Here is a 55508-nt window from a genome sequence, read left to right as displayed (position 1 = left end):
CGACTGGTCGAGATTGTTGGCGCGGGCGAGCTCGGCCACGGGAATGTGGTGCTGGCGCGCGATGCTGTGCAGCGTGTCGCCGCGATTGACATAGTGGACGCCGGCAGGCGCCGCTGCCACGGCGACGGGGCGCGCCGCCGGTGCGGCCATCGCCGGCGCCGCGGCCGATGCGGTCGGGCGCGGAATGACCAGCTGCTGGCCGGGCGACAGCGCGCGCGGTCCCTTGTAGCCGTTGGCGCGCAGGATCTCCGCGGTCGAGACGTTGTAGCGGCGCGCCAGCACTTCCAGTGTGTCGCTGGTGCCGACAATGATCGTGGTGCCGTTATGCCCGGCATTGGCTGCTGCGACCGAATGCGGAACGGTGCCGGTGGATTCGATCTGCGGACGCGCGGACGGCGGTGTGTAGGACGAAACTCCGCGCCCTCCTCCGGAGACGCCGGCATTGGCATTGGCGACCGGATAGGACTGCGGCGCTGCTGCGACCGGCGGCGGCAACGGCTGTGACTGATATTGCGAATATTGCGGTTGCGTTCGCGGCCGCGCGTATTGCGGCAACTCGCGCGGCGGCGGCGCCTGCTGCACGGTGCCGGTCGGCTGCGGATCAAACGCAAACGGATTTTGCGAGTAGGAGTTTTGCGAGAAGCGCGACGACATATCGGCGCTGCAACCGGCAAAAGCCATGGACATCAGCGTCAGCACCGCAACCTGCGGCACGCGACGCGAGCGAAGCAACTCGACAACCCCAGACATGGTTACTCACTCGTACGCAACAAAAGACTGTTTTGAGTAAACACGTACCGAGTAAATAACCGCTTAACCCTGCGAATAAGGCGTTGGTGCCAAGCAGCAAATCGCCAAATTTACAATTCGCGCGCGATTCCCGGCAGCGCCGGCACAAAGCGGACGTCGACCAATTCCTTGCGGTCGAAGCCGTTCTCGGTCCGCACTACGCGGACGAGGGTCTGGGTACCCTGATGCGGCCCGACCGGGGCGATCAGGATGCCGCCGGGTTGGAGCCGCTCCAGCAGCTTCTCCGGGATCTGCTCCATCGCCGCGGTGACGATGATGCGGTCGAAATCGCCTGCCCCGGCCGGAACGTCGAAGCCGTCCCCGAGCAGCACCTCGATATTGTAATAACCCAGCTTTTCGAGGCGCTTGCGGGCGCCGTCGGCCAGCGTCCGGTAGCGCTCGATGGTCAGAACCTGCTTGCACAACCGGGACAGCACGGCCGCCTGGTAGCCCGAGCCGGTGCCGATCTCGAGCACGCGATGGTCCTTCTGCAGCTGCAGCTGCTCGGTCATGTAGGCCACAACGAAAGGCTGGCTGATGGTCTGCCCGCAGGCGATCGCAAGCGCGCTGTCGCGATAGGCCTCGCTGCGATCGCGCGGATCGACGAAGACCTCGCGCGGCACCTCCTCCATCGTACGCAGCACCGTCTGATCGCTCACCCCGCGCCGCCGCAGGGTCAGCTGAAACATCATCTTCTCGGTCGGATCGGGGTTCACGGCCATGTTCATCAGCGTCTCTGGGCAGCAGCGCGGAATCTCCGCCCTCTTGATGCCATTGAAATCCGAAATACCGCGTTAAGGAAAAATTTCCCGTCGCGTTTTGTTCCCGGCCAGGAACCATCCGCCCGGTTTCGCGTTGGCGCCGGCCCGGTTGCATCACATATAATCGCGACGATGCGTGGGTTAACGTCTGGGTGGTGCAGACCGGGGCTTTGGTAGAGCCAACATACCTCGTCGGCTGTTGAGCAAATCTTGCGCAACAAGGTCAGCCAAGGCGATGCGGCAAACCCTGCTGCGCGCTGGAAAAGGACCAATTCCCAAACGTTTGCATTGCGCGCTGTAATGTTATTTGCGAGCCTGATTCAGGGAAGGGCAAGGATTCCATCATGACAGCGATACGGCCGGCGGGCTGTTCAGTTTTCCTCGTAGAGGACGAGGTCATGATCCGGATGATGGTCGCCGATATGCTGGAGGAACTCGGCCATAGCGTCGCGGCCGAGGCCGGCGAGATCGGCGAAGCGGTCAAGCTTGCGCAATCGACCGAATTCGACCTCGCGATCCTCGACGTCAACGTCAATGGCAAGGTGATCACCCCGGTCGCCGAGCTGATCAACGCCCGCAACCGCCCCTTCATCTTCGCGACCGGCTATGGCTCCTCCGGCCTGCCTCCGGAGTATCGCGACCGTCCGGCGCTACAAAAGCCCTTCCAGCTGGAAACGCTGGCCCAGGTGATCTCCAGCGCGATGAAGGGTGCGCCGGTTTAACGGCAAGTTGGGTGCGTAGCCCGGATGGAGCGAAGCGTAATCCGGTGACTTCACAACACGGGTCCCGGATTTCGCTTCGCTCCATCCGGGCTACAGATTCCCCGAGAATTACTTCAGCGTATCAAGCAACGTTTCCGAAAATGCTTCATCGGTGCGGTCGAGCCGCAGCGGCGTCACCGAGACGTAGCGCGCCGCAAGCGCGGCGAGATCGGTGCCTTCGGCCGGCGCGTCCATCATCGCCGCGCGCTCGAAGCCGATCCAGAAATACGGGTTGCCGCGTCCGTCGTGACGGCGATCGATCTTCAGGAAACCCTGATTGCGCTTGCCCTGCCGCGTGATCCGGATGCCCTTGACGTCATCGGGCATGCAGGACGGGAAGTTGACGTTGATGACCGTGTTCCTGGGGACGCCGGCGCCGATCACCTTGCGGATGATGTCGGGTCCGAATTTCAGCGCAGTGTCCCACAGCGGCGCATTGCGCGTCTCGATCGAGAATTCCTGCGACAGCGCGAATGACGGAAAGCCCAGAATGGTGCCTTCCAGCGCACCGGCGATGGTGCCGGAATAGACCACGTCCTCGGCGACATTGCGGCCCTTGTTGACGCCGCTCAGCACGAGATCGGGCAGCTTGTCTCCGAGAATGTGGCGCGCGCCCATGATGACGCAATCGGTCGGCGTGCCGCGCACCGCGAAATGACGCGGGCTGACCTCGCGCAGACGCAGCGGATCGTTGAGCGACAGCGAATGCGAGACGCCGGACTGATCGAGCTCGGGGGCAACGATCCAGACATCGTCGGACAACGCGCGTGCGATCTGCTCGACGACCTGCAGGCCTGGAGCGTGGATGCCGTCATCATTGGTGCAGAGAATTCGCATCCGTCAAAGTGCCTTTTGTTCCGATTCGACGCGGGTTTCTTACGCTGCGGTTTCTTGAGTTGATTGCCGTCTTAACCGGCTAGGGCCGCGGAGGCAAACCTGGCGATGACCCGTGCCATCGCGCCGACGTCACGCGCCATGGACGGACAAATCGCGCGCTGCCGGCAATCTTGCGCTCGAACACCGGCCAGGCCGGTCTGGCCGGCCGTCGAACAACCGCGATAACGGGCGCTGGCGGCGGCGCCCCTGGCATTTTGACCCGCGGGGCCTGACGCAGTTCGGCCCCGAGACCCCGGGACGTGACAGCTTCTGACCTTGGAGGCTCGGGCTTGGCAGGTTCAGGCTTTGGCGCTTCAAGCTTGGAAGCTTCAGACTTGGAAGCATCAGCCTTGGGAGCTTCAGACTTGGAAGCTTCAACCTTGGGCGGCTCACCCCTCCGCGCTTCCGGCCTGGCGGGCTCAAGAGCAATTGGTGCGGTTTGGCGAGGCTCGGGCTTGGGAGGCTTCGGAAGCTCCGATGTGGGGAGCTCGGACTTGATGGGATCGGCCGTGATGGGATCGGCCTTGGCGGGTGCGGTCGTGAGCGACTCAGCCTTCGGAGCTTCAAACGCGCGAGGCTCAGCCCTGGACAGTTCGGGGGCGACCGAAGCCGCTTGGGGGAGCTCAGACCTCGCCGGCTCGACCTTCCGAGGCTCAACCCTGAACGGCTCGGGCCGGGGCGGCACCGGAGCGAGCGCCTCGGCCGGTTTTGCGACCGGCGCCGTCGCAGCCGATTTCGATTTCAGCCTGGCCAGCAGCTCCTCGATCGAGGGCACCGATGTCGCGTCAAGCGGCGCGCGCGGCGGGGCCGGCGGCGTCGCCCGGACCGGCGGTGGCGGCGACGCAATCGGTGCCGGTGGTGGCGGCAAATCGGCCGGCGCCAACTGGGCGAACTTGCCGCGTGCGATCTCCAGCGCCTTGTCGAAGTCGGGCCTGTCGATCCAGGCCTTCGATTGCACCTCGGTCACGCGCGCCTCCCACAGGCGCGCGGCCTCGATGTCGTAATAGCCCATCTGCTTCTGATTGATCAGCTGCAGACCGTGGCCCGTGACGGCCCATTGTCGACCAAGCCAGTGGATGTCACGGTGGAGCGGCATCACACTGGCCCTCGCCTCACATGCCGTGCTCGATGACCTTGAGCCCGCCCATATAGGGCTGCAGCACATCGGGCACCGCGATCGAACCATCCTGGTGCTGATAAGTCTCCATGACGGCGATCAAGGCGCGCCCGACCGCCGTGCCGGAGCCATTCAGCGTATGCACGAAGCGCGGCTTGCCGTCGGGGCCGCGATAGCGCGCGTCCATGCGACGGGCCTGGAAATCGCCGCACACCGAGCAGCTCGAAATCTCGCGATAGGCGCCGCCGTCGCCCTGCCCCGGCATCCACACCTCGATGTCGTAGGTCTTCTGCGCGGAGAAGCCCATGTCGCCAGCGCACAGCGTCATCACGCGATAATGCAGGTCGAGCTTCTGCAGGACCTGCTCGGCGCAGGACAGCATGCGCTCCAGCTCATCCTTGCTGGCTTCCGGCGTCGTGATCGACACCAGCTCGACCTTTGTGAACTGGTGCTGGCGGATCATGCCGCGCGTGTCGCGTCCCGCCGCGCCTGCCTCGGCGCGGAAGCACGGCGTCAGCGCGGTCAGCCGCATCGGCAGCTCCTTCTCGTCGAGGATGGATTCGCGCGCGAGGTTGGTCAGCGACACTTCCGCGGTCGGGATCAGGCCGAGGCGCTCGCTGCGCAGATCGGCATTCGGTGCCGCGAGCAATTCGCCCTTGATCGCCCAGAACTGGTCGTCCTCGAATTTCGGCAACTGGCCGGTGCCAAACATCACGGCGTCGCGCACCAGCAGCGGCGGATTGATTTCGGTGTAGCCGTGCTCGCCGGTGTGCAAATCGAGCATGAACTGCCCGATCGCGCGCTCGAGCCGCGCCAGCCCTTTCTTCAGCACGACGAAGCGTGCGCCGGACAATTTCGCCGCCGCCTCGAAATCCATGTAGCCGAGCGCGGTGCCGAGATCATCATGCAGCTTCGGCGCAAAGCCGTAGTCGCGCTTCTTCCCGTACACATGGTGCTGGACATTGCCGTGCTCGTCGGTGCCGTCGGGCACCTCGTCGAGCGGCAGGTTCGGAATCGACGACAGCTCTTTGGTCAGCTCGTCATCGGACGATTTCGCCGCCGCCTCGAGCTCCGGCATCGTGGTCTTCAGCTCGGCGACCTCGGCCATCAGCTTGGCCGCACGCGCCTCGTCCTTGGCCTTCTTGGCCTCGCCGATCTCCTTCGAGGCCGCATTGCGCCGCGCCTGGGCCTGCTCGGACGCCAGGATCGCCGCACGCCGCTTCTCGTCGATCGCCAGCAGCGACGGCGACAACGGCCCAAGCCCGCGGCGCTTCAGGCCGGCGTCGAAGGCGGTCGGATTGTCGCGGATCGCTTTGATGTCGTGCATGGGTCAGTCCTGGCAGGCTACGCGTCGCTAAACTACGGTGATGTAGCTCCACTACCACGACCGTCATCACCCGCGAAAGCGGGTGATCCAGTATTCCAGAGAGGTCGGTGTGTCACCGGGAAGCCGCGGCGTACTGGATACCCCGCTTTCGCGGGGTATGACGCCGAGTGTGAGGTGAAATCACCCTATTCGGCGGGATTGGTCGCCGACGGCGCCCCGGACGAGGCGTTCGCGGTCGCAGCCTTCTTCTCGACGATCCGGACCGCGATGATGGCGCCCTCGTAGAGCGCGAGCAGCGGGATCGCGAGCGAGGCCTGGCTCAGCACGTCGGGCGGCGTCAGCACCGCGGCGATGATGAAGGCGATCACGATGAAGTAGCGCCGCTTCTCCTTCAGCATCTTCGAGGTGACGATGCCGATGCGGCCGAGCAGCGTCAGGATCACCGGCAGCTGGAACGCGATGCCGAAGGCGAAGATCAGCGACATCATCAGCGAAAGATATTCGCCGACCTTGGGCAGCAGCTGAATCTGCGCGGTCTCCGCGCCGCCGGCCTGCTGCATGCCGAGCGAGAACCGCACCAGCATCGGCAGCACGACGAAATAGACCAGCGCCGCGCCCATCACGAAGAACACCGGGGTGGCGATCAGATACGGCAGGAAGGCGTTGCGCTCATGCCGGTAGAGACCGGGCGCGACGAATTTGTAGATCTGGGTGGCCACGATCGGAAACGAGATGAAGCCGGCGCCGAACAATGCGAGCTTCAGCTGGGTGATGAAATATTCCAGCAGCGCGGTGTAGATGAACTTCGAATTCTCCGGCCCCGCGATCCAGACGAACGGCCAGACCAGCACGTTGTAGATCTGCTTGGCGAAGAAGAAGCAGATGATGAAGGCCACGCCGAAGCCGAGCAGCGCCTTGATCAGCCGCGAGCGCAGCTCGATCAGGTGATCCATCAAGGGGGCCTTGCTGGCCTCGATGTCTTCGGCGCTCATGACGCCCTCGCGTCCTTGCGCACATCGAGCTGTACCGGCGTCGCGTCCTGCGGCGTCGGCTCGCCCTTCACCTCATTGGTGATCGCGAGCGGCTCGCTGGCGGCAACATGCGTCTCGGCCTCGACGAAGGTTTCCGGCGTCGGCTCGGCGGGAGTCGTGGGAGTAACCGGTGCGTCGATTGCGGACGCGACCTGCGCGTCGACCGGCTTCTCGATCTGCAGGGCGTCGCTGACGTCCTTCTGCAGCGAGGTCATGATGTTGCCGCTGGTGATGCCGGTTGCGGCCTCCCTGACCTCGTCAAAGCTCTTCTTGAGGTCGGCCATCTCGGCCTCGCGCATGGCTTCCTGGAACTGGCCCTGGAATTCGGAGGCCATCTTGCGGGCCTTGCCCATCCATTGCCCGACCATGCGCAGCACGCCCGGCAGTTCTTTCGGGCCGATGGCGATCAGCGCGACGACCGCGATGACGACCAGTTCACTCCACCCGATATCGAACATGAATTCTTCCGCCTAAGCGCGCCGCCATCGGCCCCATCGCTCCTAACAGGATCTGGGGCTGCCGGCGCCTTTTCTCAATCGGCGTCCATAGCGCGTCTGTGCGACGGCGTCACCGTTTCGCGCAAGAAAAAACGTCGAAATATGCGTCAGTACAAGCGCGTTAGACGGCCTTGCTGCCGACGTCCTGGCGCGCGGCCGACGTCGCCGCATTGTGATCGATCGACTTGGTGGGCTCGGTCTTCTCGGCGACCTTGTCGTCGTCCTGCATGCCCTTCTTGAAGGCCTTGATGCCCTGAGCGACGTCACCCATCAGATCCGAAATCTTGCCGCGTCCGAACAGCAGCAGGACCACTGCGATCACGACGATCCAGTGCCAAATGCTCAACGAACCCATCCTGCAACCCTCCAGAAATGGCCGGCGGACCGGCCTGAACTTTGCCGGAAGGTAGGCCCGCGGGGTGTCAAAAACAAGGACCTCGGCCGCGGCAAATCGCTGTCGCGGCTACGTAATATTGCTAGGCTTAACCGGGAATATTCAGGCTTATTCGCCCTTGTCCTCGGTGTCGGCGTCATCACCCGCGCGGTCGGCCCGGTCTTCCGGCTCGCCAGCGTCAGGTTCGGCCGTATCCGCGTCAGAGGCAACGTCCGCCTCGACCTCGGCCTCGGCGGTGGTTTCAACCTCCGCAGTCGCTTCGGCCTCAGTCTTTTCGGCCTCAGTCTTGGGTTCCTCGGCTTCCGGCTCGACGGCCGGCGCCAGCAGCAGTTCCAGCGTATCACCCGGCTCGAGCGGCTCCTCGTCCTCCCGCAGCGTCGCGTCATCCGAAGGCGACGGAACGGAAAATCCGGTCGGCAGACGCGAGTCGAGCAGACCCGTGCCCTTCAGCTCCTCGAGCCCCGGCAGGTCGCCGAGCGCTTCCAGGCTGAACTGCGACAGGAACGCGTCGGTGGTTCCGAAGGTCAGCGGACGGCCCGGCGTCTTGCGGCGGCCGCGCGGGCGGATCCAGCCGGTCTCGAGCAGCACGTCGATCGTGCCCTTCGACGTGACCACGCCGCGAATCTCTTCGATTTCGGCGCGAGTCACCGGCTGGTGATAGGCGACGATCGCCAGCACCTCGATCGCGGCACGCGACAGCTTCCGTGTCTCGGTGCTCTCGCGCGTCATCAGCCACGACAGATCGCCCGCGGTGCGGAATGTCCACTTGTTGGCGACACGCACTAGGTTGACGCCGCGCGGCGCGTATTCCGCCTGCAGCTGCGCGAGCGCCGCCTTGACGTCGACGCCGTCGGGCATCCGCTTTGCCAGCGTTGCCTGATCGATCGGCTCGGCCGATGCAAACAACAGGGCTTCCAGGAGCCGCAATTCCTCAGGACGCGCCACCGGATCCATAGGAGAAACCTCCTCCTCGGGCTCTTCTCTGCGCACTTCCGCCAAGCTTGCCATGGGCTTGCTCTCCTTCTTCCACTTACTCAACCGACAGGTCCGGTGCCGCCATTGCGGCTTGCGCTTGACGCTTTCGGAAATAGATCGGCGCGAACGCCTGCTTCTGGTTGATCTCCATCTCGCCTTCGCGAACCAGTTCGAGGGCGGCCGCGAAGCTCGAGGCGAACACCGTCGCCTTCTGCTTGGGATCTGCGACGTACTTCATCAGGTACTCGTCGAGGCAGCTCCATTCCTCGGCGAGGCCAACCAGCCGCTCCAGCGACGCGCGCGCTTCGGCGAGCGACCACACCGTCCGCTTGGCCAGATGGACCGAGGTCAGCACGCGCGACGCGCGCTGCGTGGCATAGGCCGACAGCAGGTCGTACAAGGTCGCGGTGAACTTCGGATGCTTGATCTCGGCGATCGATTCCGGATTGCCGCGCGGAAAGATATCGCGCTGGAACTGCGGCCGGTTCATCAGCCGGTTCGCCGCCTCGCGGATCGCCTCCAGGCGGCGCAGCCGGTTGGCGAGCGCGGTCGCCATTTCCTCGGCGCTCGGTCCCTCCGCGCTCGGCGGCTCGGGCAGCAGCAGCCGCGACTTCAGGAACGCCAGCCACGCCGCCATCACCAGATAGTCGGCCGCAAGCTCGAGGCGAATCTTGCGCGCCGCCTCGATGAACGAAAGGTACTGATCGGCGAGCGCCAGGATCGAGATCTTCGACAGGTCGACCTTCTGCTGCCGCGCCAGCGTCAGCAGCAGGTCGAGCGGGCCCTCATAGCCCTCGACGTCGACCACCAGCGCCGGTTCGCCCTCGGCGAGGTCGGCCGGCCGCCCGGTATCAAACGAAAGAATTTCAGCGGTCATGCCGTCCCTACCCGATCCAACAACGCATCCAGTTCAGCCCGTGCCGCCTGCCGGTCGAGCGGCTGAGGCGGCTTGCGCGCGGCGAGCGTCGCGTTGGCGCGCTCAAGCGCCTTGCCGGTCAGTTCCGGCGTTTCGCGTGCGACCTCGCGCATCTCGTCAATATTGCCGTTGCAGTGCAGAACCATGTCGCAACCGGCGGTGACGATGGCGCGGGTCCGCTCGGCAATCGATCCGGCCAGAGCATTCATCGACACGTCATCACTCATCAACAAACCCTGGAACCCGATCAGGCCGCGAATCACCTGTTCGACGATTGTCGCAGAAGTCGTCGCCGGATGGGCGGGGTCGAGCGCGCTAAACACAACATGTGCAGTCATTGCCATCGGCAGGTCCGCGAGCGGCTGGAACGCAGCAAAATCGGTCCGTTCCAGCTCGTCCCTGGCGGTATCGACCGTCGGAAGCCGGAAATGGCTGTCCGCCGTGGCCCGGCCATGGCCGGGAATATGCTTGAGAACCGGCAGGACCCCGCCCTGTTCCAGCCCGTCCGTGACGGCGCGGGCGATCGCCGCGACCTTGCCCGGCTCGGTTCCATAGGCCCGGTTGCCGATCACCGCATCCGCCCCGGCCACGGGAACGTCGGCCAAGGGCAGGCAATCGACGGTGATTCCAAGATCGATCAGATCGGCCGCAATCAGCCGTGAGCTGAGCCGGGCTGCCGCAAGCCCAAGCTTCGGATCGATGTCGTAGAGCGCCCCAGAGCTCGCGCCCGGCGGATAGGCCGGCCAATGCGGCGGGCCGAGCCGCTGCACCCGCCCGCCTTCCTGGTCGATCAGGACCGGGGCATCAACGACGCCGACTGCGGACCGGAGTTCCCCAACAAGAGCCGCCACTTGGGTAGGACTCTCGATGTTGCGCTTGAACAGGATGAAGCCCCATGGCCGCTCGGCGCGAATGAATTCGCGTTCGGCGTCGTTGAGGATCAGCCCAGATATGCCCGTGATGAATGCGCGGTTCGTCATTCGGCCGATTAGGCCGTATGCAGCTCACGGGTCAAGGAAACCGCCTCTAATTTCTTTGGATGAGGCACTGCGGCCCACCGGCAGACATCAGGCTCTTGCACACTTGGCTCGCCTCTTCCGAGGACGCGAACGGGCCGGCAAAGGCGCGGTAATAGACGCCCTTCTCTCCGAGATCGACGCGCTTCACCACCAAGGGCTGCGAACCGAGCACGTTGCGATACTTGCCCTGCAGCGTCCGGTACGACGCCTGGGCGTCCGCCTCGTTCTTCTGCGAGGACACCTGGACCAGATATCCGCCGCCACCAACCGGAGCCGCCGAGGTTGACGCGACCCGGGTCGGAGGCGCGGCCGGAGCCGCCTCAGCCTGGCCGGGAACAAGCGACATTGGCGAGTTGACGCTGGCATTGGCCGCCGCCGGGTTGCCGCGCGACACCGGAGGCTTCGCCGCCGCCGAAGGTTTCGCCGGCACGGCCGCGGTGGCCTGCGTGCCATCGGGTGTATCGCCCTTGACCGAGAGGGTGCGGACCTTGCGCGGCTCGTTGTTGGGCAAGGTGCCGTTCGCGGTGAGCGGCGCCGGCGCGGGTTGCGCCGTCTGCACGCTGGCCGCCGGCGGCGGATTCGCATTGGCGTTCAGCGGCGGAAACACGACGCGCGGTCCGGCGGTCTTCGAATTGACGTCGACCGGCGTCTCTTCACGCGACACGATCTTCTCGGTGCCGTCGCCCGTCGCCATCCGGTCCGGCGTCTTGGCCGGCGCATCGGCCTGGGCCGGGATCACCTTGGTCGGCGTGTTGTCAGCCTTGATGATCGGCGGCTCACCGCTGCGGGGCGAGCCGACATAGGTCCGGTAGGCGTACGCGCCACCGACGCCGAACACGCCAAGCGCCAGCACCGCGGCGACCGTTATCAGGCCGCTGCGCCGCCGACGGGGCTCGGGTTCTTCCTCGTAGGCCTCCTCATAGGCATAGGGATCGTCCGGATAGGCGGGATCGCGCTGCAGGTCCTGCTCGCCGGCTTCCAGCTGGCCATAGAGCGCGTCGTCATAGCGCGACGGATCCTGACTCTGACCGCCACTCTGATAGTGCGGCTCCTCGTCAAATGCCTCCGGCTGCCGAGGGGCCTCGACTGGCCGATACTGCGCCACCGGCGCGGGCGCGGGCTGCGCCTGCTGAGCCGCATAGCGGTGCAACGGATGCACCGGCTTCGGCTGGTAGTCCCGCTCGGGCTCTTCGTCTTCGGTGTGCTGCACGGGAGGCGGAGCGACGGCCTCCTGCCGCGCGCGCTGCATCCAGGGCGGCGGGCCCGCGGGCGGCGCATCCTCGTCCGCGGCCTGCGGCTCGTATTGTTGCGGCCGCGCGTTGGCGCGCGACTGCAGCGGACGCGGCGGCGGCTTGTTGGAAGAGCCGAAGGGATCCGTCTGGCCGATCAGCCGTGCCAGTTCGGCAAGCGGATCGCTGTCGGCCTTGGAAGCCGTGTCGGCGGGAAAATGTCGGTCCTGATATCGATCAGCCATTGTGATGATGCATCCCCTTCGGGACAGCGCCAAGATCGCCGGCACAGCCGGTCCGTACGAGTTGGCCTCTGCCAGATGCCCTCACAAATCCCCACTCGTGAGGGCCTAATGCCCCTGCCTACCGCATCTCGGTCGGAGCGTGGACGCCTAGAACAGCTAAGCCCGATGCCAGAACCGAGACGACGCCCTGAACCATTGCCAGTCGCGCCCTCGTGATCTCTGCATCATTATTGATAATGAAGCGTAAATAGGGCAAATCGCGCCCCTTGGTCCAAAGCGCATGAAATTCACTGGCCAAGTCATAGAGATAAAAAGCGATTCGGTGCGGCTCATGTGCCACCGCCGCAGCCTCGATCATCCGCGGATAAAGCGCAAGCCGCCGGAGTAGATCGAGCTCGGCCGGGTCGGTCAGCCGCTCGACCGTAGCATTACGGAGATAGGCCAGCCGGGCCTCATCGGTCTCGGGCAGATCGGGAACCGCTTCCTCCCGCGCGTTGCGGAAGATCGAATGGCCGCGGGCGTGGCCGTACTGGACGTAGAAGACCGCGTTGTCCTTTGACTGCTCGATCACCTTGGCGAGGTCGAAATCGAGCACCGCATCGTTCTTGCGGAACAGCATCATGAATCGGACAGCGTCGGAGCCGACCTCGTCGACCACCTCGCGCAGCGTGACGAACTCGCCGGACCGCTTCGACATCTTCACCGGCTCGCCGTCGCGCAGCAGCTTCACGAGCTGCACGATCTTGACGTCGAGCACAGCCTTGCCCGCGGTCACCGCCTTCACGGCGGCCTGCATGCGCTTGATGTAGCCGCCGTGATCGGCACCGAACACGTCGATCAGATTGGTGAAGCCACGCTCGAACTTGTAGCGGTGGTTGGCGATGTCGGATGCGAAGTAGGTGTAGGATCCGTCCGACTTGATCAGCGGACGATCGACGTCATCGCCATAGGCGGTGGCGCGGAACAGGGACTGCTCGCGGTCCTCGTAGTCCTCGACCGGCTTGCCCTTCGGCGGCGGCAAACGGCCCTCGTAGATGTCGCCCTTGGCGCGCAGGAAATCGATGGTCTCGGCGACCTTGTTGTTGCCTGACGCGATCAGCGAGCGCTCGGAGAAGAACACGTCGTGATGGATATTGAGCGCGGCGAGATCGCCCTTGATCATCTCCATCATCATGGCGATCGCCTTGTCGCGCACGATCGGCAGCCACGCGGCTTCCGGCATGTCGAGCAGCTTCTCGCCATATTCTTTGGCGAGCGCCTCGCCGACCGGCACGAGGTAGTCGCCGGGATAGAGCCCTTCCGGGATCGCGCCGATGTCCTGGCCGAGTGCCTCGCGGTAGCGCAGGAACGCCGAACGCGCGAGCACGTCGACCTGGGCGCCGGCGTCGTTGATGTAATATTCGCGGCAGACGTCGAAGCCCGCGAATTGCAGCAGGCTGCACAGCGCGTCGCCGAAGACGGCGCCGCGGCAATGGCCGACATGCATCGGCCCGGTCGGGTTGGCCGAGACGTATTCGACATTGACCTTCTCGGCCTTGCCGACGTCGCTGCGCCCGTAAGCCGAGCCGGCGGCCAGCACGGCGCGTAGCGCGTCCGACCAGACTTGCGGCTTCAAGGTCAGGTTGATGAAGCCGGGCCCGGCGACATCGACGGAGGCCACCAGCGCATCGGCGCGCAGGCGCTCGGCGATCTTGTCGGCAAGGTCGCGCGGCTTGGCCTTGGCGTCCTTGGCGAGCACCATCGCGGCATTGGTCGCCATGTCGCCATGGCTGGCGTCGCGCGGCGGCTCCACCACGACGCGGGACAGATCGATGGCGGCGGGCCAATTGTCCTCGGCTGCCACAGCGGCACAGATCGCGTGCACGCGCGTCAACATGTCGGCAAAAAGGTGTGGTGAAGCAGTGGTGTCGGCCATGGCAGGGCGCTAACGCAAATCCGGGGTCGAGTCAAAAAGCCTTTGGTGCTCGATCAGGGCGAAACGGTCGGTCATCCCGGCAATGAAATTGCCGATCCGCCTGTTCCGAGCGCCCCCGGTCTCCTGCACGCTCCCCTCGATCCATTCCGCCGGCAGGTCTTCAGGCGATTGCTGGTAGCGCTCGAACAGATTGCGGACCACCTCCTCCGCCTCCCCCATCACCAGCATCACCCGCTTGTGGCGATACATCCGCCGGAACAGGAACGCCTTGATCGCCGCCTCCTGCTCCGCCACCTCGGACGGAAACGCAATCAGCGGGGCATTGTGGTGGCGCACGTCGTGCGCCGATTGCGGCTGCGCCGCCGCGAGGCGTCGGCTGGCCTCGTTGAAGACTGCGCTGATGAAGTGTGAGATCAGCTCACGCACCAGTTCGGCGCCGCGCCGGACCTCGTCGAGCCCGGGATAGTGGCGGTCGATCTCGGCGATGATGTCGGCGGTCAGCGGCATCTCCTTGAGGTCGTCGACCGCGAAAAGACCGGCACGCAGGCCGTCATCGATATCGTGCGCGTCATAGGCGATGTCGTCGGCGAAGGCCGCGATCTGCGCCTCGAGCGAGGCATAGCTCCAGAGCTCGAGGTCGTAGCCCTTGTTGTAGTCGGCAATTCCGATCGGGATTCCACCCTCCAGGTAGCGGCCGGCGGGAGCGCCATTGCGCTCGGTCAGCGGCCCGTTGTGCTTGACGATCCCCTCGAGCGATTCCCAGGTCAGGTTCAGCCCGCCGAATTCAGGGTAGCGATGCTCCAGCGAGGTGACGACCCGCAGCGCCTGCGCATTATGGTCGAAGCCGCCGTCATCCCTGAGGCATTCGTCGAGCGCCCGCTCGCCGGCATGCCCGAACGGCGGATGGCCGAGGTCATGCGCCAGCGCCAGCGTCTCGGTCAGGTCCTCGTCGACCCCGAGTTGGCGGGCCAGCGCCCGGGCGATCTGCGCGACCTCCAGCGAATGGGTCAGCCGGGTGCGGTAGTGATCGCCTTCGTGGAAGACGAAGACCTGGGTCTTGTGCTTGAGGCGGCGGAACGCGGTGGAATGGATCACCCGGTCGCAGTCGCGCCGGAACGGACTGCGGGTCCGGCTCGGCGGCTCGGCGACCAGCCGGCCGCGGCTGCGATCGGGGTCGCAGGCATAAGGCGCGCGGGGGGCAGCCATTCCGACCGACACTGTATTTTAGTCCTTATCCATTTGATTCCATGGTCCGACGCACTTAACTATGACCGAGGCGGCCGACCAAATGAATTGGGGATGACGCCGGGCCTGATCCCGATCAGATCGTGCCCAAAAAGGGTTTCGGAGACCGACATGACTGCTGCCATCACCGTCAGCGAACGGGCCGCCCGCCGTATCGGGCAGATCCTCAGCAAGGAAGGCGAAGGCGCCAAGCTGCGCATTTCGGTCGAGGGCGGCGGCTGCTCCGGTTTCCAGTACAAGTTCGACGTCGAGCGCACCCAAGCCGATGACGACCTCGTGATCGAGCGCGACAGCGCGGTGGTGCTGATCGATCCCGCCTCGGTCCCGTTCCTCGCGGGCTCGGAAGTCGACTTCGTCGACGACCTGATCGGCGCCTCATTCCGCGTCGTCAATCCGAACGCCACCGCCTCCTGCGGCTGCGGCACCAGCTTCTCGATCTAACACCTCGCGATCCCGAGCAGTTTCTCCCGGCGAGCCGGTTTCCGGCTCGCGCCGAACGCTCGGCTATTCCGCCGCGACCACCTGCGGCCGCTCGACGTCGCCGCCCGCCTCCGCCTGCGGATCGAGCTTGCGGCGCAGCCTGCGGTCGATGCGGTCGAGATAGATGTAGATGACGGGCGTGATGAACAGCGTCAGCAATTGCGAGACGCAGAGGCCGCCGACCACGGCGACGCCGAGCGGCTGACGCAGTTCGGCGCCGGCGCCGGCGCCGAGCGCGATCGGCAGCGTGCCGAAGATCGCCGCGAACGTTGTCATCATGATCGGGCGGAAGCGCAGCAGCGCCGCCTCGCGGATCGCGTGCTCGGCGCTGAGGCCGACCCGGCGTCGCTCCAGCGCGAAGTCGACCATCATGATCGCGTTCTTCTTGACGATGCCGACCAGCATCACGATGCCGATCATCGCGATGACCGACAGCTCCATCCCGAACATCATCAGCGTCAGGATCGCGCCGATACCGGCCGAAGGCAGGCCGGAGATGATCGTGATCGGGTGGATGAAGCTCTCGTAGAGAATGCCGAGGATCACGAAGGCCGCGAACACCGCGGCGAGGATCAGCACGCCCTGCCCGCGCAGCGAATCCTGGAACACCTGCGCGGTGCCGGAGAAGCCGGTCACAATCGTCGGCGGCAAATTCGCGGTCTGCTCGAGTTCGGTGATCTTGTCGACCGCGTAGCCGAGTGAGGTGCCCGGCGCGAGGTTGAAGGAGATCGTTACCGCCGGCTGCTGGCCCTGGTGGTTGATCTGCAGCGGTCCGACCGTCGGCACCAGCCTTGCCACCGCATCCAGCGGAATGGTCTGGTTGTTCGCGGTCTTCATGTAGAGCTTCGAGAGGTCGGACGGATCGACGCGGAACTGCGGCTGCACCTCGAGGATGATCTGGTAGTCGTTCGACGGCATGTAGATGGTGCCGACCTGCCGCGCGCCGTAGGCGTTGTAGAGCTGGTTGCGGACCTGATCGACCGTGACGCCGTAAACCGCCGCCTTCTCGCGATCGATGTCGACCGTCATCTGCGGGTTCTTGATGTAGAGGTCTGTGGTGACATCGAGCAAGCCCGGGATCTTCTCGATCTTGTCGCGCATCTCGGGCGCCAGCCGGTACAGCGCCTCGGTATCGCCGCTCTGCATCACATACTGATACTGGCTCTTCGAGATACGCCCGCCGATGCTGAGGTTCTGGACGCTCTGGAAGAACGCCTGCATGCCCGGGATCTCGCGCGCCTTCTGGCGGAGCCGGCCGATCACCACGGTGGCGTTGTCGCGGGTCTTCTGCGGCTTCAGCGCGATGAACAACCGGCCGTAATTGGTGGTCGGATTGGGACCGCCGGAGCCGACCGTCGAATTGATGTAATCCACCGCTGGATCGGTCCGCATCACCTCGACCAGCGCCTGCTGGCGCACCTTCATCGCCTCGAACGAGGTGTCGGTCGCGGCCTCCGTCACGCCGATCAGGAAGCCGGTGTCCTCCTGCGGGAAGAAGCCCTTCGGCACGATCATGTAGAGATAGATGGTGCCGCCAAGCGTCGCGAGCGTCACCACCAGCATCAGCGCCTTCTTGGCCAGCACCCAGTCCAGCGCCCATTCATAGGCGCGCAGCCAGGCCTCGAACATCGCCTCGAACGCCCGCAGCACGACGTTCGGCCGCTTGCTCGCGTCATGCGCGCGCAGCACGCGGGCGCACAGCATCGGGGTCAAGGTCAGCGACACGAAGCCGGAGACGATGATGGCAACCGAGATCGTCACCGCGAACTCGCGGAATACGCGGCCCACAATGCCGCCCATCAACAGCACCGGGATGAACACGGCGATCAGCGAGAAGGTGATCGAGATGATCGTGAAGCCGATCTCGCGGGCGCCCTTCAGCGCCGCCTCGAACGGCTTCATGCCGTGCTCGATATGGCGGACGATGTTCTCCAGCATGACGATGGCGTCGTCGACCACGAAGCCGACCGAGAGCGTCAGCGCCAGCAGCGTCATGTTGTTGATGGAGTAGTCCAGCGCGTACATCGCCGCGCAGGTGCCGAACAGCGAGATCGGCACCGCGAGCGCCGGAATGAAGGTGGCAGAGGCCGAGCGTAGGAACAGGAAGATCACGAGGATCACGAGGCCGATCGCGATCAGCAGGGTCTCCTCGACGTCGCTGACCGCCTGGCGGATCGAGACCGAACGGTCCATCATGACCTGCATGGTCACCGAGGGCGGGATCGCGGCGCGCAGCGACGGCAGCTTGGCCAGCACGCCATCGACCACCGCCACGGTGTTGGCGTCGGGCTGCTTCTGGATCGCGAGCACGATCGCCCGCTCGTCGTTCATCCAGGTCGCGATCTTGTCGTTCTCGACGCTGTCATAGACCTTGGCGATCTCGTCGAGCCGGACCGGCGAGCCGTTGCGCCAGGCGACATAGATCTGGCGGTAGTCGGCCGCCTTGTCCATCTGGCCGGAGGCCTGCAGCGCGACGTCCTGCTTGGGGCCGTTCAAGGTGCCGACCGGGGTCGAGGAATTGGCGCGCGACACCGCGGCGCGGATATCCTCCATCGAGACGCTGCGGGCAGCGGCGGCCTCCGGATCGGCCTGGACACGGATGGCAAATTTCTGCGCGCCGTAGATCAGCACCTGGGCGACGCCCGGCAGCTGCGACAGCGCTTGCCCGATCGTGATGTCGCCATATTCATTGACGCTCGACAGCGGCAACGTCGCCGACCCCAGCGAGACGAATAGCACCGGGAAGTCCGCCGGGTTCACCTTCCGGAAGCTCGGCGGGATCGTCATCTCGATCGGCAGCCGGCGCTGCGCGATCGTCAACGCGGTCTGCACGTCGAGCGCGGCGGCGTCGATGTTGCGGTTGAGGTCGAACTGGATGGTGATGACGCTCGTGCCCTGCGAGGAGTTCGAGGACATCGAGGAGATGCCGGCAATGGTCGAGAGCTGGCGCTCGATGATGCCGGCGACCGAGGCCGCCATGGTGTCGGCGCTGGCGCCGGGCAAGGTCGCGGTCACCGCGATGGTCGGGAAGTCCACCTTGGGCAGCGCCGAGACCGGCAGCAGGCGGAAGCCGAACACCCCGAATGCGATGATCGACGCCGTGATCAGCGTCGTCATGACCGGGCGGCGGATGCAGAGCTCGGAGAGCGTCATCGGTCAGGCTCCGGCCTTGCGCGCCCGCAGCTCGACCCGCGATCCTTCCGAGAGCAGCAGTTGACCGTCGACGACGACGCTCTCATCGCCCGCCAATCCGTCTGAGATCACCGAGCTGCCCTGGAAGGTGCGATCGACCTTGACCGGTTGGACCTTGGCGACGCCGTCCTTGACGACGAAGACGAAATTGCCGTTCTGGCTGCGCTGCACGGCGACCGTCGGCACCACGACCGCGTCTTCGCTGCGGATGATCAGCTTGGTCTGCACGATGGTGCCGGGCCACAGCGTCTCGCTCTCGTTGTTCATGATGCCGCGCACGGTCACCATGCCGGTGGTCGCGTCGACGGCGTTCTCGACCATCGCGACCTTGCCGCGCTCGGAGCGCTGGTGGCCGGGAATGGTCGCGATCACCTTGGAATCGCCCTTGCCCATCGCGTCGCGCAGATCGACCAGCGCCCGCTGCGGAATCGCGAAGGTGACATAGACCGGCGCCATCTGGTTGATGACCGCGAGCGGCTGGGTGTCGGCGGGGCGGACGAAGTTGCCGACCTTGACGTTGGCGGCGCTGATCCGTCCCGCGAACGGTGCGCGGATGACGGTGTAGCTCTTCTGGACGCGGAGGTTTTCCAGTGCGAACCGGTCGGCCTTGATGGTGCCGATCAGGACGTCGGACTGGGTCTTTGCGTTGTCGAGGTTGACCTGGGTGGTCGCGCCCTTGCCGACCAGTTCGGTGTAACGGCGGAGGTCGCGCTGCGCGCCCTCGAGCTGGGCCTGGTCGCGGGCCAGGACGCCCTCGGCCTGCTCGATCTGCGCGTCGATCTGCCGCGCGTCGAGCGTGAACAGCAGGTCGCCTTCATTGACCTTGGCGCCGTCCTCGAAATGCACCGAGACGATGGTGGTCTCCAGCCGCGACTTCAGCGCCACGCTGGAGATCGGCGTGACCTGTCCAATGGCATCGACATCGACCGGAACCGATTTGCGTTCCGCCTTGGCGAGATCCACGGACACCACGCGTGGCCGCGCCGTCCCTTGCGCGGTGGCGGCGCCGCCACCCATCCATGAAGTGCGGGTCATGTAAGCCGCCCCGGCCGCAATGCCGAGAACAGCGACAGTCAGAACCAAATTGCGTTTTTTCATAAGTTTTGCACGTGCGCCGCCGGCTTCCCTTGCAGGCCGGTGCGCGTCGTCACTCCCCCGTCGGCAATTGTTGCGCCTTGTTTCCGGAGAGGGTTAGCACAGGCGGACCGCCCATGGTATGCCACCTAAGTGAAATAGTGCGGCTTCAATCCGGTCATTTGCATGCGCATCGCTACGTGGAACGTCAACTCGGTCCGGCAACGGATCGAACTTCTGGTCAGCTGGCTGAAGGAGTGTTCCCCCGACATCGTCTGTCTGCAGGAGATCAAATGCGTCGACGACGCGTTTCCCCGCCTCGAGGTCGAGGCGCTCGGGTACAATGTCGTCACCCACGGCCAGAAGACCTTCAACGGCGTCGCGCTGCTCTCCAAGCTGCCATTCGACGAGACCAAATCGGGCCTTGCCGGCGACGACGAGGACGCCCATGCCCGCTTCCTCGAAGGCGTCGTCACACTGAAGCAGGGCGTGATCCGGGTCGCGTGCCTTTATTTGCCCAATGGCAATCCCGCGAATACCGACAAATATCCGTACAAGCTCAAGTGGATGTCGCGGCTTCTTGAGTATTCGAAGGAGCGGCTGAAGGCCGAGGAGCCGTTGATCCTGGCCGGCGACTTCAACGTCATTCCGGCGGCCCGTGACGTCTACAATCCCGCCGCCTGGGCGGATGACGCCCTGTTCCGCCCCGCCACCCGCGAGGCCTTCCAGTCCCTGCTCGGCCTCGGCCTGACCGACGCGCTGCGGGCGGTCAATGACGAGCCGGGCCAGTACACCTTCTGGGACTACCAGGCCGGCGCCTGGCAGAAGAACTGGGGCCTGCGCATCGACCACCTCTTGATGTCGCCGCAGGCGAGCGACCGGCTGATCGATGTCGGGATCGACAGCTATGTCCGCGCCTGGGAGAAGCCGTCCGACCACGTCCCGGTCTGGGCCGATCTCGATTTCGAGACCGCCTGACCCGCCGGCTTGACCGGGAGATCAATCCCGGCGGCCCTGCACCCAGTGCTCGAGCATCTGCAGCGCCATCGCGCGATCGTCCTCGGAAGCCTTGGCGATCGCCCGGTTGTAGCTTTCCTTGATCCAGGCCTCATCCGGCGTCGCGCTGTCGCGCGCCAGCGTCAGCCACATCAGGCCCCGTGCCCGCTGCGGCGGCAGGCGGTCGCCGTTGAACAGCATCTGGCCAAGCAGCGCCTGCGCCTGATGCTGGCCCTTCTGGGCGGCGAGCCCGAGCCAGCGCGCGCCGTAGCGGAAGTCGTCCCGCGAGGCGTCCGGCGTCTTCAGGTACAGCCGGGCAAGGTCGTACTGGGCGTCGGCATTGCCGAAATAGGACGCGGCATAGGAGAACATCTCCCGCGCCCGCTCGGTGTCCGCCTTCACCTTGGAATTGGGAATGCCGCTCAGATAGTAGCGGCCGAGCGCCACGAAGGCGTTGGCCACGATCGAGGCCTGCGGCGCCGACGGCGAATCCTCGGCATGCGCATTGGCGATCCGGCTGAAATACTCGAAGGCGCGCATGTCGTCCTGGATGACGCCGTCACCCTCGGCGTACATCTTGCCGAGCTTCCACTGCGCGACGGGGTGACCGCCCTCGGCCTGATACTGCAATGAGCTGAACGACGAGGTCGGCGAGGTCGCCGCAGGCGCCGCCGGAGTCGCGGCCCGTTTCAGCGCGCCGGCTGTCCCCGGCTGCGGGGAAACCACAGGAAGAACCGTATCTTGTGGGTTGACCGGAGCGCCGTCGAATCCGAATCCGGGGCCCGCCACCGGGATGGCCCCTAACGCAAACGCAAATATCGTACGCCTAAACGTCCGCATAACACTGTTTCTCGTACGCGCCACCCGGATGGGTGACTGCGCCATCCACCGCCGGCCCCACTTGCTCGGCGTACTTCCACAGCGCACCAGATGTATGGTTCGTCGCGCGAGGGGCCCATTTGGTCTTACGATTTGCGAGTTCGGCGTCGCTCAAATTTACGTTAAGGGTGCCGGCGACCGCATCGATCTCGATGATGTCGCCGTCTTGCAACAACCCGATCGGCCCGCCGACGGCCGCTTCGGGTCCAATATGTCCGATGCAGAAGCCACGAGTGGCGCCGGAGAACCGGCCATCGGTGATCAGGGCAATCTTGCCGCCCATCCCCTGCCCGGTCAGCGCCGCCGTGGTCGCCAGCATCTCCCGCATGCCGGGACCGCCCTTCGGCCCCTCGTAGCGGATCACGATAACCTCGCCTTCCCTGTAGGTGCGCTTCTGCACCGCCTCGAAGGCGTCTTCCTCGCGGTCGAAGCACCGGGCCGGACCGGTAAACCTCAGGTTGGACATTCCCGCGACCTTCACGATCGCACCCTCCGGAGCGAGATTACCCTTCAGCCCGACAACGCCACCTGTCACGGTGATCGGATTGTCGGCGGGCCGCACCACATCCTGGTGCGGATTCCATTTCACGCTTTTGAGGTTTTCGGCGATCGTTCGGCCAGTGACGGTCAGGCAATTCCCGTGCAGGTGGCCATTGTCGAGCAGCGTCTTCATCAGCAGCGGAATGCCACCTACTTCAAACATGTCTTTGGCAACATAACGGCCGCCTGGCTTCAAATCCGCGACGTAAGGAGTCTTTTTGAAGATTTCGGCGACGTCGAACAAATTGAATTTAATGCCGCACTCATGGGCGATCGCCGGCAGGTGCAGCGCAGCATTGGTCGAACCACCTGAGGCTGCAACCACGGCCGCAGCATTTTCAAGGGCTTCGCGGGTGACGATGTCGCGGGGCCGGATGTTTTTCTCGATCAGCTCCATCACCTTCTCACCGGCGGCGGCGCAGAAGGAGTCGCGGATCTCGTAAGGCGCCGGGGCCCCGGCGGAATACGGAAGCGCGAGGCCGATCGCCTCGGAGACGGTCGCCATGGTGTTGGCGGTGAACTGGGCGCCGCAGGCGCCGGCCGACGGGCACGCCACCCGCTCGATCTCGTCGAGGTCCTCGTCCGACATGGCGCCGACCGAGTGCTTGCCGACCGCCTCGAACATGTCTTGCACGGTCACCGGCTGCCCGCGGAAATTGCCTGGCAGGATCGAGCCGCCATAGATGAAGATCGACGGCACGTTGAGGCGGACCATCGCCATCATCATGCCCGGCAGCGACTTGTCGCAGCCGGCGAGCCCGATCAGCGCGTCATAGGAGTGGCCACGGACCGTCAGCTCGACCGAATCGGCGATGCATTCACGCGACGGCAGCGACGAGCGCATGCCGTCATGGCCCATCGCGATGCCGTCGGTGACCGTGATGGTGCAGAACTCGCGCGGCGTGCCGCCGGCCGAGGCCACGCCCTTCTTCACCGCCTGCGCCTGGCGCATCAGCGAAATGTTGCAGGGAGCGGCTTCATTCCAACATGAAGCAACGCCGACAAAGGGTTGATGAATCTGGGCTGTCGTCAGCCCCATCGCATAGAGATAAGACCGGTGCGGTGCGCGCTCGGGGCCCTCCGTCACGTGACGGCTGGGCAGCCTGCCCTTGATGTTCGTCTTGACGTCCATCGCGACCCTGTTCCCGGCGCTCTTTCCTGCATCAACGCCGGAACCCGAAAAAATGTCCCACCGTCGGATTCAGCTACGTGAATATCCTTTCACGTCGGGGTGTGGCTAAAAAGCGGCGCGACTACGGACCGGGTGCTTTTAAGGTTAAATGTTCAAGCACCGTTGCAGTGTCGCAACAATCGTGGCCGCCGGGCAACCATGTATTACCAATCCTTATGGGAACCTGACGCGTGGCTGACCACATAGCCGTCAGATTGCCGCCTTGTGATGGAGCTCGCTTGAGTAGCGGGATTGAAGGACAGCCCTTGCTCACGGATTCAACTGTCAAACGGCGCATTCGGTGTCATCACCCGCGCATGCGCATGCGGGTGATCCAGTATTCCAGAGCCGTTTATCCGGCGGCCAGCTTCGGTGGCGATGGAGGTGACCAGCACTCCGTGCGATTCCGGCCGTGCTCCTTGGCCTGGTAGAGCGCCGCATCGGCGGCCTTCATCAGGGCATCGATCCCGGGCATGCTTGTGAGGGCCTCGGCAACGCCGATGCTTACCGTGAGTGACACCGGCCGATCATCCGCGCCCACCGTCAACGCTTCCGCCCTCTTGCGGATGCGCTCGGCGACGGTTCGGGCGCGCAACAAAGTGGTCTCCGGCAGCAGGACCGCGAACTCCTCGCCTCCGACGCGGCCGACGACGTCGGACTTGCGCTTGCCCCGAATGCATATCCCGGCGACAGCCTTGATGGCCTCGTCACCGACCGCATGTCCGAAGCGGTCATTGATGCTCTTGAAGTGATCGATATCGACCATCAGCACGGATACCGAACGATAGTAGCGCTGGAACCGGCTCCACTCCGCATCCAGCGTCGTCAGGAAGTGCCTGCGGTTGAACAATCCGGTGAGCGGATCGGTGGTCGCAAGCACCTCCAGCTGCCGTGCGTTGCGTACGAGATCGGTCACGTCGACGAAGGTCAGCATGCGACCGCCGTTTGCCATCGTCGAGCAATGGATCCTGATATGGCGGCCGTCCGGCGTCTGCACGTCGCGCTTGTGGTCGCCCGCCTTGATCTCGGCGATCCGCTTCGCGGGAAAGGCCCTGACTTGCTCCGGGGTCGCGTCCGCCGGAACGGCGCGGCGGTTGCGCGTGAGCAGCGTGATGTATGCCGGATGCCGCGCGACCTCCTCCTCGCTCACCTCCCAGAATTCCCGCATTTGCCGATTGAGGAAGACCGCATTGAGATCGCGGTCGAGCAGGACGACGCCGTCCTCCACGTTCTCGAGCGCACCGGTCAGCAGCTTCAGCTTGTCCGATGCGCGCACGATGTCGGTCACTTGCGTGTAGCTCACCATCCGGCCGCCGTCGGGCAGCGGCGTGCACTGACATCGAACCACATCACCATTGCTGCGCCTGAGATCGATCGGGTTCGGGTCCCCGATGCTCACGAGGCGGACGCGCTCGGCAAGGTAGGCATGAAGCTGCTCAGCCGGCAGCTCATAGGCCATGGTCTTGCAGCCGTGCTGCATCAGATCGGCGAAGGTGGGGTTGCGGTCGGCCACCGCGTCCGGAAGCGCCCACATGCTCCGAAACGCACGATTGATGAACAGGGCTTTCAGCTCTGCGTCCAACAGCAGGATGCCGACGGGGATCTGATCGAGCGCTGCGCGCAGCGCCAGCATGTGCCCGCGCAGAATATCGCCGCTGCGCCGCTCCGGAATGGCGGCCGGCGCGGGAGCGGCAGGCGCGGGCGCCGCAGCGTTGGCCTGCTGCTCTTCAAAAACCAGGCCGAGCTGGCGGTCCGATTGCCACAGCCGTTTGCATGGCTTCACCTGATTGCTGCCGACGAGCAACAGTTGAATGTGATCGGGAATGCCAACGACACTTTCGAGTTCCACGGTGGCGCCCGTCTCCGTGAGCTGGCGGACCGTGCAGTCGAAGGCCGACCGGCCGAAGTTGAAGACGATTTTTCCGGCCAGAAACGTTCGGCCGCGGGAAGCTGACACCTGTCCGGACATGACGAGAATCCACCTGGAGCAATTGCGAGCCCCCTCACCTCAGCACGTTTGAGTCACCAAGCCATGAACGCTTTCGGGAGGGTTTAATCGGGCGCCGCGCCGATGACGGCGGCTGTGTGCGCCGCAAAACTGCCGGGAAGAATTTAGTTCTACCCTATAATTATGCTGCGCTAGACGCAGTCGGAGTAGTAGCGTCGCAACTCCCTCAGTAACAGTCAGGGAAATTCCCGCCATGTCTGCTCTTCAAGCGAAGCTGGAACGATTTGAGATCCTCGCCGACGAATGCGAGCTGATCGCTAGCAGGACGCTGGATGGGAGCAACCGCGAACTGTACCAGCGGCTGGGCGGGCACTATCGCGAGCTGGCGACCGATATGAGGGCCGTGATCGCGACGATCAACGCTCCGGCAGCGTAAGAAAAAGGGCCGCTCGAAACAACAAGCGGCCCAAGTCTAGGGAGGAAACGCCCTCAAGGAGGGCGGCGATAGCGCAAGGCGCTGTCGCACCATACGCATATGGGTTGAGAGTCCAGCTTCGGGAGCCCAGACTGCGCAAGCCGGGGGTGCGACTATGTGCCTTGAATCTGCGCTTCGCAGCGCATAAGTCCGAGCGCGACCGCCGAAGATTGAGGCGGCTACAATCCCCATACCCATCAATGCTGCTCGGGCCGCGATGGGTATCGCTTACGCCTTCGCTCCTCGAGCAACGGCGGACAAATCGCTCCAAGCATCCCACAATTTACGATTTGGGGAGCCGCTTGCGCTTCGCGTTGAGCGCGGACGCAACACGGCTGACCGGCGGACGGCCGAGCAATCCGGCGACCTCGTTCGTCGTGGCCAGCAGCCTGTCCATGTCGATCCCTGTCTTCACGCCCATGCCTTCGAGCATGTAGACGACGTCCTCCGTCGCCACATTGCCGGTGGCGCCGGGGGCGTAGGGGCAGCCGCCGAGACCGCCCGCGGCGGCATCGATGACGCGGACGCCCTCTTCCATGCCGGCATAGAGATTGGCGAGCGCCTGGCCATAGGTGTCGTGGAAGTGCATCGCGAGGTTGCCGACCGGCAACTCAGAACCGACCGCACGCAGCATCTGCTTGGCCTTCAGCGGCGTGCCGACGCCGATGGTGTCGCCGAGCGAGATCTCGTAGCAGCCGAGATCCCACAACGTCACCGCGAGGTCGGCGACCGCCTTCGGCTCGATCTCGCCGTCGAACGGACAACCGAGCACGCAGGAGATATAGCCGCGCACCTTGACGCCGTCGGCCTTGGCGCGGGCCAGCACCGGCTTGAAGCGCTCGATCGATTCCGCGACCGAGCAGTTGATGTTGGCGCGGGAGAAGCCTTCGGAGGCCGCCGCGAACACCGAGACCACCTGGGCGCCCGCCGCGCGCGCTGCGTCATAGCCCTTTTCGTTCGGCACCAGCACATGGAATTCGGCACCCTTGACGTGGCTGACGCCGCGCAGCACCTGGTCGGAGCTTGCCATCTGCGGGATCGCCTTCGGCGACACGAAGGCGCCGACCTCGACCGTATTGAGCCCGGCCGCCACCAGCGCCTCGACGAAGGCGATGCGCGCCTCGACGCTGACCGGCGTCTTTTCGTTCTGCAGGCCGTCGCGCGGCCCCATCTCGATGATCTTGATCTGATCGCTCATGACGCGGCCGCGGGCTCGACTTCGGCAAGCTCGACGCCCTCGCCGACGATGTCGCCGACCTTGCATTTGAGCTTCTTCAGCACCCCGGCATAGGGCGCGCGCAGGGTCTGCTCCATCTTCATCACTTCCAGGGTGAGGATCGGCGCGCCCTTCTCCAAGGTCGCGCCCTCTTCGGCCAGCAGCGCGACCACGGTGCCCGGCAAGGGAGCCACGATCTTGTCCTCGCCGACCTGCTCCTCGCTCTCGCCGCCGAACGGATCGACCCAATGCAGGTCGAAGCGGCCGTTGCGGGTGCGCAAGTAAAGCTCGTGGCCCTCGACGACCGAAGCAATGCGCGACTTGAGACCGTTGAGCGTCAGGTCGAAGCCGTCATCGCCGGCTGACGAGATCGCGAAGACGAGCTCGCGGCCGCCGACGGAGAGCGTCGACGGTCCGTTGCCATAGTGCAGCGTGATGGTCTGGGCGGGCTCATGGCCCTGCCGGAACGAAAACACCCGCTGACGGCGGCCGACCGGCATCCAGCCGAAGGCCTGCCAGGGCGAGTTGGCCTCGCGCCGCGCCGCCTTCTGCTCGTCGTTGACGATCGCGGCCACCGCCGCGCAAAGCTCGAACTCGCCGGCCGTGCCCGTGCCCGATGTCAGGTTCTTCAGCTCGCGCTCGATGAAGCCGGTATCGATCGCATTGGTTCGCGTATCCTTGTGCGTCACCAGCGCCGACAGGAACGGGATATTGGTGACGATGCCGCGGACATCGGTTTCCTCAAGCCCGCGATTGAGCTTCTCGATCGCGCCCTCGCGCGTCGGCGCCCAGGCGATCACCTTGGCGAGCATCGCGTCGTAGTACGGCGAGACGTTATCGCCGCTGCGATAGCCGGCATCGATGCGCAGGCCGTCGCCTTCCGGCGGCGTGCGCCAGGTCTTGATGCGGCCGACCGAGGGCATGAAGTTCTTCTGCGGATTTTCGGCGTAAACGCGCGCCTCGATGGCATGCCCGTTCAGCCTGATCTCGTCCTGCTTCAGCGGCAGCGCCTCGCCGAAGGCGACGCGGAGCTGCCATTCGACGAGATCGACGCCGGTGATCAGCTCGGTGACGGGATGCTCGACCTGCAAGCGGGTGTTCATCTCGATGAAGAACACGTCCTTGCCGTCGGAGACGAACTCGATGGTGCCGGCGCCGATATAATTGACCGCGCCGGCAGCCTTGCGGGCGGCCTCGCAAACCGTCTCGCGTTGCGCGGCGTTCAGCGTCGGCGACGGCGCCTCCTCGATCACCTTCTGGTGGCGGCGCTGCAGCGTGCATTCGCGCTCCCACAGCGAGAGCAGATTGCCGTGGCTGTCGCCGATGATCTGCACCTCGATATGGCGCGGGTTCTGCACATATTTCTCGATCAGCATGCGGTCGTCGCCGAACGCCGCCTTGGCCTCGCGCTTGGCGCTGGTGATCGCGGCCGTGAGCTCAGCGGCCGAATTGACCACGCGCATGCCGCGGCCGCCGCCGCCGGCGGACGCCTTCACCAGCACGGGGAAGCCGATCCGGTTGGCGGCCTCCGCCAGCGTCGCCTCGTCCTGGGCCTCGCCGTGATAGCCGGGCACCAAGGGCACGCCGGCCTTCTCCATCAGCGCCTTCGAGCCGGACTTCGAGCCCATCGCCGTCATCATCTCGGCGGTCGGGCCGACGAACACCAAGCCTGCTTCAAGACAGGCCTGCGCGAACTCCGCATTTTCAGACAGGAAGCCGTAGCCGGGATGCACGGCCTCGGCGCCGGTCTCCTTGGCCGCCGCGATGACGCGCTCGATGTTGAGATAGCTGTCGCGCGCCCGCGCCGGCCCGAGCAGCACGGCCTCGTCGGCGAGCGCGACATGCATCGCGTCGCGGTCGGCCTCGGAATAAACCGCGACGGTGCGCAGCCCCATGGCGCGCGCCGAGCGGATGACGCGGCAGGCGATCTCGCCGCGGTTGGCGATCAGAAGCGTGCGGAAACGCCGGGTGAGTTTTGAGCGGTCCATGGTCAGTTCCTGGGTCACATCCTGAACAGGCCGAACTTCGTCGGCTCGATCGACGCGTTGGCCGCCGCCGACAGGCCGAGCCCGAGCACGAGGCGCGTATCGGCCGGATCGATCACGCCGTCATCCCACAGCCGCGCCGTCGCGTAATAGGGATTGCCCTGCTTCTCGTACTGCGCGCGGATCGGCTCGCGGAACTTGTCTTCCTCTTCCGCCGACCAGCTCTCGCCCTTGGCCTCGATGCCGTCGCGGCGCACTTGACTGAGCACCATCGACGCCTGCTCACCGCCCATCACCGAGATGCGCGCGTTCGGCCACAGCCAGAGAAAGCGCGGGCTGTAGGCACGGCCGCACATGCCGTAATTGCCGGCGCCGTAGGAGCCGCCGATCACGACGGTGAATTTCGGCACGCCGGCGGTGGCAACCGCCGTCACCAGCTTGGCGCCGTCGCGCGCGATGCCGCCGGCCTCGTATTTCTTGCCGACCATGAAGCCGGTGATGTTCTGCAGGAACACCAGGGGAATGCCGCGCTGGCAGCACAGCTCGATGAAATGCGCGCCCTTCAGCGAGCTCTCGCTGAACAGGATGCCGTTATTGGCGATGATGCCGACCGGATAGCCAAAGATATGGGCGAAGCCGCAGATCAGCGTGGTGCCGTAGAGCTTCTTGAATTCGTCGAATTCGGAGCCGTCGACGATCCGCGCGATGATGTCGTGCACGTCGAACGGTTTTCTGCCGTCGGCGGAGACCACGCCGTAGATCTCCTCGGCCGGAAACAGCGGCTCCTGCGCAGGGCGCATGTTGAGCTGTGCCTTTACCGGCTGCTTCAGCGTGCCGACGATGCGGCGCGCGATCCCGATCGCGTGGGCATCGTTCTGGGCGTAGTGATCGGTCACGCCAGACTGCCGGGAGTGGACATCGGCGCCGCCGAGCTCTTCGGCGGTGACGACCTCGCCGGTCGCGGCCTTCACCAGCGGCGGGCCGCCGAGGAAGATGGTGCCTTGATTCCGCACGATGATGCTCTCGTCGGACATCGCCGGCACATAGGCGCCGCCCGCGGTGCAGGAGCCCATCACGATCGCGATCTGCGGGATGCCCTGCGACGACATCTGGGCCTGGTTGTAGAAGATGCGGCCGAAATGCCGCTCGTCGGGAAAGATCTCGTCCTGCAGCGGCAGGAAGGCGCCGCCGGAATCCACCATATAGACGCAGGGCAGCTTGTTCTGCCGCGCGATGTCCTGGGCGCGCAGATGCTTCTTCACCGTCATCGGGTAATAGGTGCCGCCCTTGATGGTGGCGTCGTTGGCGACGATGATGCACTCGCGCCCTGCGATGCGCCCGACGCCGGTGATGACGCTGGCGGAATGCACGTCACCGCCATAGAGCCCGTTGGCGGCGAGCGGCGACAGCTCCAGAAACGCCGTACCGGGGTCGACCAAAAGATCGACGCGATCGCGCGCCAGCATCTTGCCGCGCGAGGTGTGCCGCTTGCGCGAGGTCTCGCCGCCGCCGCCGGCCACCTGGTTGAGCTTTCCGCGGAGCTCCGCGACCAGGCCGCGCATCACCTCGGCGTTGCGGGCGAATTCAGAAGATGTGGGATCGATCGTCGAATGAAGCGGCATCGGTGTTGCACGTTTCGTTGGAGTATCGGTGGGGTTCAAGGTCAATCATCGTGCCGGGGTGAGCTGCCACCGTCGATGCGGTGACAGGCCTCACCCCGCCCCTCTCCCGCAAGCGCGGGGCGAGGGAGAAGACATCAGGCCGTCTTGGCGAACAGCTCGCGGCCGATCAGCATGCGGCGGATCTCGCTGGTGCCGGCGCCGATCTCGTAGAGCTTTGCGTCGCGCAGCAAGCGGCCGGTCGGATAGTCGTTGATGTAGCCGTTGCCGCCCAAGAGCTGGATCGCATCCAGCGCGCACTGGGTGGCCTTCTCGGCGGCATAGAGGATGGCGCCGGCGGCATCCTCGCGCGTGGTCTCGCCGCGGTCGCAGGCTTTCGCTACGGCATACACATAGGCGCGCGAGGCGTTCATCGTGGTGTACATGTCGGCGACCTTGCCCTGCACCAGCTGGAACGAGCCGATCGGCTCGCCGAACTGCTTGCGCTCGTGGACGTAAGGCAGCACCACGTCCATGCAGGCCTGCATGATGCCGATCGGCCCCGCCGCCAGCACTGCGCGCTCATAGTCGAGACCACTCATCAGCACATTGACGCCGCGGCCGACCTCGGACAGCACGTTCTCCTCCGGCACCTCGCAATCCTCGAACACCAGTTCGCAGGTGTCGGAGCCGCGCATGCCGAGCTTGTCGAGCTTCTGCGCGGTGGAAAATCCCTTCATGCCCTTTTCGATGATGAAGGCGGTGATGCCGCGCGGGCCGGCGTTCGGATCGGTCTTGGCGTAGACCACCAGCGTGTCGGCGACCGGACCGTTGGTGATCCACATCTTGTTGCCGTTCAGCACGAAGCGGTCGCCCTTCCTGTCGGCGCGGGTCTTCATCGAGACCACGTCCGAGCCGGCGGACGGCTCCGACATCGCGAGCGAGCCGACATGCTCGCCGGAGATCAGCTTCGGCAGGTATTTGCGCTTCTGCGCCTCGCTGCCGTTGCGGCGGATCTGGTTGACGCAGAGGTTGGAATGCGCGCCGTAGGACAGGCCGACCGCGGCCGACGCCCGCGAGATCTCCTCGACCGCGATGCAGTGCTCGAGATAGCCGAGGCCCGACCCTCCATACTCTTCCTCGACGGTGATGCCGTGCAGGCCGAGCGCGCCGATCCGGGGCCATAGGTCGCGCGGAAACTGGTTGCTGCGGTCGATCTCGGCGGCGCGCGGCGCGATCTCGTTGGTCGAGAAATCATGCACCGTCTCGCGGATCGCATCCGCGGTCTCGCCAAGGTCGAAATTGAAGATTGCCGCCTGGTTCGAGGCCATGATCCCTCCCGTGAGATTCATCTCGCAATTAAACGATCATACGTTTTTTTCTTGGCTTCGCAAGCAATCGTGCTATGGTTTGGGCGCGAAATCCGCAGTTCATTGAATTCACTGGGATTTCATGCGATATACATACGGTCGTTCGCTTGTTTCCTGGCCCTCCCTGGCAAGCCAACACCCTCCGAGGCCCCGATGGCACGCACGATCGGCTCACACGGCCCCACAACGCTGGAGGCGATCCGCAAGGCCGGTGTGCGCCTGATCTTCGAGCACGGCTACGAGGCCATGAGCCTGCGCCAGCTTGCCGCCGAGGTCGGCATCCAGGCGGGCTCACTCTACAACCATATCTCAACCAAGCAGGACCTGCTGTTCGATCTGGTCCAGGACCATATCAACGATTTGCTGCGCGAGCTTGATCTTGCGCTGGAGGGCAAGGCCGATCCGGCCGAGAAGCTGCGCGCCTTTGTCGCGTTCCATGTCACCTATCACATGACCCGCAAGCGCGAGGTCTTCATCGCCAATTCCGAGCTGCGCAGCCTCGATGCGAAGAATTACGACGCAGTGGTGGCGCTGCGCGGCGCATATGAGCAGCGGCTGGCGCAGATCCTCACCGACGGGGCGTCGGACGGCGTGTTCGAGGTCGTCGACATCCAGGTCGCGACCTTCGCGATCCTGGCGCTGCTCACCGGGCTCTGCACCTGGTACCGCCCCGGCGGCCGCCTGACCCGCGACGCCATCATCGCAGCGCACGAGAAACTGGTGCTGTCGGGCGTCGCGCCGCAGGCCGCGATCGGCCAGGCGAGCCACGGCAGCGACAGCCGGCGCGCCGCCGTGGCGGGCTCGTGACCGTGACCGAGCGCCCACAGCTCGATGACATCGATCTGCGGATCCTGTCCGAGTTGCAGCGGGACGGCCGGATCAGGATCAACGAGCTCGCCGAGCGGGTCGGCATCACCGCCCCGCCTTGCCTGCGCCGGGTTCGCGCCCTACGCAGCCGCGGCGTGATCCAGGCGATCCGTGCCACGCTGGACGAACGGCTGCTCGGCTATGAGGTGACGACCTTCGTGCTGATCCAGCTCGACAGCCAGACCCTGAGCGCGATCGAGGCGTTCGAGGCTGATGTGGCGGCCGTGCCGCGCTTCCTGCAATGCTGGCGGATCTCGGGCGATGCCGACTTCATGCTCCGATGCGTCGCGCCCAGCGTCGACGACATGCGCCAGCAGCTGCTGCAATTCGCCGGCCTGCCCAATGTGCGCAAGATCAGAAGCTTTCCGGTGCTCGGCGTCTCCAAGGACGCGCCGCTGCCGATCCCGGGCGCCCTCGCCGCGCCCGCGGCGAGCTGATCCGGGCGCTAGTCAGGGCTTAGTGGGTCCAACCTTAGTGGGTCCAAGGCTCCCAACGGCGGAACGCGAAATTGTCGGCATAGGCGATCTGGCGGTGCGCCGAATCCTTCGGCTCGATCACCTGGTAGGCGATGCCCTTGCGCTCGCAATAGGCGACCGCCTCTTCCTTGGTCTCGAACTGCAGCGTCAGCTGCTGCTTCATGTCGGTGGACGAGGTCCAGCCCATCAAGGGCTCCACGGAGCGCGGCTGCTCCGGCTCGTAGTCCAGTTGCCACTCTTTGGTCTTGGCACGTCCCGATTGCATCGCGTTTTTGGCGGGCTTAAAAATGCGTGCGGTCATGGATGGTCGGCCCCGTGGGATGTGCGACATGGAAGCGATTTGAAGGAAACCGCCGGGATAGTATAGAGACACCTATCAACGATCTGATCGGTGATTCCTCGGATCTCGGAGGCAGCCTTCGCCGGACCGGTATAGTCATTCTACCGCGCTGTGACAATCTGGCCCCGGGAGGCTCCCTTAGCAGTCCCCTGGGCCCGCGGCGCGATCTTCTCGACAAGCATCACCTCGAGGAAGCGGCGCCCCATGGAAATCCACGCTACCCTGCCCGAAAAAGGACGTGACCTCCGGCTCGACCTGTTCCGCGGGGTCGCGAACTGGGCGATCTATCTCGATCACATCCCCGACAATGTCGTGAACTGGATCACGACGCGGAATTACGGCTTCAGCGACGCCGCGGACCTGTTCGTCTTCATCTCCGGCTACACCGCCTCCTTCGTCTACGCCCGCATGATGCTGGAACGCGGCTTCATCGTCGGCGCCACCCGGCTGACCAAGCGGGTCTGGCAGCTCTACGTCGCCCACATCATCCTGTTCGTGATCTACATCGCCTCGATCAGCTATCTGGCGCTGCGCTTCGGCGATTCCGAGATCATCAACGAGTTCAACGTCGCCGGCCTCGTCGACAACGCCACCGAGACGCTGCGCCAGGGCCTGTTCCTGAAATTCAAGCCGGTCAATCTCGACGTGCTGCCGCTCTATATCGTGCTGATGGGCCTGTTCCCGCCGGTGCTGTGGTTCATGCTGCGGCGGCCGAACTGGACCATGGCAGCCTCGCTCGTGCTGTGGCTGCTGTCGCGCCACCAGGGCTGGAACCTGCCGGCCTACCCGGCCGGCAGCTGGTACTTCAATCCGTTCGCCTGGCAGGTGCTGTTCGTGTTCGGCTCGTGGTGCGCGATGGGCGGCGCACGCAACAACATGGGCATCATCAACTCGCGCTACACGTTGTGGTTCTGCATCGCCTATATGATCTTCGCGCTGATCATGACGATGGCCGGACGCTTCCCGGACTTCGGCGCCATGTTCCCGGACTGGCTCTATTCGGCCTTCAACCCGAACGACAAGACCAACCTTGCGCCGTATCGCTTCCTGCACTTCGTGGTGATCACGGTGCTGGTGATCCGCTTCATCCCGAAGGACTGGGCGGCGCTGGAGTGGAAGGTGTTCGATCCCTTGATCGTCTGCGGCCAGCAGTCGCTGGCGGTGTTCTGCGTCGGCGTGTTCCTGTCCTTTGTCGGACATTTCGAGCTCTCGATGAGCTCGGGCTCGCTGTTCGCGCAGATCTTCGTCAGCATCTCCGGCATCGCGATCATGACGATCGTGGCCTACTACATCTCGTGGTCGAAGCGGCAGGACAAGCCGGTCAAGCCGCCGGCGGCGAAGCCCGCGGCACCGGCGACACCCGCGTAATCAGTTTCAGCCGCCGCCGCGGCTGGTGTCCTGCGTCGTCGAGGAGACGATGGTGGCGACGTCGCCGAACGTCGTCATCACGGGCGTGACCACCTTGTGCATGGCGGTCTTCGACACCAGGGTGTCGTGCATCACGAGGTGGTCGATCCCGGTGGTGAGGAAGCAGCTGACCGCGTCCTGCGGCGTCTCGATGATCGGCTCGCCCTTGACGTTGAACGAGGTGTTGATCAGGACCGGCACGCCCGTCAGCGCCTCGAACTCCTTCAGCAGGCGGTAGAGCATCGGGTTGGTCTCTTCCCGCACGCTCTGCACCCGCGCCGAACCGTCGACATGCACGATCGCCGGGATCCTGTCGCGCCATTCCGGCCGCACCGGCTTTGCGATCAGCATGTAGGGCGAGTCCTCCTCGCCTTCGAAGATCTCCTTCATGCGCTCGGCCAGCACGATCGGCGCGAACGGCCGGAATGCCTGGCGGTGCTTGACCCGGCTGTTGAGGATGTCCTTCATCTCGGCCTTGCGCGGATCGGCGATCAGGCTGCGGTTGCCGAGCGCGCGCGGACCGAATTCGGAACGGTCCTGGAACCAGCCGATCACGCGCTGGTCAGCGAGCAGCTTTGCGGTGTCGCGGCAGATATTGTCGCTGCGCTTCGCGTCGATCTGGATGCGCACCAGGAAGCTTTGCAGCGCGGCGGCCACCTCGGCGTCGCTGTAGCGCCGCCCGACATAGGCGTGGTCCATCACGAACGAGCGGCGCTGCTTGAGCACTTCGAGCCAGCCGTAATAGGCGCAACCGATCGCGATGCCGTCGTCGCCGGCGGCGGGCTGGATCCAGATGTTTTCGAAACCTGACTCGCGCGCGATGCGCCCGTTGGCCACGCAGTTCAGCGCGACGCCGCCGGCGATGCAGAGATTTTTCGCCCCCGTGGTCTCGCGCAGCCAGCGCGCCCGCGCCAGCAACACGTTCTCGGTGTCGTCCTGCACCCGCCAGGCGATGTCCTCCCAGTGCCGCATCGCCGGACTCTTGTCCCAGCTGCCGCTGTCGAGCACGAAGGGCTGCTGGTTCTCGGCGCCCCAGAACGGCACGTGCAGCTTGCCGTCCTTCATCTCGAGCAGATGGCCGACCTGCTCCCGGCGGCCATAGGGCGCAAGCCCCATCAACTCGCCGCACTTGTTCCAGTCGCCGAACACATAGGTCGAGACCCGGCTGTACAGCGCCCCCAGTCCCGGCATGTTGTAGAACTCGTCCGACAACAGCCCGCGCGACGGCTCCATGAAGACCTTCTTCAGGCATTCGAGCCTGGTGTCGTCGAACCTGTAATAGCTCTCGGACTCGCGGGCCAGCGGCGATGCCCCATCCTGCGGATAGGACTCCATCGCGTCGGCCTGATAATTGCCGACGCCGTCGACGATCATCACGACGCCGTCCTTGAATGGCGACACCGCGAACGCGCTGTAGGCATGCGCAAGGTGGTGCGAGATCGACACCACCTTGTCGGATTTGGAACGAAACAGCGGGTGCTTGATTGCCTCGTTGCGTTCGGCGATCGGCAGGAAGCCCGGCATGTCCTGGTGGAGCATCCGCTCCTCCATCTCGGGCACCGGCAGGATGTAGCTGTTGCGCACCACGAGATCGACGTCGTCGAGGGTGATGCCCTCGGCCGACAGGCAGTAGTCGACGACTTCCTTGTAGAAGCCGGAGGCGTGCTTCTCGCGGGTGATGCGCTCCTTGGAGATCGCGTAGGCGATCGCGCCGTCACGCAGCAGGCAGGCGCTGACGTCATGGTCGTAGACGTTGAGACCAAGGACGTAAGTGTGTTGTTTCGGCATGGGCACTCTTTGGAAGGATACAGCAACGCTGAGAGAACAGGATCGTGTCGACTTCAAGTTCTCGCCGGCATTTTCCGAGGTTCTCAAATCTCTGCTTCTGCGATGCACAAATCAAATCGGCCCAACGCAAGATGAACAGAATGAACGGCGGATGAACGACAAGATGAGCGCAGCAACGACAGTATCCTTTGCAGGCGGGACTGTAACTTGACCTTACCTGTTGGTCTCAATAGAGTCGTTAAAGCTCGCAAGAACCTTAGTGAAAATATTGTCTTAGCATGCACGAACCGAATGCCGGTGTCGCGCGTCTAAGCGAGACAGCCAGCATCAGTTCAGATGTTTGGAAGTGGACTGGAGATCTTCAGAATGACTAAACGCTACAATATCCTGACTCGTTGCCTAGCAGCAGTCGCTTTGTTGTTCGTCTATGTCGCAAGCACCTCTGCCATCCTGGTCGGCGTCACCACAGCGCCTGCGCAAGCATGGCGCGGACGCGGCGGTGGCTGGGGCTATCGCGGCGGCGGCTGGGGTCGCGGTCGCGGGTGGGGCTATGGCCGCGGATATGGATATGGCCGTGGCTATGGCTACGGCGGTTACGCCGGTCCCCGTTGCTGGTGGACCCCGCGTGGTGTTCGCGTTTGCCGGTGGTAACAACCGCCCGGTCGACACAAGCGATATTGAAGACATGAAATCAGGTGCGTCGGTCCCGACGCACCTGATTTGCTTTTTGGGGGTTGGTTCACCTGCCGGGCTTGGCTCAGCTGCGGCACGCAAGAAAGAGCCCCGGAGACGCCGGGGCTCTAGTCACGGGAGAGAACGCTTCCGAAATCGGGACGCGAGGACGAGCCGGCGGCCCGATCACCCAATGCATCTACTGCGTGCATGAAAGCAGATTCGGCTGCCTCAAGCTGTAGCCGTGCCGCAACAACCCGCCGTAATGCACAGCCTGTCCACCGGTTCCCGAAGCTGGCCGATCACAACCCCGGCGCGCCTAGCCGTCGAGGATGGCGACCGCCCTCGTCCAGCCCGCCGACGCGCGCTCGATCTTCACCGGGAAGCACGACACCATGAACCCGGTCGACGGCAGCTGCTCGAGATTGTGCAGCTTCTCGATGTGGCAGTAGCCGATGTGCCGCCCGGCCTTGTGGCCTTCCCAGATCAGGCTGGCGTCCCTGGTCTCGGCGTATCTCTTCGCGGTGAAGACGAACGGCGCGTCCCAGCTCCAGCCGTCGATGCCGGTCAGCCGCACGCCGCGCTCGAGCAGATACATCGTCGCCTCGTAGCCCATGCCGCAGCCCGAATTGACGTAGTCGGGCTGGCCGTATTTCGCGCCCGCGCTGGTGTTGACGACGACGATCTCGAGCGGCGACAGCGCGTGGCCGATGCGCTTCAGCTCGGCCTCGACATCCTTGGCGGTCGCGACGTAGCCATCAGGCAGATGCCGGAAGTCGAGCTTCACGCCCGGCTGGAAGCACCACTCCAGCGGCACCTCGTCGATGGTCCAGGACCGCTCGCCGCGGTTCATGGTCGGATGGAAATGCCAGGGCGCGTCGAGATGCGTGCCGTTGTGGGTGGAGAGCGAGACCTGCTCGACGGCCCAGCCCTGCCCGTCGGGCAAATCATCGGCCTTCAGTCCATCGAAGAACTGCAGCATGCGCGGCAGACCCTGCTGGTGATCGATATACTGGATGGTCGGATGATTGCCGGGCGGATCGGCCGGAACGTCGTTCTGCAGGGGAACGGAGATATCGATCAGTCTGCGCGCCATGGTGCTTTTCTCGCGGATTGGTCTTGTCGGGTCGAACCACCCTGCCAGCGCGCGCGCGTTATCGGCAAGCCACATCCGCTCGAGATCGCAGCTCACGATGTCGTGGCTTGGACTGCGGCAAGGCGGCGCAACGTTGAACCTATCCCGCGCCCGTACGACCCATTGGCACTGGGGATTTCAGGGCCCAGTATTTCGACGGCGCCGTCTGGACGAGCATATTCCGTCCAGGCGGCGTTGTTGCCTCAGGCGAGACAATCTCGGCCGAAGCCTGGTTACCCGTGCCAGAACGCTGTTCACGCACGGAGAGCCATAGAAACAATCCGTGTGCTCATGTCGCGCGGATTGCTGGTGGTGTTGCCACGGCGATACAGAGATACCCCCACAACGATGCTAACCAACCTGCATCTGAATCAAGACGGGGTTGCGTCGTGTCGGGATTTGATCACTGGAACGGTGCAAATAGAGCTTACTCGTCTGTAGAAGCGCCACATCTGCGCGATGAGCAGCAGCAGTTCGACCGCTATCACAAATTCGACGACCCCATCTCGCGACCGCCGGAGAGTGGCTCAAGAACCGTGATCCTGGATCGCTACAACCCGCCGACTCGTTGATCTCGTCAGCGCCCGGGCGGCTGAAGTTGCGAGCAGTGGAGCGCGGGGGGCTTCGGTCCCGCGCTTGCTATTTGGGGGTGCCAACTGACCGCGATTTGCGGACCAAGTCAGACGCGAATGCCGAGCACGCGCCGATCACGAACATCGCGGGGCGGTTTTTGCATTTTAGCGGCGTCAGACCTCTCCCCCATCTGCTGGTTCTTTATCGGGCTTAGCTTCGATCTGCGCAGGCTTCGACCGCCAGCTTTCGATCATTTTGTACGCATCCTTTATATGCCCGGCAATTTTGGCGCTTCGTTCGATCGCAGAATCAATATGGCCTAGCGTTTTGTCGATTTGGTCAGACGCCTCGCCTGCGACAACTACTACAAGCATGAGCGCCGCACCGATGTTCGTCAAAAGGCTTCCCCCCGGTTCATGCCGACAAAGATGCTCTCGCGCATCCGCAATTCGGATTCGTCCGAATTCCAGTCGCCTTCCGAGTCGGGCATCTCTTTGTCCGCTACACGGCGGTAATTAAACTTGTGATTGCCGTGCTTGACCTTCGCGAAGATCGTCATGACGTCCGGATTTGGCTGTCCGTCCAGTCCCAGCTTCGCGAGGAAATCGCGGCCGATCGCTTCAAGGGTTTCGTCCGTTTTATAGATAAAAGTCGCCAAGGCCGTCCTCCGTGGGAACCCCATATCTCGTGGTCCAACCCCGAAGCATCACAATATCATGAATCGGCTAAAATGCAGAATCGTGGCGTGGACGGTGGCGATTCAAGAGGAATGGAGCTGGACCTGGGCTAGGAGCCGTTCTACTTTTATTAGTAGGCTCAACTAGATAGATGGTCGGGGCAGCTGGATTCGAACCAACGACCTGCAGTACCCAAAACAAATTTATTTGCATTCTAGACGAAGACCTGACACAAGCTGCAAACGTTAAGTCGTTGATTTGGTGCATTTAGACTTTGTCAGCATTTGCATTTGCATTTAAGCAATCCTGCAGAATGGGAAGCCGGGCTTCCCCGAGAATCAACTCGAGTTTGCAGGACTGCACCATGAAAAAACGACTAACGGACGTCTTCCTCAAGACGGTAAAAATCACCGACGCTGATCGCGCTGTCTTCCGCGATGCCGAGGTCCCCGGGCTTGTTCTCCGGGTGACGAAGTCCGGCGCCAAGACCTTCTCCTTCAACTACAAGGTCGCCGGCACCAAGCAAAACATCTGGGTCGCGATCGGCGCCTACCCCGAGGTCTCGCTGGAGGAGGCCCGGCAGAAGGCGCGTGACTATCGCAGCGACCGGCGGAAGGGTGACGACCCTCGCCTCGCCAAGATGGCTGAGGTGGCGGCTGCTGCGACGACGGCGACCAAGACCTTCGAGGAGGTCTGCCACGAGTACATCGAGAACTACTCCAAGCCGAACCTGGACTCCTGGAAGAACGACATCCAGCTGCTGAAGGAGCCGCGCGAGAAATGGGGCAGCCGGCCGATTAGGAGTCTGACCGACGACGAGATCATGAGTTGGCTGGAGAAGAAGGCCAAGGACACCCCCGTCCAGGCCAACCGGACCCAGTCCAAGCTGTTCCAGGTCTTCAAGTGGGCGAAGCTCCCCGGCCGGAAATACGTCGACGTCAACCCGCTGGCTGACCTGCCGCTGCAGGGCCAGGAACACAAGCGGGAGCGCGTCCTCGACGACAGCGAGATCAAGATGCTCTGGCACGGGCTCTACGATCCCGACCTGCCCGCCGAGGAGCCCGTCCGCGGCGCGCTGAGGCTGATCCTGTCGACCATGGTGCGACCGGGCCAGGCGGCGGGCGCCCTGCTCACGGAGATGCACAGCCTCAAGGGCAAGGAACCTCAGTGGCACATCCCGAAGATCCGGGTGAAGCGGCGCCGCGAGGTGATCGTTCCGGTCAACGGCATCGCCGGCAAGATCATCTCCAAGGCCATCACGGAAGAAGGCCAGATCGCGCTGTTCCCGACGCCGTTCGAGCAGGGCTTCAAGAATGCGGAGAAGCGAGTTGCCCAGCAGCTCGACCAGATTCCGATCCTGAGGAACTCAATCTCGCAGGCTCTGACCGGCCGCCCGAAGCAGGGCCGCATCGGCATCCGCGAGTTCCTGAAGATGGAGCACTTCACGCCGCACGACCTGCGCCGAACAGCGGCGACGATCGCCCGCCGGGCCGGCGCACCCCGCGACTGCGTCAAGGCCACCCTCGACCACGTCAACGGCGACGTGACCGAGGTCTACGACAAATACGACATGCTGAAAGAGAAAACTGAGGTGCAGGGCGTTCTGGCCAATGCACTGACCGACATCATCGGAGACAAGCTATGGGCCAGCTGATTGACGACAGCGACTACATCCCCTTCGAACCGTTCCGCTCTGGGCCATCAACCAGAAGAGCGCGTCCCGGCGAGATCGAGCAAGTCAAGGACACCATCCGAAGGATCAAGGAGCGGCGCCGAGCACGGGAGGCCGCGAAGGGAATCGAACATGAAGACCACCATCACACTGATCGCGCTGCTGCTGACGACGGCGGCGTGGGCTGAGACCCCTTACCCCGTTCCGAAGAACGGCAGGGAGACCATCACCAGGACTGGCGCCTGCCCGACCGGATACGTCGGTCTCGGCAAGAAATGCGAGGCGCTCCACAAGGACACGCCCCGCGCCTACCCGTACATCCCCGGCACGGCCTGCCCGTCCGGGACGTTCCGTAGCGGCGGCGCCTGCAAGGAGTTCCGCTGATGTCCCGGAAAGCAACCAAGCGCGGCAATGCCGACCTGCACGCCAAGGCGAACGCATTGATGGAGCAGCCCGTGATCGGCGACTGGCACTCGCTGGAACGGGTCGTAACGCAATTGGGCGCAGCTGCACCCAGGGCGGCCAAGGAAGCGCTCGCCAGCTTCCAGAACTCGATGCTGAAGCTGCCAAACCCCTTCGGGGACTGCTCCGGAAGCGTTGAGCCCGAATCCGTGGAGTCGGCCCAAGCCGACCAAGTCTGAAATCGAGGCGTTGAGAAAGAGAGATGCGATGGACGAGAAGATGAGCGAGTGGCAGCCGATTGAGACGGCGCCGACCAACGCCGTGGTCGACATCTGGATCGGGAGCACGGGCCTGGACGCCGATCACAGCATAGTAAAGTTCTACTGCCCGGACGCCTACCCAGTAAAGCGCGGCCAGCCGATGCTTCAGGGGCGCGTGACAGACGTCATCTTGCAGCACCGGCCGCCGAACAGGCCCGGCTGGTATCCGAGTGGCGGCCTGTCTCCGAGCTTTCCGCTGTCCCCCGACGTCAGGCCGACGCACTGGATGAAGCGGCCGGCGCCGCCGAAGAGGTCGTGATGACGCGGGTGGCATTCGTCTCCTGCGTCAAGACCAAGTCGTCGACGCCGGAGTTGGCCGAGCACCTTTACATCTCACCGTGGTTTCGCATGGCGAGGGAGTGGGCCCGGAGGAACGCGGAGCGCTGGTTCATCCTGTCGGCGGAATACGGCCTGATCGAGCCCGGGACGCTCGTCAAACCGTACGAGCGAACCCTGAACAGGATGAGCACGGCGGATCGCCTCGCGTGGACCAAGCGCGTGATCGGCCAGATCGACGAACGGAGACTTGAAGGCACCTGGGCACATGTCCTAGCGGGAGAGAGCTATCGGCGATTCCTGATGGAGGCGCTGGAGGTGCGCTTCGACTGGGTCACGGTTCCCATGGAGGGTTTGATGATGGGCCAGCAGCTGAGCTGGCTGAAGAATGATTTAGGAGCTTGAAGTGACAGACAACACGGATTTGGTCGGGCGTATCGCCGGCATGGCAATGGCAAAACTGGAGGGCATGAAGTTCTTCTCCGGGATCTACTTCAAGGCCACGGAGGTCGGTGGCGGCGAGGTGAAAGCGGTCTGCACCAACCCGGGACTTCGGTTGAGCCGATCGTTCCCGGCGCATGATTTCCGCCGACAGTTGCAACTGGATACCATCCAAGGGCAGCTTGAGCCTTTGCACGGCGAGAATCTCGATTACACAGCCAAGTGCTACGAGACCGAGCGCCAGGCCGACGAGAACGACGAGCAGCTCAAAGCAAGGCTGACCGCACTCGGACTCGGCCCCACCGGCATGAATTGAGGAACTGGGAATGAAAAAACTACTGCTGGTCGCTCTCGCCCTTGGCGCCAATCAGGCTGAAGCCGCGACCTACGTCTACGCCTGCAAGGAACACGGGCGCACGAGCCAACTGAAGGTCGACGACACCAAGAACACGCTCGACTGGAAGGGGACCACCTACAAGATCAAAGAGACCGAATGTGGCAAGGCCGGGTGGCACGCCGAGAAGGATGGGGTTGGTTTCGACTTCTGCACCGCCACTAAGGGCGTCGCTGACTTCGACTTCAAGGGCTCCCTCGTCACCTGTGACATGAAGCGCTGAGCACGCGGCAATGGGACACAACAATCCGGGTCGAGCGCGTCGAGAGATCGCTCGCGACAACGAGCGCCTATCCAAGATGACCCCTGAGGAGAGGCAGAAGGAACGGGATGCGGAGGAGCTGTATTACGCAAAATCAACAGCGCGAAACGAGGCCTACCGCTCCTTCCCCGCCGAAGAGCGAGCGATCTACGAGAAGGTCAAGGACGCGCTCAATGCCGCAGAGGATCGTGCTTCCAACGCATGGAACTGGGACGAGCAATTCGGCGGAACGGGCAAGCAAAACCCGTGGCGGAAGGATCAATGATGTCCGCACCTCGAGTCTACAACAGGCACCACAGGGACGCTCCCCCTGGCGCGATCTACATCGGCCGCGGCTCCCCGTGGGGCAACCGCTTCGTCATCGGCAAGGATGGCGACCGTGACCAGGTCTGCAACAAGTTCGAGTGCGAACAGCTTCCCGAGCTGGACGTTTCGTCCCTCGCCGGCTGCGACCTCGTCTGCTTCTGCGCGCCGCATCGATGCCATGGCGACTCGATCCTGCTGAAGGCGAACCACCGCGTGGTCGTCTTCGGTGGCCGGGACTATCGCGACGAACGCACGCTGTATCGCGTTCTCGACGCCGTCCATGCGCGCAGGAAGATCACCTGCATCGTTGAGGGGGAAATGTCGGGAGCCGATCTGCTGGCTCGCCAGTGGGCTGAGGACCGCAACATCGCGGTCGATCCCTACCCGGCCGATTGGGACAACGTCGATCGTCCTGGAGCTGTGGTGAGAAGGAACAGGCGTGGGAAATTATACGACGCAGCTGCGGGCCCATTCCGCAACGAGCGGATGCTGCGCGAAGGTCGGCCGAATTGCGCCGTTGGCTTTCCTGGCGGAGCCGGCACCGCTGACATGACGAAGCGGTGCCTCGCGTACGGGATCACCCCTTTGACGGTCGAAACCGCTCTGCAGTCGTAACGATCAGCGGCATCGCCCAGGCAGCTGCGAAGTTCAGAAAGGCGTTGAGGATCTCGCTGACGGTCGGCCACGTAAAGGTAAAAAACGGATCGATCGTGAAGAAGTTGACGATGAAGCCGGAAATGCCGGCAATGACCAGAGCGTAGCCCCTGCCGAAGGCAATCGAGATGGCGCACACCGCGAGGGTGAGCATTACGTCGATCCGGGCGTCGATCTGAAGGAAGTCCATCGCATACGCCACTGGCGCGGACACACTGAGTGCGGCGAGACCGAACATCCAATACGGGATACGCCACTCCCTCGCGGCCGGCGGATCGGTCTCCGATGGCGTTGACTCAGGGGCGTCTTTCTCATCGACGATGTTGACGGCATCGAGATCAATTGCGCTGCTGCCGGAGAACCAGGCTGGAGCGGCGCCACGTTCGAGGCCGTCCCACATCTGGTCGATTGCGCTCATCAGACGTGCCTGACTGCGGGAGATCATCAGGCTCTCGTCATCCTTCGACTGGCCGATGAAGGCGTCTCCGAGCTTCAGGACATCGTAGTTGCGGTAAATGGTGGTCATCGAGCGCCTCAGGCCACGGCTTGTAACGCCACAGAAACAGGCGCGATCGGGAACGAAGGGACCACTGGTGTCGCGGAACGATCGACCACGACCATTGCTTCAGAAGCAGCGTCCACGTCGATGATATCGGCCGAGCTACTCAGCCACGCAGGCGCGGGAATCTTCCCCTCAAGGGCATTCCACAGCGTGTCGATCGCGCGAGTGACGCGCAGCACGTTCCTGGATCTGATTGCAAAAGGTTCCCCGTCAGAGGAATCGGCTCGGTAGGCCACCCCGTCGAAACTGACGACGTATGAGCGGTATTCAAACGACGTTTTCATATTCTTTTTAGGTTTCTCGTTCCCGGGCCCACGGCGAGCCGGCTTTATGCGCAGACCGCTATTAGCATTTGCATCCTGACGCAAGGGGAATGGTTCCCCGTTATACTACGGTAACCTTAATCCCACACCTGCAACAAAAGCCTGTGTTCTTCGGTGTTTCTGTCGCAGCTGTCTGAATTTGAGACGATGCAAAATCTGGGTGACCCCTCTTGTCACGCCATTGTGTTTGCGTTAATGCAAACAACATAAAGCAAATGGAGAGTCGATTGTGCCGGGTTCCAGACCGCAGGTTACCCCAGTATTTCCGCATGTTTCCGCGTTTCTGCGGGACGGCGGATTGGTCAGCATCGCTGACTCTCTGGCAACCCGAGTTGCGAACTCCGGTCTCGCCGCATGGCTGAAGACCTTCCTGCCGACCGATCGTGATCAGGAACTCGCACGCCTCAAGCAGGAGCGTTGGGATCGGTATTTCCTCAAGGTCGCGCAGGCTGTTTCCACCGCGTCAAAAGACCCCAGCACGAAAGTAGGAGCCGTCATCGTCCGCCCCGACCGGACCATGGCGTCCTTCGGCTACAACGGCTTCCCACGCGGGATCGCCGACACCGACGAGCGCCTGAACAACCGCGAGGTAAAGTATGACCTGGTTGTCCACGGCGAGATCAACGCGATCCTCACCGCTCGCGAGCCGCTGCACGGCTACACGCTCTACACCTGGCCCTTCATCACCTGCAAACGCTGCTCCCTCCACGTCATCCAGGCGGGCATCAAGCGCGTGGTCGCCCCCGAACTGCCCGAGCACCTCAAGGAGCGTTGGGCCGCCTCCGTGCGCGACGCCGGACAGCTCTACGACGAGGCCGGCGTGTCCTGGGCACTGATTAACACGACGGAGGTCGAATGAAGCTCGGCGCCTGGCCGCTGCCCTATGTCCGAGTGAAGTGTTCGAAGTGTGACCGCGAAGGCCGCCTCAGCAAGGACGGCCTGATCGAGCGCTTCGGACCCAACCGCGAGATGTTCGTGATCCGCGAGAAGCTCACCGAGCCCTCCTGCAAGCGACCGGACAAGAAGCAGCCCTGCCAGTCGGTGCTGCCGGATGGCCTGCTGGTGCAGGCGATCACTGCCAAGAGCGACGACGAGATCATCGATAAACGGCTGACCGCTGAAGCGAAGAAGTGGCGAGAGGAGAAGAAGTGAAGATCAATGCACACGTACTGGAAGCGAGCGACAGGGGCGACAAGCTGAGCGTAACCGCTCAGGGGAAGGCGGTCGGCGCCGCTGAATGGCAGCCCTTCATGAGCATCCTCGTCAACGTTCCAATGACCGACCGGAACAAGCGAGCCTTTTACATCGGTCGCGAGATCGAAGTCACCGTCACACCACGCTGAGGACATCATGAACAAACGAGAGATCGAAGCTCTGCAGGACGCCGCCGGCCGCCCGGGTGGATGGGGTCTGTTCAAGCAGAAATCCACCGAGAAGCTGGCCGAGCTGGGCTACTTCGTGAAGGAGCGGCACCCGGCCTACGGCAACCAGTTCCGGATCACCGACGCCGGACGCGCCGCCCTCGCCGAAGCCACCAAGTAGCTTGACCCCAGCATCGACGGGATACGTGCGCCCTGTCGTTTGCGTGAATGCAAACAGAGCAAAATGCAGATCAGACCCTTCCCCATCCTGCCGGCGCCGACGTTCAACCTCTCGCCGCTGAAAGAGAACCACTACGGGCTCGCGAAGATCGACCCGCCGTGGGCGTTCAAGACCTACTCGGCCAAGGGCAAAGGCAAGTCCGCCGAGCAGCACTACGACACGATGACACTCGAAGAGATCTTCGAGCTGGACATCGAGCGCCTCGCGCATCGCGACGGCATGTGGGTTTGGCTCTACGCCACCGCGCCGATGTACGACCAGGCGCGCGAGTGCTTCGTCCGCTGGAACGTCACCTACGTCACCCAAGGCGCCTGGGTGAAGATGGTCAAGGACGGCAGCAAGCCAACCTTCGGCACAGGCTACGCGCTCCGCAACTGCCATGAGCCCTTCCTGATCGGGAAAGTCGGCAAGCCGAAGATCCACGCACGCGACATCCGCTCCGCAATCCTCGAACCCCGCCGCGAGCACTCACGCAAGCCTGAGCAAGGCTACGTCGAGGCCGCGAAGATGGCTGGGCCTTATCCGAAGGCCGACATCTTCAGCCGCGAGCAGCGTCCCGGCTGGGACTCCTGGGGCAACGAAATCACGAAGTTCAACGCCGATCAGGAGATCGCAGCATGACGACCATCGACATCAACTCCGTTCACATCGAAGCCGGCCCAGTCGCATTCCAGTCGAAGCGGCAGGACGACGGCACGGTCACCTACTCCATCCGAATCCGCACGGCGGCCGACAGCGCCGTTGCAGATCTGACTGAAGAGCAAGCTCGCTTCTTCTTCAATCAGGGGCATCAGGTCGTCGGCGCGGGCAATCCGCCGGAAGACGCCTGGACCAAGCTGCCTACCTACGCCGCGGTCGAAGCTGACCGCAAACGGATCGCCGCTCGCAACGCAGCGGTCTGATCTACCTCAAACGGAGCTACCCCAAAAATGAGAACCCTGAGCACGGCGCTCGTCGGCGCCGCGATCATCGCTTTGTCTTTTTCGGCCGCAGAAGCACGTCCAAGGCATCGTCACCACCACCATCATCACCGGCATGCGCACACCCGCGTCGTGGAGCATGTCGCCGTTCGCCAACATGTGCAGGAGTCGTCGTTCGGCGACACCTTCACGTCTGGCTTCCAGAGCGGCTTCAACGCAGGCGTCGGCGTCGTCGATCGCGCCCGCCAGTTCATCGGCGAGGCCTCTCACCAGGTCGGCGTGCGCAGCACCCTGTGGTGCTCGGCATTCCTCCGGAAGATCACCGGAGCGCAGGACGTCGATGACCGCGCTCTCTCCTGGGAGCGCCACGAGCGCATCACTCCCCAGGTCGGAGCCGTCGTGACCATGAGCCGCCGCGGCGGCGGGCACGTCGGCATCGTCTCGGGCTTCACGGCCAAGGGCGACCCGATCGTCATCAGCGGGAACCACGGTGGACGTGTCAGCGAGGCCGTCTACTCGCGCAGCCGCATCCGCGCCTGGGTCTCAGCCTCGTAAGGAGCAATCAGATGCCGATCGAGTTTCAACAATGGATCACCCGCAATGACCTGCGAAACAACCGGGACAAGCTCTACGTCTTTGGCGACAACGTGCAGCGCTCCGGCTTTGCCGGACAGGCCAAAGAAATGCGAGGAGAGCCGAACTCGATCGGCGTCGTCACCAAGTGGGCACCAAGCATGTCCCCCGGGGCATTCTTTGACGACACCGCAGCCTGCAAGGCGCTGGTGGAGCGCGATCTGCTCGTGGTTCAGCAAGCCCTGGATCGTGGCCGCACAGTGGTCGTCCCGTCTGACGGCATAGGAACAGGCCTTTCGCGCCTCCCGAAATACGCACCGAAGCTAGATGCGTTCATCAAAGAGTGGTTCAGGAGCCGACTATGAAACATTCGCGAGGATCATGGCATCAATCAAGTCAGGCTACACGCACCAATGCTGCCGATTTCGGATCATACGTGTAGTCGGTGATCGTTCCGTTCTTGATCCGATCAACTGCTTCGTTGACGACGAACAGCGGCACAAGGAACCATTCGCGTGGAATCACTGGATTCCCAAAGCGATCGTTGATCTTGATATCGAGCTGACCCGGGCCAAAGATGCGGTGGATGAGGTTTTCGAGCTTAGTGCGATTGATGTTGTAGAGTTCGTAAGTCGCGACGACCTCCACATCGGCCATCAAAAATGTAGGGTCGAGTTTCGCGTTTGCGATACGTCGTTCCACTTCCCCGCTGGTCACGCCGATCTTGTGCAGAACATCGCGATGGGCTGCGACCACCGGATGGTCGGACTTGCTGCGCAAGACATAGATCGTCCCGCTCGCTAGGTCTCTGTCATCGTTTTCATCGGCGAACAGAGGACCAGCGGTGGGTTCGGTTATCCGCCTTCCGGCCTCATCCTTATATAATGCCCGCTGGAGGGACCGGCGCAGCAGATTGCTCTCGGTCCCGTTGGAGTAGATCACACGCAGACGTGCATCAAGCTCGCCATTCGGGGCTTTGAAAGTTTCTCCAACGTGGGCGACGTAGGCAATCTGACCGCCAAGAATGAAAAACTGCCCCTCGGTGATATCGGCTTTCAGGAACCCGGCATCCTTCACGAAGGGCCGGGTTGTCCGAACGCCCGAATTCAGGTCGTTCTGGAGCTGCGTGAATAGCGGCTTGAACTTCTCAAAATCTTCACATTTCTCGCGATTGGCGATTTCCTCGGCGGCACGCTTTTCGGCACTGGCGCGGACATGTCGAAGCTCGGTGATGTCCGATGCCCCCGCCGCACCTTGCAGCTCGGCGAGCAGCTCGTCCTCGTCCATCTCATCCGCCGGGGCGGCGGCGACGGTTTCCGCTCCGGCCAGCAGCCCCTGATCGTCGAGCGGCGCAAGCAGCGAACGACATTCTGCAAGCGCGCGTAGCCGGTCAAGGCGCACGGCATAGAGGCGCTCGAATATGTCACGGTCATCGCCATGGTGAGGGGGGCGGTCATGCTCCTTCACAAATCGCTGAACTTCCTCAAACCCGGCGATGATGCGCTCCTCGCGTGCTGAGCGTCCGCCCTTCTTCTCCGGCTGGGCGAAATCGTCGAGTTCGGATCGGAGTTCGTCAAGGTCGAGATCACTCATAGCGGCCCTCGTCCTTGAAGCGAACAAAGGCGGCAGCACCTTCGGCCATCCGCTTCTCCCATGCATCGGTCGAACTGATGGAAGGCAACCGCCCTCGCTCCTTCTTGAACTTGACGGCGCGCACGGCGAGTTCCTTCGCTTCGTCGGGCGTCAGGCTCGTGCGCTTTGCGGAAATCGCCGCCTGCACCTGTTTCAAGCTGTCCTCGCTCATCGTCTTGGCGAGGATAGCGTAAGCCTCGCCGAACGGATTGATCCGGTCGATAAGGTCGATGTCGAGTTCGCGGACGTCCATCGCAAACCTGCGCACGCCGTCAATCAGGGCGGTGTTGGCGCTTTGTTCGGGGTCGCCGCCTGCCCCTCCCTCTAGCGCAATCTGTTTGGCCTGCTGCGTCAGGTTCAGGGCGGCGATGGCGTGCTGGCGCACCGCCTCCTGATCCTCCTCGTCGAGTTCTGGATATTTGTCCTTGATGATCTTGCCCATGCGAACAACGGTCAGGTCCTCCGGCACCAGCTCCTCGTCGAATAGGCCCCGCTCGATGGCGGTCTTGTCCTGAACGAAGGCGGCAATGACCTCGTTCAGGTCTTCATGGCAGATGCGCGCCGCTTCCTTGCTCTTGGGTTCGGTCAGACCCTTGATCTCGATTTGGAATTGCCCAGTGTCTCCGTTGAAGCCGACATTACATTTGTTGGGGTCGTAGCCCCCATCCCCATAGTCGAACCCTTCTACCGGGCCGCTCGCGGGGTTCTTCGGCTTGAACTCGAAGCGGGGCGCAAGCACCTGCTCCATGAGCAGGCTCGCCGCTATCGCCTTCAAGGTATCGTTCACCGCCTCACTGACGGCCTCGTCGGCGGCGTCCGGTTGGGCAATCAGGTTCGAGAAGCGTGCGCGAGTCTTGCCCGGAGCGTCGCGGGTCGCGCGGCCAATGATCTGCACGATCTCGGTGAGGCTCGATCGGTAGCCCACCGTCAGCGCGTGCTCGCACCAAATCCAGTCGAAGCCCTCCTTCGCCATGCCTAGAGCGATGATGATATCTACATGGTCGCGGTTGTTCTTCTGCGCTGGGTCTTTTAGTGCGGCAGAAACACGGTCACGCTTCGCGGAATCGTCGTCGACCAAATCGGCAATTTTGAGCACGCGGCCGGCCGGTGTCTTGACCAGCTGGAAGCCAGTCGCGGGGTCGGGCCCCTGCCATGCGCCCAACTCTTCGATTATGTGCTCGACCTCCTTTATCTTGTCCTTCGTGCTTTCGCGGGAGTTGACGCTCGGGATATGGATGATCGTTTTCTCGGCCGGATCGAGCACGTTCAGGATATCATCGGCATAGGAGCCCGAATAAAAGAAGTAGCCAATGTCGAGCTGCTTGAGATATTCGTAGCCATTGAGCTGCTCATAATACGTGTAAGTGACGGTATCGAACTTCGCTTCATCGCGCGGGGCCAGCACGGCCTCGGCATCGCCCCTAAAATAGGAGCCGGTCATCGCGACGATGTGAACCTTGTCGCGGGCGATGAACTCGCCGAGGTGTAGACCGAGCTTGTTGTCCGGATTCGCCGAAACGTGGTGAAATTCGTCGACGGCGATCAGCCGGTCGTCGAACGCCTCGACGCCGAACTTGTCCACCGCGAAGCGGAAAGTAGCGTGGGTGCAGACTAGCACCTTGTCGTCGCCATCAAGGAAAGCGCCGACAGAATTGACCTTGCCGCCATTGTCGTTTCCGGGCGCGTCGCAGAGATTCCATTTGGGCGCAACGGTCCAGTCGGCCCAAAAGCCGAACTTGGTCAGCGGCTCGTCGTGGAAGCTCGCGCCGATAGATTTCTCCGGCACGACGATGATCGCTTGCTTGAGCCCTTGATTTTGGAGCTTGTCGAGGGCGATGAACATGAGCGCTCGGCTCTTGCCAGAGGCCGGCGGCGACTTGATGAGAAGATACTGTTCACCGCGCCTTTCGTAGGCGCGCTCCTGCATCGGCCGCATGCCAAGCGCGTTGGCCTTGGTCGAGGTACCGTTGCGGGAATAAGAAACTGAGACGGAGGGGACTGATTTCTTTTCGTCGGTCATGCGCTTGCCCCCGCCCTTCGTTTTCTGGCCGGCCCCGATGATCCGGTCATTTTGGTGTAAAGCTCGAACAGTTTCTCGAGCCGCTCAGTGTCGTTGCGGAAGCGGCGGCCGATATAGATGCGCTCAATCGCTTCGTCGTTGCGCTCGTGCGCCTCGCGCAGATCGGCGGGCATGGCGTCGGGATCGTACAGTTCGGCGATCGTCGCCGGGAAATGCATCTCGCGGGCCAGCAAGATGCCCTCAGCGCAACGAGCCAGGTCGGCTTTATTTTTCTCGGTGAGGGTCGGCACAGGAAAAGTATTCCAGCCCAGCGTGTTGGAATAAGAGAAGCGCATCTCCAGTCGAACGCAGACTGCGCCGATCCAGACCCAATGCAGGCGCGACGCAATCAGCGCCATGTTCCAAAGGGGGGCATCATAGAGGGCGTACATCTTGTTCGTAACGGTTTGATCATCACCCAAGAGCCCACAAGGGAGATACGGACGATTTTCGGAGGAAATAGCTGCCACACAAATTGTATCTTTGACCCCGATATTCATCTCCCGCATCTGATGGGCGCGGACGGCCATTTCGTTCGCGCTCTTGTCCCGACTTGCAAGTCGCATGGCCCGAACACCATCGACTCGCTGTCGAACGCCCGGAATTTGCATCGCCTCTTCAAGGTGCGCGTCCTCGATCCATAAACAGTATCGCTCCGACCCGCGAATAAACTCCGCCGATCCGTAGATACGGCGGATAAACCGCGCATGCTGGTCCGCCGTCAGGCCAAGATCTGAAAGCTCTCCTGACGTAAGCAGAAGGTTCCCTCCATCGACGGGCTTGTTGCCAAAATCCATACGCGACAAGCCTTGAGCTGGCCGGCTTGCCTTCTCGACAATCACATCCGGCCCGACCACCAAATAGGCGTTGATGTGCTCCGCTTCCTTGGCAACGGCACTTCCGTCATCTGCAACTGAGAACAGTCGTCTCAGCCTGCCCGCGTGATTTGAAATCCCAACAATCACCACGGTGACGCCGGCCTTGTGGCTCGCAAGGTTTGCCCATTTGAATGATGTGTGCGCGAACGTAATCTCGTGGCCAGTTTGGAAGATCAGTGGCCAGAGGATCGGCACCTGCTGGCCCTGACAAATCGAGTTGGTAGACACAAAGGCTGCTACAGCGTTCGTTTGTGTGCCGTAGTCGGCTGCCTTCATGAACCAGCCGGCAACATAGTCGAGGGACTTCCAGCTTTTTGTCCGTTCCTCGAATATGGCTTGCAGTTCTGATTTCTGCTCTGCCGATTGCCAAGTGAAGCCGAGATAAGGCGGATTGCCGCAGATATAGGTTTCTCCCCCCTCATTCTCGAAGTCGATCTGTGCCTGATCCAGGGGCGTGTGAAACAGATCATCCGCATGGTGCTTGACGCCCGTACCCGTCGGCGGGCAGATGCTGAGCCAGTCCAGCCGAAGCGCGTTGCCCCACGTAATCCAGTTCTGAGCGTCGAGCGGCAGGAATTCGGCAAGAGCTTCCTTCTGTCCACGATAGAGCACATCACATTGAAACTCCGCGATGATGAGGGCGAGGCGCGCAACCTCGGCCGGAAAGTCGCGTAGCTCGATGCCCCGAAAGTTCGTGAGCGGGATTTCAGTACGGCGGTCCGCTTCGCCACGCCGCTTATTGATCTCGGCCTCGATGTCCCGCATCTCCTTATAGGCAATGACGAGGAAATTGCCCGAGCCACACGCCGGATCGAACACCCTGATCTTCGATAGGCGCTTGCGCAGGTTGAGCAACGTGCGGGGATTGTCACCTGCTTCCACAAGCCGTGCTCGCAGGTCGTCGAGAAACAGCGGGTTGAGTACTTTCAGAATATTCGGCACGCGTGGTGTAGTGCATGCCGAGCGCGCCGCGCTCGTCGTCGTCGGCGACCGCCTGGATCATTGAGCCGAAGATGTCCGGGTTGATCTTGGTCCAGTCCAGATTGCCGATGTGAAGAAGATAGGAGCGCGCGATCTTGCTAAAGCGCGGCACTTCCAAGTTGCCTGAGAACAGCCCTCCGTTCACGTAGGGAAATGCGCCAGCCCAATTTCGTATTTTTGCCGCGTCGCGATCCTCGATCTTCGTGTTCATGGCGAGAAACAACTCGCCGATCACGTCATGGGTGTTGGACGAGTCTCGCGCGCTCATCCGCTCGATGGTACCCGTGAACAGACGCTTCCCGTTGAAGATGTCGGTGTCCTCGGCGAAGAAGCAGAAGATCAGCCGCGCCATGAAATGGTTCATGTCCGGACGGCGCTGCACCGTTCCCCAATCCGGGTTATCCTTGAGAAGCTCGACATAGAGGCGGTTCAGGCGGCTGGTGGCCCGGATGTCGAAAGAGCTATCGCGTACCTGCTTGACGGTGGTGATACCGGCGAGCGGCAGGAAGAAACCGAAATGGTCCGGGAAATCCCGATAGGCGCAGGCAATCGGCGAATCGTCCGATTCCAGGTCCTCGGCCTCGAAGTCCGTCCCATCGGTTGCGAGGATGAATCGCGCCTTCGCCTTGGCTGTTGCCGGACTGGCCTTGAGCGCGGTAAGGGTCTTCGTGACGTTGCCCGGCGGACAGACCGCGATGTGGATATTGTTCGTCTGAAGGACGCCGCCCAGATCGGACTTGTTAGACGTGCCCGACCGCAGCCGCTTGATCGTCGTATCCTTGTTCCCGAACGCCTGGAGGAAAGCGAATGGAAACTCGACGAGGTCGAATGGCAGCTCAGCGAGAGCCGAAATCGCTTCTTCGATTTCGACCGGGTTCATATCGTTTCTGCCCCAAGATGCATTTCAAGTTTCGCGTTGTTTCGCCTCAACTTCGATTTCCTTAGCCGGGGCGATCTTGGCCGGCCCCTTCGCCGGGCTGACCGATTGTGACGAGTCGCACATATCAACCGAATTAGTCTAACCTTTTTTCCCGCGACAAGCGCGTATACCACCAAAAGTCGTATGGCTGCACTGAAACGCGACTTCAGCTTGGCCACCAATCGCGCGGGCGGGCTGCCTTTTCTGCTACTCCGAATCAGGCGCGAGATACTCTTCTGTCAACCAGTCCATATCTGCCTGCCAATGAGCTATAGCTGAGCCTTTGCTCGGATTGTTTCGAGCGCTCTCCACCATGTTCGACAAGACGCGGAGGAGTTTTTCAAAGCGCTTTTGCGTGCCTGGCCCGCCCCACTCG

The 55508-nt window shown here is 63.3% G+C and carries 57 protein-coding genes and 2 pseudogenes (2 of these 59 running past the window's edge); 26 read left to right on the top strand and 33 right to left on the bottom strand.

Annotation, left to right across the window (positions count from 1 at the left end; genetic code table 11):
• Both ACVWYP_RS25490 and ACVWYP_RS25485 read right to left on the bottom strand, forming a co-directional pair.
• A protein-coding gene (locus ACVWYP_RS25490; protein ID WP_453946019.1) for a LysM peptidoglycan-binding domain-containing M23 family metallopeptidase crosses the window boundary here: on the bottom strand, positions 1-750 show its 5' portion. It extends 642 nt beyond the left edge of the window; 750 of the gene's 1392 nt are visible here — the first part of the coding sequence; its start codon is at positions 748-750; its stop codon lies beyond the left edge, outside the window.
• 110 nt (positions 751-860) lie between these two features.
• Positions 861-1517, bottom strand: a complete 657-nt coding sequence (locus tag ACVWYP_RS25485; protein ID WP_304495298.1) for a protein-L-isoaspartate(D-aspartate) O-methyltransferase — start codon at positions 1515-1517, stop codon at positions 861-863.
• 377 nt (positions 1518-1894) lie between these two features.
• Here ACVWYP_RS25485 and ACVWYP_RS25480 point away from each other — a divergent pair, with 377 nt between their 5' ends.
• On the top strand, positions 1895-2272 hold the full coding sequence (locus tag ACVWYP_RS25480) for a response regulator (protein ID WP_026192734.1): 378 nt from the start codon (positions 1895-1897) through the stop codon (positions 2270-2272).
• Positions 2273-2380: 108 nt separating this feature from the next.
• Here the strand turns inward: ACVWYP_RS25480 and surE are convergent, their stop codons facing one another.
• A complete protein-coding gene (gene surE / locus ACVWYP_RS25475) occupies positions 2381-3148 on the bottom strand; it encodes a 5'/3'-nucleotidase SurE (RefSeq protein WP_038388488.1) in 768 nt (255 codons plus the stop codon).
• Between the two features lie 578 nt (positions 3149-3726).
• Between surE and ACVWYP_RS25470 the strand changes: the two genes are divergently transcribed.
• Positions 3727-4191 (top strand): hypothetical protein, encoded by a 465-nt coding sequence (locus ACVWYP_RS25470; protein ID WP_304495297.1) that lies wholly within the window; start codon positions 3727-3729, stop codon positions 4189-4191.
• Positions 4192-4299: 108 nt separating this feature from the next.
• On the opposite strand, the gene serS is transcribed toward ACVWYP_RS25470, so the two are convergent.
• The 10 genes and pseudogenes from serS to ACVWYP_RS25420 form a co-directional block, all read right to left on the bottom strand.
• Complete coding sequence (gene serS / locus ACVWYP_RS25465; RefSeq protein WP_304495296.1) at positions 4300-5631, bottom strand: serine--tRNA ligase; 1332 nt, start codon at positions 5629-5631, stop codon at positions 4300-4302.
• 185 nt (positions 5632-5816) lie between these two features.
• A complete protein-coding gene (tatC, locus tag ACVWYP_RS25460; RefSeq protein WP_304495295.1) occupies positions 5817-6623 on the bottom strand; it encodes a twin-arginine translocase subunit TatC in 807 nt (268 codons plus the stop codon).
• Positions 6620-7120, bottom strand: coding sequence for a Sec-independent protein translocase protein TatB (gene tatB, locus ACVWYP_RS25455; RefSeq protein WP_304495294.1), 501 nt, complete (start codon positions 7118-7120; stop codon positions 6620-6622). Before tatB ends, tatC begins: the two co-directional genes overlap by 4 nt.
• Positions 7121-7280: 160 nt before the next feature.
• Positions 7281-7514, bottom strand: a complete 234-nt coding sequence (locus ACVWYP_RS25450) for a twin-arginine translocase TatA/TatE family subunit (RefSeq protein ID WP_016846882.1) — start codon at positions 7512-7514, stop codon at positions 7281-7283.
• A 201-nt stretch (positions 7515-7715) separates the two neighbouring features.
• Positions 7716-8561 (bottom strand): annotated as a pseudogene (gene scpB, locus ACVWYP_RS25445) (SMC-Scp complex subunit ScpB); the annotation flags it as partial.
• 22 nt (positions 8562-8583) lie between these two features.
• On the bottom strand, positions 8584-9405 hold the full coding sequence (locus ACVWYP_RS25440; RefSeq protein WP_212058259.1) for a segregation and condensation protein A: 822 nt from the start codon (positions 9403-9405) through the stop codon (positions 8584-8586).
• Positions 9402-10424 (bottom strand): beta-N-acetylhexosaminidase, encoded by a 1023-nt coding sequence (gene nagZ / locus ACVWYP_RS25435; protein ID WP_304495292.1) that lies wholly within the window; start codon positions 10422-10424, stop codon positions 9402-9404. The genes ACVWYP_RS25440 and nagZ overlap by 4 nt, the downstream gene beginning before the upstream one ends.
• A gap of 46 nt (positions 10425-10470) precedes the next feature.
• Positions 10471-11937: an SPOR domain-containing protein gene (locus ACVWYP_RS25430; RefSeq protein WP_304495291.1), complete on the bottom strand. Its 1467-nt coding sequence runs from the start codon at positions 11935-11937 to the stop codon at positions 10471-10473.
• 118 nt (positions 11938-12055) lie between these two features.
• Positions 12056-13852, bottom strand: a complete 1797-nt coding sequence (gene argS, locus ACVWYP_RS25425; protein ID WP_304495290.1) for an arginine--tRNA ligase — start codon at positions 13850-13852, stop codon at positions 12056-12058.
• Between the two features lie 9 nt (positions 13853-13861).
• Complete coding sequence (locus ACVWYP_RS25420; protein ID WP_304495289.1) at positions 13862-15070, bottom strand: deoxyguanosinetriphosphate triphosphohydrolase; 1209 nt, start codon at positions 15068-15070, stop codon at positions 13862-13864.
• Positions 15071-15208: 138 nt separating this feature from the next.
• On the opposite strand from ACVWYP_RS25420, the gene erpA reads away from it, so the two are divergent.
• Entirely contained in the window at positions 15209-15538 is a 330-nt protein-coding gene (gene erpA, locus ACVWYP_RS25415; protein ID WP_016846874.1) for an iron-sulfur cluster insertion protein ErpA, read from the top strand.
• Positions 15539-15601: 63 nt separating this feature from the next.
• Here erpA and ACVWYP_RS25410 read toward each other — a convergent pair whose 3' ends face one another.
• Together ACVWYP_RS25410 and ACVWYP_RS25405 are read right to left on the bottom strand one after the other, a co-directional pair.
• Positions 15602-18730 (bottom strand): efflux RND transporter permease subunit, encoded by a 3129-nt coding sequence (locus ACVWYP_RS25410; protein ID WP_304495288.1) that lies wholly within the window; start codon positions 18728-18730, stop codon positions 15602-15604.
• Between the two features lie 3 nt (positions 18731-18733).
• Positions 18734-19867: an efflux RND transporter periplasmic adaptor subunit gene (locus ACVWYP_RS25405; protein ID WP_304495287.1), complete on the bottom strand. Its 1134-nt coding sequence runs from the start codon at positions 19865-19867 to the stop codon at positions 18734-18736.
• Between the two features lie 162 nt (positions 19868-20029).
• Between ACVWYP_RS25405 and xth the strand changes: the two genes are divergently transcribed.
• Positions 20030-20821 (top strand): exodeoxyribonuclease III, encoded by a 792-nt coding sequence (gene xth / locus ACVWYP_RS25400; RefSeq protein ID WP_028342084.1) that lies wholly within the window; start codon positions 20030-20032, stop codon positions 20819-20821.
• A gap of 21 nt (positions 20822-20842) precedes the next feature.
• Here the strand turns inward: xth and ACVWYP_RS25395 are convergent, their stop codons facing one another.
• From ACVWYP_RS25395 to ACVWYP_RS25385, 3 genes are all read right to left on the bottom strand, one after another.
• The gene (locus ACVWYP_RS25395) at positions 20843-21679 is read right to left on the bottom strand and encodes a tetratricopeptide repeat protein (protein ID WP_304495286.1); all 837 of its coding nucleotides are present in this window, start codon (positions 21677-21679) and stop codon (positions 20843-20845) included.
• Positions 21666-23390 carry a dihydroxy-acid dehydratase gene (gene ilvD / locus ACVWYP_RS25390; protein ID WP_304495285.1) on the bottom strand — a complete coding sequence of 575 codons (1725 nt, stop codon included), beginning with the start codon at positions 23388-23390 and terminating at the stop codon, positions 21666-21668. The genes ACVWYP_RS25395 and ilvD overlap by 14 nt, the downstream gene beginning before the upstream one ends.
• 391 nt (positions 23391-23781) lie before the next feature.
• Positions 23782-25398: a sensor domain-containing diguanylate cyclase gene (locus ACVWYP_RS25385; protein ID WP_304495284.1), complete on the bottom strand. Its 1617-nt coding sequence runs from the start codon at positions 25396-25398 to the stop codon at positions 23782-23784.
• Between the two features lie 232 nt (positions 25399-25630).
• On the opposite strand from ACVWYP_RS25385, the gene ACVWYP_RS25380 reads away from it, so the two are divergent.
• Positions 25631-25813, top strand: coding sequence for a hypothetical protein (locus tag ACVWYP_RS25380; protein ID WP_016846867.1), 183 nt, complete (start codon positions 25631-25633; stop codon positions 25811-25813).
• 322 nt (positions 25814-26135) lie between these two features.
• On the opposite strand, the gene ACVWYP_RS25375 is transcribed toward ACVWYP_RS25380, so the two are convergent.
• The 4 genes from ACVWYP_RS25375 to ACVWYP_RS25360 all read right to left on the bottom strand — a co-directional run bounded on the left by ACVWYP_RS25375 (position 26136) and on the right by ACVWYP_RS25360 (position 31982).
• On the bottom strand, positions 26136-27050 hold the full coding sequence (locus ACVWYP_RS25375) for a hydroxymethylglutaryl-CoA lyase (protein WP_028342088.1): 915 nt from the start codon (positions 27048-27050) through the stop codon (positions 26136-26138).
• On the bottom strand, positions 27047-29056 hold the full coding sequence (locus ACVWYP_RS25370; protein WP_304495283.1) for an acetyl/propionyl/methylcrotonyl-CoA carboxylase subunit alpha: 2010 nt from the start codon (positions 29054-29056) through the stop codon (positions 27047-27049). The genes ACVWYP_RS25375 and ACVWYP_RS25370 overlap by 4 nt, the downstream gene beginning before the upstream one ends.
• A gap of 14 nt (positions 29057-29070) precedes the next feature.
• The gene (locus ACVWYP_RS25365; RefSeq protein ID WP_304495282.1) at positions 29071-30675 is read right to left on the bottom strand and encodes a carboxyl transferase domain-containing protein; all 1605 of its coding nucleotides are present in this window, start codon (positions 30673-30675) and stop codon (positions 29071-29073) included.
• A gap of 134 nt (positions 30676-30809) precedes the next feature.
• Entirely contained in the window at positions 30810-31982 is a 1173-nt protein-coding gene (locus tag ACVWYP_RS25360) for an isovaleryl-CoA dehydrogenase (RefSeq protein ID WP_304495281.1), read from the bottom strand.
• 192 nt (positions 31983-32174) lie between these two features.
• Between ACVWYP_RS25360 and ACVWYP_RS25355 the strand changes: the two genes are divergently transcribed.
• Positions 32175-32828 (top strand): TetR/AcrR family transcriptional regulator, encoded by a 654-nt coding sequence (locus tag ACVWYP_RS25355; protein WP_212058246.1) that lies wholly within the window; start codon positions 32175-32177, stop codon positions 32826-32828.
• A 2-nt stretch (positions 32829-32830) separates the two neighbouring features.
• On the top strand, positions 32831-33325 hold the full coding sequence (locus ACVWYP_RS25350) for an Lrp/AsnC family transcriptional regulator (RefSeq protein WP_028332152.1): 495 nt from the start codon (positions 32831-32833) through the stop codon (positions 33323-33325).
• A gap of 34 nt (positions 33326-33359) precedes the next feature.
• Here the strand turns inward: ACVWYP_RS25350 and ACVWYP_RS25345 are convergent, their stop codons facing one another.
• Positions 33360-33665: an ETC complex I subunit gene (locus tag ACVWYP_RS25345; RefSeq protein WP_016846428.1), complete on the bottom strand. Its 306-nt coding sequence runs from the start codon at positions 33663-33665 to the stop codon at positions 33360-33362.
• Positions 33666-33908: 243 nt separating this feature from the next.
• Between ACVWYP_RS25345 and ACVWYP_RS25340 the strand changes: the two genes are divergently transcribed.
• Positions 33909-35072: an OpgC domain-containing protein gene (locus ACVWYP_RS25340; protein ID WP_304495280.1), complete on the top strand. Its 1164-nt coding sequence runs from the start codon at positions 33909-33911 to the stop codon at positions 35070-35072.
• A gap of 6 nt (positions 35073-35078) precedes the next feature.
• On the opposite strand, the gene ACVWYP_RS25335 is transcribed toward ACVWYP_RS25340, so the two are convergent.
• From ACVWYP_RS25335 to ACVWYP_RS25320, 4 genes are all read right to left on the bottom strand, one after another.
• Positions 35079-36899 carry a carbamoyltransferase family protein gene (locus ACVWYP_RS25335; protein WP_304495279.1) on the bottom strand — a complete coding sequence of 607 codons (1821 nt, stop codon included), beginning with the start codon at positions 36897-36899 and terminating at the stop codon, positions 35079-35081.
• Positions 36900-37890: 991 nt separating this feature from the next.
• On the bottom strand, positions 37891-38667 hold the full coding sequence (locus tag ACVWYP_RS25330) for a cyclase family protein (RefSeq protein WP_028342096.1): 777 nt from the start codon (positions 38665-38667) through the stop codon (positions 37891-37893).
• Between the two features lie 785 nt (positions 38668-39452).
• A complete protein-coding gene (locus ACVWYP_RS25325; protein ID WP_304495278.1) occupies positions 39453-39677 on the bottom strand; it encodes a hypothetical protein in 225 nt (74 codons plus the stop codon).
• Positions 39674-39937, bottom strand: a complete 264-nt coding sequence (locus ACVWYP_RS25320; RefSeq protein ID WP_304495277.1) for a hypothetical protein — start codon at positions 39935-39937, stop codon at positions 39674-39676. Before ACVWYP_RS25320 ends, ACVWYP_RS25325 begins: the two co-directional genes overlap by 4 nt.
• Positions 39938-40320: 383 nt before the next feature.
• Here ACVWYP_RS25320 and ACVWYP_RS25315 point away from each other — a divergent pair, with 383 nt between their 5' ends.
• The 10 genes from ACVWYP_RS25315 to ACVWYP_RS25270 are packed head-to-tail and all read left to right on the top strand — an operon-like array spanning position 40321 to position 44644.
• Positions 40321-41610, top strand: coding sequence for a tyrosine-type recombinase/integrase (locus tag ACVWYP_RS25315; RefSeq protein ID WP_456684229.1), 1290 nt, complete (start codon positions 40321-40323; stop codon positions 41608-41610).
• Complete coding sequence (locus ACVWYP_RS25310) at positions 41598-41816, top strand: hypothetical protein (protein ID WP_456684228.1); 219 nt, start codon at positions 41598-41600, stop codon at positions 41814-41816. Before ACVWYP_RS25315 ends, ACVWYP_RS25310 begins: the two co-directional genes overlap by 13 nt.
• On the top strand, positions 41761-42012 hold the full coding sequence (locus ACVWYP_RS25305; protein ID WP_456684227.1) for a hypothetical protein: 252 nt from the start codon (positions 41761-41763) through the stop codon (positions 42010-42012). The genes ACVWYP_RS25310 and ACVWYP_RS25305 overlap by 56 nt, the downstream gene beginning before the upstream one ends.
• Positions 42012-42269, top strand: a complete 258-nt coding sequence (locus ACVWYP_RS25300; protein WP_456684226.1) for a hypothetical protein — start codon at positions 42012-42014, stop codon at positions 42267-42269. The genes ACVWYP_RS25305 and ACVWYP_RS25300 overlap by 1 nt, the downstream gene beginning before the upstream one ends.
• A 28-nt stretch (positions 42270-42297) precedes the next feature.
• On the top strand, positions 42298-42609 hold the full coding sequence (locus tag ACVWYP_RS25295) for a hypothetical protein (protein ID WP_456684225.1): 312 nt from the start codon (positions 42298-42300) through the stop codon (positions 42607-42609).
• Positions 42609-43031, top strand: coding sequence for a DUF6884 domain-containing protein (locus tag ACVWYP_RS25290; RefSeq protein ID WP_456684224.1), 423 nt, complete (start codon positions 42609-42611; stop codon positions 43029-43031). Before ACVWYP_RS25295 ends, ACVWYP_RS25290 begins: the two co-directional genes overlap by 1 nt.
• 1 nt (position 43032) lies before the next feature.
• Positions 43033-43383, top strand: a complete 351-nt coding sequence (locus tag ACVWYP_RS25285; protein WP_456684223.1) for a hypothetical protein — start codon at positions 43033-43035, stop codon at positions 43381-43383.
• 10 nt (positions 43384-43393) lie between these two features.
• Entirely contained in the window at positions 43394-43684 is a 291-nt protein-coding gene (locus ACVWYP_RS25280) for a hypothetical protein (RefSeq protein ID WP_456684222.1), read from the top strand.
• A 10-nt stretch (positions 43685-43694) separates the two neighbouring features.
• Positions 43695-43988, top strand: coding sequence for a hypothetical protein (locus tag ACVWYP_RS25275; RefSeq protein WP_456684221.1), 294 nt, complete (start codon positions 43695-43697; stop codon positions 43986-43988).
• On the top strand, positions 43985-44644 hold the full coding sequence (locus ACVWYP_RS25270) for an SLOG family protein (protein WP_456684220.1): 660 nt from the start codon (positions 43985-43987) through the stop codon (positions 44642-44644). Before ACVWYP_RS25275 ends, ACVWYP_RS25270 begins: the two co-directional genes overlap by 4 nt.
• On the opposite strand, the gene ACVWYP_RS25265 is transcribed toward ACVWYP_RS25270, so the two are convergent.
• Positions 44607-45128 (bottom strand): DUF4118 domain-containing protein, encoded by a 522-nt coding sequence (locus tag ACVWYP_RS25265; RefSeq protein ID WP_456684219.1) that lies wholly within the window; start codon positions 45126-45128, stop codon positions 44607-44609. The genes ACVWYP_RS25270 and ACVWYP_RS25265 overlap by 38 nt on opposite strands.
• 89 nt (positions 45129-45217) lie before the next feature.
• Positions 45218-45529, bottom strand: a complete 312-nt coding sequence (locus tag ACVWYP_RS25260; protein ID WP_456684218.1) for a hypothetical protein — start codon at positions 45527-45529, stop codon at positions 45218-45220.
• A 337-nt stretch (positions 45530-45866) separates the two neighbouring features.
• Between ACVWYP_RS25260 and ACVWYP_RS25255 the strand changes: the two genes are divergently transcribed.
• The 8 genes from ACVWYP_RS25255 to ACVWYP_RS25220 all read left to right on the top strand — a co-directional run bounded on the left by ACVWYP_RS25255 (position 45867) and on the right by ACVWYP_RS25220 (position 49028).
• Positions 45867-46427, top strand: a complete 561-nt coding sequence (locus tag ACVWYP_RS25255) for a deoxycytidylate deaminase (protein ID WP_456684217.1) — start codon at positions 45867-45869, stop codon at positions 46425-46427.
• Positions 46424-46720 carry a hypothetical protein gene (locus ACVWYP_RS25250; RefSeq protein WP_456684216.1) on the top strand — a complete coding sequence of 99 codons (297 nt, stop codon included), beginning with the start codon at positions 46424-46426 and terminating at the stop codon, positions 46718-46720. The genes ACVWYP_RS25255 and ACVWYP_RS25250 overlap by 4 nt, the downstream gene beginning before the upstream one ends.
• On the top strand, positions 46717-46911 hold the full coding sequence (locus ACVWYP_RS25245; RefSeq protein WP_304486830.1) for a hypothetical protein: 195 nt from the start codon (positions 46717-46719) through the stop codon (positions 46909-46911). The genes ACVWYP_RS25250 and ACVWYP_RS25245 overlap by 4 nt, the downstream gene beginning before the upstream one ends.
• Positions 46912-46918: 7 nt before the next feature.
• On the top strand, positions 46919-47110 hold the full coding sequence (locus tag ACVWYP_RS25240; protein WP_370143572.1) for a hypothetical protein: 192 nt from the start codon (positions 46919-46921) through the stop codon (positions 47108-47110).
• A 63-nt stretch (positions 47111-47173) separates the two neighbouring features.
• Positions 47174-47791, top strand: a complete 618-nt coding sequence (locus ACVWYP_RS25235; protein ID WP_456684215.1) for an MT-A70 family methyltransferase — start codon at positions 47174-47176, stop codon at positions 47789-47791.
• A complete protein-coding gene (locus ACVWYP_RS25230; protein WP_456684214.1) occupies positions 47788-48072 on the top strand; it encodes a hypothetical protein in 285 nt (94 codons plus the stop codon). Before ACVWYP_RS25235 ends, ACVWYP_RS25230 begins: the two co-directional genes overlap by 4 nt.
• Positions 48073-48099: 27 nt before the next feature.
• Complete coding sequence (locus tag ACVWYP_RS25225) at positions 48100-48645, top strand: CHAP domain-containing protein (protein ID WP_456684213.1); 546 nt, start codon at positions 48100-48102, stop codon at positions 48643-48645.
• An 11-nt stretch (positions 48646-48656) separates the two neighbouring features.
• A complete protein-coding gene (locus tag ACVWYP_RS25220; RefSeq protein WP_456684212.1) occupies positions 48657-49028 on the top strand; it encodes a DUF7831 domain-containing protein in 372 nt (123 codons plus the stop codon).
• 31 nt (positions 49029-49059) lie between these two features.
• Here ACVWYP_RS25220 and ACVWYP_RS25215 read toward each other — a convergent pair whose 3' ends face one another.
• The 4 genes and pseudogenes from ACVWYP_RS25215 to ACVWYP_RS25200 form a co-directional block, all read right to left on the bottom strand.
• Positions 49060-50256 carry a GIY-YIG nuclease family protein gene (locus ACVWYP_RS25215; RefSeq protein WP_456684211.1) on the bottom strand — a complete coding sequence of 399 codons (1197 nt, stop codon included), beginning with the start codon at positions 50254-50256 and terminating at the stop codon, positions 49060-49062.
• Positions 50249-52315, bottom strand: coding sequence for a DEAD/DEAH box helicase (locus ACVWYP_RS25210; RefSeq protein WP_456684210.1), 2067 nt, complete (start codon positions 52313-52315; stop codon positions 50249-50251). The genes ACVWYP_RS25215 and ACVWYP_RS25210 overlap by 8 nt, the downstream gene beginning before the upstream one ends.
• Positions 52312-55093, bottom strand: a pseudogene (locus tag ACVWYP_RS25205) (class I SAM-dependent DNA methyltransferase). Before ACVWYP_RS25205 ends, ACVWYP_RS25210 begins: the two are co-directional and overlap by 4 nt.
• 246 nt (positions 55094-55339) lie before the next feature.
• Positions 55340-55508, bottom strand: the 3' portion of a protein-coding gene (locus ACVWYP_RS25200; protein WP_456684209.1) for a hypothetical protein. It continues 341 nt past the right edge of the window; the window shows 169 of its 510 coding nt (coding positions 342-510); its start codon lies beyond the right edge, outside the window; it ends in the stop codon at positions 55340-55342.

This window comes from Bradyrhizobium sp. USDA 3262, assembly GCF_054060035.1.
This window is presented reverse-complemented; position numbering and strand designations above follow the sequence as displayed.

Excerpts from the sequence above, each read along its gene's own strand:
- ACVWYP_RS25485 (WP_304495298.1), bottom strand. The coding sequence starts at position 1,517 with ATGAACATGGCCGTGAACCCCGATCCGACCGAGAAGATGATGTTTCAG.
- ACVWYP_RS25235 (WP_456684215.1), top strand. The coding sequence starts at position 47,174 with ATGCAGATCAGACCCTTCCCCATCCTGCCGGCGCCGACGTTCAACCTC.
- ACVWYP_RS25395 (WP_304495286.1), bottom strand. The coding sequence starts at position 21,679 with ATGCGGACGTTTAGGCGTACGATATTTGCGTTTGCGTTAGGGGCCATC.
- ACVWYP_RS25240 (WP_370143572.1), top strand. The coding sequence starts at position 46,919 with ATGAACAAACGAGAGATCGAAGCTCTGCAGGACGCCGCCGGCCGCCCG.
- tatC (WP_304495295.1), bottom strand. The coding sequence starts at position 6,623 with ATGAGCGCCGAAGACATCGAGGCCAGCAAGGCCCCCTTGATGGATCAC.
- ACVWYP_RS25225 (WP_456684213.1), top strand. The coding sequence starts at position 48,100 with ATGAGAACCCTGAGCACGGCGCTCGTCGGCGCCGCGATCATCGCTTTG.
- ACVWYP_RS25270 (WP_456684220.1), top strand. The coding sequence starts at position 43,985 with ATGATGTCCGCACCTCGAGTCTACAACAGGCACCACAGGGACGCTCCC.
- ACVWYP_RS25480 (WP_026192734.1), top strand. The coding sequence starts at position 1,895 with ATGACAGCGATACGGCCGGCGGGCTGTTCAGTTTTCCTCGTAGAGGAC.
- ACVWYP_RS25315 (WP_456684229.1), top strand. The coding sequence starts at position 40,321 with ATGAAAAAACGACTAACGGACGTCTTCCTCAAGACGGTAAAAATCACC.
- ACVWYP_RS25210 (WP_456684210.1), bottom strand. The coding sequence starts at position 52,315 with ATGACCGACGAAAAGAAATCAGTCCCCTCCGTCTCAGTTTCTTATTCC.
- ilvD (WP_304495285.1), bottom strand. The coding sequence starts at position 23,390 with ATGGACGTCAAGACGAACATCAAGGGCAGGCTGCCCAGCCGTCACGTG.
- argS (WP_304495290.1), bottom strand. The coding sequence starts at position 13,852 with ATGGCCGACACCACTGCTTCACCACACCTTTTTGCCGACATGTTGACG.
- ACVWYP_RS25220 (WP_456684212.1), top strand. The coding sequence starts at position 48,657 with ATGCCGATCGAGTTTCAACAATGGATCACCCGCAATGACCTGCGAAAC.
- ACVWYP_RS25450 (WP_016846882.1), bottom strand. The coding sequence starts at position 7,514 with ATGGGTTCGTTGAGCATTTGGCACTGGATCGTCGTGATCGCAGTGGTC.
- ACVWYP_RS25330 (WP_028342096.1), bottom strand. The coding sequence starts at position 38,667 with ATGGCGCGCAGACTGATCGATATCTCCGTTCCCCTGCAGAACGACGTT.
- nagZ (WP_304495292.1), bottom strand. The coding sequence starts at position 10,424 with ATGACGAACCGCGCATTCATCACGGGCATATCTGGGCTGATCCTCAAC.
- ACVWYP_RS25385 (WP_304495284.1), bottom strand. The coding sequence starts at position 25,398 with ATGTCCGGACAGGTGTCAGCTTCCCGCGGCCGAACGTTTCTGGCCGGA.
- ACVWYP_RS25300 (WP_456684226.1), top strand. The coding sequence starts at position 42,012 with ATGTCCCGGAAAGCAACCAAGCGCGGCAATGCCGACCTGCACGCCAAG.
- ACVWYP_RS25440 (WP_212058259.1), bottom strand. The coding sequence starts at position 9,405 with ATGACCGCTGAAATTCTTTCGTTTGATACCGGGCGGCCGGCCGACCTC.
- serS (WP_304495296.1), bottom strand. The coding sequence starts at position 5,631 with ATGCACGACATCAAAGCGATCCGCGACAATCCGACCGCCTTCGACGCC.
- ACVWYP_RS25265 (WP_456684219.1), bottom strand. The coding sequence starts at position 45,128 with ATGATCTCCCGCAGTCAGGCACGTCTGATGAGCGCAATCGACCAGATG.
- tatB (WP_304495294.1), bottom strand. The coding sequence starts at position 7,120 with ATGTTCGATATCGGGTGGAGTGAACTGGTCGTCATCGCGGTCGTCGCG.
- ACVWYP_RS25365 (WP_304495282.1), bottom strand. The coding sequence starts at position 30,675 with ATGCCGCTTCATTCGACGATCGATCCCACATCTTCTGAATTCGCCCGC.
- ACVWYP_RS25335 (WP_304495279.1), bottom strand. The coding sequence starts at position 36,899 with ATGCCGAAACAACACACTTACGTCCTTGGTCTCAACGTCTACGACCAT.
- ACVWYP_RS25375 (WP_028342088.1), bottom strand. The coding sequence starts at position 27,050 with ATGAGCGATCAGATCAAGATCATCGAGATGGGGCCGCGCGACGGCCTG.
- ACVWYP_RS25345 (WP_016846428.1), bottom strand. The coding sequence starts at position 33,665 with ATGACCGCACGCATTTTTAAGCCCGCCAAAAACGCGATGCAATCGGGA.
- ACVWYP_RS25410 (WP_304495288.1), bottom strand. The coding sequence starts at position 18,730 with ATGACGCTCTCCGAGCTCTGCATCCGCCGCCCGGTCATGACGACGCTG.
- ACVWYP_RS25380 (WP_016846867.1), top strand. The coding sequence starts at position 25,631 with ATGTCTGCTCTTCAAGCGAAGCTGGAACGATTTGAGATCCTCGCCGAC.
- xth (WP_028342084.1), top strand. The coding sequence starts at position 20,030 with ATGCGCATCGCTACGTGGAACGTCAACTCGGTCCGGCAACGGATCGAA.
- surE (WP_038388488.1), bottom strand. The coding sequence starts at position 3,148 with ATGCGAATTCTCTGCACCAATGATGACGGCATCCACGCTCCAGGCCTG.
- ACVWYP_RS25280 (WP_456684222.1), top strand. The coding sequence starts at position 43,394 with ATGAAAAAACTACTGCTGGTCGCTCTCGCCCTTGGCGCCAATCAGGCT.
- ACVWYP_RS25215 (WP_456684211.1), bottom strand. The coding sequence starts at position 50,256 with ATGAGTGATCTCGACCTTGACGAACTCCGATCCGAACTCGACGATTTC.
- ACVWYP_RS25370 (WP_304495283.1), bottom strand. The coding sequence starts at position 29,056 with ATGGACCGCTCAAAACTCACCCGGCGTTTCCGCACGCTTCTGATCGCC.
- ACVWYP_RS25295 (WP_456684225.1), top strand. The coding sequence starts at position 42,298 with ATGGACGAGAAGATGAGCGAGTGGCAGCCGATTGAGACGGCGCCGACC.
- ACVWYP_RS25405 (WP_304495287.1), bottom strand. The coding sequence starts at position 19,867 with ATGAAAAAACGCAATTTGGTTCTGACTGTCGCTGTTCTCGGCATTGCG.
- ACVWYP_RS25230 (WP_456684214.1), top strand. The coding sequence starts at position 47,788 with ATGACGACCATCGACATCAACTCCGTTCACATCGAAGCCGGCCCAGTC.
- ACVWYP_RS25250 (WP_456684216.1), top strand. The coding sequence starts at position 46,424 with ATGAAGCTCGGCGCCTGGCCGCTGCCCTATGTCCGAGTGAAGTGTTCG.
- ACVWYP_RS25305 (WP_456684227.1), top strand. The coding sequence starts at position 41,761 with ATGAAGACCACCATCACACTGATCGCGCTGCTGCTGACGACGGCGGCG.
- ACVWYP_RS25430 (WP_304495291.1), bottom strand. The coding sequence starts at position 11,937 with ATGGCTGATCGATATCAGGACCGACATTTTCCCGCCGACACGGCTTCC.
- ACVWYP_RS25340 (WP_304495280.1), top strand. The coding sequence starts at position 33,909 with ATGGAAATCCACGCTACCCTGCCCGAAAAAGGACGTGACCTCCGGCTC.
- ACVWYP_RS25360 (WP_304495281.1), bottom strand. The coding sequence starts at position 31,982 with ATGGCCTCGAACCAGGCGGCAATCTTCAATTTCGACCTTGGCGAGACC.
- ACVWYP_RS25290 (WP_456684224.1), top strand. The coding sequence starts at position 42,609 with ATGACGCGGGTGGCATTCGTCTCCTGCGTCAAGACCAAGTCGTCGACG.
- ACVWYP_RS25310 (WP_456684228.1), top strand. The coding sequence starts at position 41,598 with ATGGGCCAGCTGATTGACGACAGCGACTACATCCCCTTCGAACCGTTC.
- ACVWYP_RS25355 (WP_212058246.1), top strand. The coding sequence starts at position 32,175 with ATGGCACGCACGATCGGCTCACACGGCCCCACAACGCTGGAGGCGATC.
- erpA (WP_016846874.1), top strand. The coding sequence starts at position 15,209 with ATGACTGCTGCCATCACCGTCAGCGAACGGGCCGCCCGCCGTATCGGG.
- ACVWYP_RS25260 (WP_456684218.1), bottom strand. The coding sequence starts at position 45,529 with ATGAAAACGTCGTTTGAATACCGCTCATACGTCGTCAGTTTCGACGGG.
- ACVWYP_RS25275 (WP_456684221.1), top strand. The coding sequence starts at position 43,695 with ATGGGACACAACAATCCGGGTCGAGCGCGTCGAGAGATCGCTCGCGAC.